At 61.8% G+C, this 55764-nt stretch carries 55 protein-coding genes and 1 pseudogene (2 of these 56 cut by a window edge); 32 read left to right on the top strand and 24 right to left on the bottom strand.

Going from position 1 to position 55764, the window contains the following annotated elements:
- The 11 genes from urtB to ureG form a co-directional block, all read left to right on the top strand.
- Positions 1 to 1584, top strand: partial view of an urea ABC transporter permease subunit UrtB gene (gene urtB / locus ACLIRY_RS19685; RefSeq protein WP_413207130.1) — the 3' portion only. The gene continues 39 nt to the left of window position 1, outside the view; only the last 1584 of its 1623 coding nucleotides appear in the window; the start codon falls outside the window, past its left edge; the stop codon is at positions 1582 to 1584.
- Positions 1581 to 2771: an urea ABC transporter permease subunit UrtC gene (gene urtC / locus ACLIRY_RS19680; protein ID WP_413207129.1), complete on the top strand. Its 1191-nt coding sequence runs from the start codon at positions 1581 to 1583 to the stop codon at positions 2769 to 2771. Before urtB ends, urtC begins: the two co-directional genes overlap by 4 nt.
- Before the next feature lie 5 nt (positions 2772 to 2776).
- Positions 2777 to 3526 carry an urea ABC transporter ATP-binding protein UrtD gene (gene urtD, locus ACLIRY_RS19675; protein ID WP_413207128.1) on the top strand — a complete coding sequence of 250 codons (750 nt, stop codon included), beginning with the start codon at positions 2777 to 2779 and terminating at the stop codon, positions 3524 to 3526.
- A 5-nt stretch (positions 3527 to 3531) separates the two neighbouring features.
- Entirely contained in the window at positions 3532 to 4227 is a 696-nt protein-coding gene (urtE, locus tag ACLIRY_RS19670; protein ID WP_413207127.1) for an urea ABC transporter ATP-binding subunit UrtE, read from the top strand.
- Entirely contained in the window at positions 4202 to 5104 is a 903-nt protein-coding gene (locus tag ACLIRY_RS19665; protein WP_413207126.1) for an urease accessory protein UreD, read from the top strand. The genes urtE and ACLIRY_RS19665 overlap by 26 nt, the downstream gene beginning before the upstream one ends.
- 244 nt (positions 5105 to 5348) lie before the next feature.
- Positions 5349 to 5651, top strand: a complete 303-nt coding sequence (locus ACLIRY_RS19660) for an urease subunit gamma (protein ID WP_413207125.1) — start codon at positions 5349 to 5351, stop codon at positions 5649 to 5651.
- Positions 5652 to 5664: 13 nt separating this feature from the next.
- A complete protein-coding gene (locus tag ACLIRY_RS19655) occupies positions 5665 to 5976 on the top strand; it encodes an urease subunit beta (protein WP_413207124.1) in 312 nt (103 codons plus the stop codon).
- 5 nt (positions 5977 to 5981) lie between these two features.
- Positions 5982 to 7691: an urease subunit alpha gene (ureC, locus tag ACLIRY_RS19650; protein WP_413207123.1), complete on the top strand. Its 1710-nt coding sequence runs from the start codon at positions 5982 to 5984 to the stop codon at positions 7689 to 7691.
- A 12-nt stretch (positions 7692 to 7703) separates the two neighbouring features.
- The gene (locus tag ACLIRY_RS19645) at positions 7704 to 8207 is read left to right on the top strand and encodes an urease accessory protein UreE (protein WP_413207122.1); all 504 of its coding nucleotides are present in this window, start codon (positions 7704 to 7706) and stop codon (positions 8205 to 8207) included.
- A complete protein-coding gene (locus ACLIRY_RS19640) occupies positions 8164 to 8907 on the top strand; it encodes an urease accessory protein UreF (RefSeq protein ID WP_413207121.1) in 744 nt (247 codons plus the stop codon). Before ACLIRY_RS19645 ends, ACLIRY_RS19640 begins: the two co-directional genes overlap by 44 nt.
- Positions 8904 to 9533: an urease accessory protein UreG gene (gene ureG, locus ACLIRY_RS19635; RefSeq protein WP_413207120.1), complete on the top strand. Its 630-nt coding sequence runs from the start codon at positions 8904 to 8906 to the stop codon at positions 9531 to 9533. The genes ACLIRY_RS19640 and ureG overlap by 4 nt, the downstream gene beginning before the upstream one ends.
- Before the next feature lie 235 nt (positions 9534 to 9768).
- Here ureG and ACLIRY_RS19630 read toward each other — a convergent pair whose 3' ends face one another.
- Positions 9769 to 10665 (bottom strand): AEC family transporter, encoded by an 897-nt coding sequence (locus ACLIRY_RS19630; RefSeq protein WP_413207119.1) that lies wholly within the window; start codon positions 10663 to 10665, stop codon positions 9769 to 9771.
- A gap of 131 nt (positions 10666 to 10796) precedes the next feature.
- Here ACLIRY_RS19630 and nudC point away from each other — a divergent pair, with 131 nt between their 5' ends.
- Positions 10797 to 11783, top strand: a complete 987-nt coding sequence (gene nudC, locus ACLIRY_RS19625; RefSeq protein WP_413207118.1) for an NAD(+) diphosphatase — start codon at positions 10797 to 10799, stop codon at positions 11781 to 11783.
- A gap of 489 nt (positions 11784 to 12272) precedes the next feature.
- On the opposite strand, the gene ACLIRY_RS19620 is transcribed toward nudC, so the two are convergent.
- The 5 genes from ACLIRY_RS19620 to ACLIRY_RS19600 form a co-directional block, all read right to left on the bottom strand.
- Complete coding sequence (locus ACLIRY_RS19620) at positions 12273 to 13304, bottom strand: tetratricopeptide repeat protein (RefSeq protein ID WP_413207117.1); 1032 nt, start codon at positions 13302 to 13304, stop codon at positions 12273 to 12275.
- 96 nt (positions 13305 to 13400) lie between these two features.
- A complete protein-coding gene (locus ACLIRY_RS19615; protein WP_413207116.1) occupies positions 13401 to 14921 on the bottom strand; it encodes an aldehyde dehydrogenase family protein in 1521 nt (506 codons plus the stop codon).
- Positions 14922 to 14972: 51 nt separating this feature from the next.
- Positions 14973 to 16676, bottom strand: a complete 1704-nt coding sequence (locus ACLIRY_RS19610; RefSeq protein WP_413207115.1) for a thiamine pyrophosphate-binding protein — start codon at positions 16674 to 16676, stop codon at positions 14973 to 14975.
- 61 nt (positions 16677 to 16737) lie between these two features.
- On the bottom strand, positions 16738 to 17259 hold the full coding sequence (locus ACLIRY_RS19605) for a DUF2937 family protein (RefSeq protein WP_413207114.1): 522 nt from the start codon (positions 17257 to 17259) through the stop codon (positions 16738 to 16740).
- 58 nt (positions 17260 to 17317) lie between these two features.
- Positions 17318 to 17473 carry a hypothetical protein gene (locus ACLIRY_RS19600; RefSeq protein ID WP_413207165.1) on the bottom strand — a complete coding sequence of 52 codons (156 nt, stop codon included), beginning with the start codon at positions 17471 to 17473 and terminating at the stop codon, positions 17318 to 17320.
- On the opposite strand from ACLIRY_RS19600, the gene ACLIRY_RS19595 reads away from it, so the two are divergent.
- Positions 17453 to 18118: a LysR substrate-binding domain-containing protein gene (locus tag ACLIRY_RS19595; RefSeq protein WP_413207162.1), complete on the top strand. Its 666-nt coding sequence runs from the start codon at positions 17453 to 17455 to the stop codon at positions 18116 to 18118. The genes ACLIRY_RS19600 and ACLIRY_RS19595 overlap by 21 nt on opposite strands.
- On the opposite strand, the gene ACLIRY_RS19590 is transcribed toward ACLIRY_RS19595, so the two are convergent.
- Complete coding sequence (locus tag ACLIRY_RS19590; protein ID WP_413207113.1) at positions 18119 to 19087, bottom strand: helix-turn-helix transcriptional regulator; 969 nt, start codon at positions 19085 to 19087, stop codon at positions 18119 to 18121.
- A 122-nt stretch (positions 19088 to 19209) separates the two neighbouring features.
- Here ACLIRY_RS19590 and ACLIRY_RS19585 point away from each other — a divergent pair, with 122 nt between their 5' ends.
- Positions 19210 to 19851 carry a glutathione S-transferase family protein gene (locus tag ACLIRY_RS19585; protein WP_413207112.1) on the top strand — a complete coding sequence of 214 codons (642 nt, stop codon included), beginning with the start codon at positions 19210 to 19212 and terminating at the stop codon, positions 19849 to 19851.
- Positions 19852 to 20128: 277 nt separating this feature from the next.
- Here the strand turns inward: ACLIRY_RS19585 and ctrA are convergent, their stop codons facing one another.
- Positions 20129 to 20836 carry a response regulator transcription factor CtrA gene (gene ctrA, locus ACLIRY_RS19580; RefSeq protein WP_413207111.1) on the bottom strand — a complete coding sequence of 236 codons (708 nt, stop codon included), beginning with the start codon at positions 20834 to 20836 and terminating at the stop codon, positions 20129 to 20131.
- Positions 20837 to 21304: 468 nt separating this feature from the next.
- On the opposite strand from ctrA, the gene fliI reads away from it, so the two are divergent.
- Positions 21305 to 22762 (top strand): flagellar protein export ATPase FliI, encoded by a 1458-nt coding sequence (gene fliI / locus ACLIRY_RS19575; RefSeq protein ID WP_413207110.1) that lies wholly within the window; start codon positions 21305 to 21307, stop codon positions 22760 to 22762.
- A gap of 14 nt (positions 22763 to 22776) precedes the next feature.
- A complete protein-coding gene (locus ACLIRY_RS19570) occupies positions 22777 to 23202 on the top strand; it encodes a flagellar export protein FliJ (protein ID WP_413207109.1) in 426 nt (141 codons plus the stop codon).
- On the opposite strand, the gene ACLIRY_RS19565 is transcribed toward ACLIRY_RS19570, so the two are convergent.
- Positions 23168 to 24094 carry a LysR substrate-binding domain-containing protein gene (locus ACLIRY_RS19565; RefSeq protein ID WP_413207108.1) on the bottom strand — a complete coding sequence of 309 codons (927 nt, stop codon included), beginning with the start codon at positions 24092 to 24094 and terminating at the stop codon, positions 23168 to 23170. The two genes, ACLIRY_RS19570 and ACLIRY_RS19565, sit on opposite strands and share 35 nt — an antisense overlap.
- Positions 24095 to 24296: 202 nt before the next feature.
- On the opposite strand from ACLIRY_RS19565, the gene ACLIRY_RS19560 reads away from it, so the two are divergent.
- Positions 24297 to 25175, top strand: coding sequence for an EamA family transporter (locus tag ACLIRY_RS19560; RefSeq protein ID WP_413207107.1), 879 nt, complete (start codon positions 24297 to 24299; stop codon positions 25173 to 25175).
- On the opposite strand, the gene ACLIRY_RS19555 is transcribed toward ACLIRY_RS19560, so the two are convergent.
- The 7 genes from ACLIRY_RS19555 to putA form a co-directional block, all read right to left on the bottom strand.
- Positions 25156 to 26583 carry a DnaJ domain-containing protein gene (locus ACLIRY_RS19555; RefSeq protein WP_413207106.1) on the bottom strand — a complete coding sequence of 476 codons (1428 nt, stop codon included), beginning with the start codon at positions 26581 to 26583 and terminating at the stop codon, positions 25156 to 25158. The two genes, ACLIRY_RS19560 and ACLIRY_RS19555, sit on opposite strands and share 20 nt — an antisense overlap.
- A 7-nt stretch (positions 26584 to 26590) precedes the next feature.
- Positions 26591 to 26992, bottom strand: a complete 402-nt coding sequence (locus ACLIRY_RS19550; protein WP_413207105.1) for a hypothetical protein — start codon at positions 26990 to 26992, stop codon at positions 26591 to 26593.
- Between the two features lie 92 nt (positions 26993 to 27084).
- On the bottom strand, positions 27085 to 27963 hold the full coding sequence (gene rfbA, locus ACLIRY_RS19545; RefSeq protein ID WP_413207104.1) for a glucose-1-phosphate thymidylyltransferase RfbA: 879 nt from the start codon (positions 27961 to 27963) through the stop codon (positions 27085 to 27087).
- Entirely contained in the window at positions 27960 to 28868 is a 909-nt protein-coding gene (rfbD, locus tag ACLIRY_RS19540) for a dTDP-4-dehydrorhamnose reductase (protein ID WP_413207103.1), read from the bottom strand. The genes rfbA and rfbD overlap by 4 nt, the downstream gene beginning before the upstream one ends.
- Positions 28865 to 29941 (bottom strand): dTDP-glucose 4,6-dehydratase, encoded by a 1077-nt coding sequence (rfbB, locus tag ACLIRY_RS19535; RefSeq protein WP_413207102.1) that lies wholly within the window; start codon positions 29939 to 29941, stop codon positions 28865 to 28867. Before rfbB ends, rfbD begins: the two co-directional genes overlap by 4 nt.
- Positions 29938 to 30522 carry a dTDP-4-dehydrorhamnose 3,5-epimerase gene (gene rfbC, locus ACLIRY_RS19530; protein WP_413207101.1) on the bottom strand — a complete coding sequence of 195 codons (585 nt, stop codon included), beginning with the start codon at positions 30520 to 30522 and terminating at the stop codon, positions 29938 to 29940. The genes rfbB and rfbC overlap by 4 nt, the downstream gene beginning before the upstream one ends.
- 374 nt (positions 30523 to 30896) lie before the next feature.
- Positions 30897 to 34628: a bifunctional proline dehydrogenase/L-glutamate gamma-semialdehyde dehydrogenase PutA gene (gene putA / locus ACLIRY_RS19525; protein WP_413207100.1), complete on the bottom strand. Its 3732-nt coding sequence runs from the start codon at positions 34626 to 34628 to the stop codon at positions 30897 to 30899.
- Positions 34629 to 34776: 148 nt separating this feature from the next.
- On the opposite strand from putA, the gene ACLIRY_RS19520 reads away from it, so the two are divergent.
- The 8 genes and pseudogenes from ACLIRY_RS19520 to ACLIRY_RS19485 all read left to right on the top strand — a co-directional run bounded on the left by ACLIRY_RS19520 (position 34777) and on the right by ACLIRY_RS19485 (position 39803).
- Positions 34777 to 35244, top strand: a complete 468-nt coding sequence (locus tag ACLIRY_RS19520) for an Lrp/AsnC ligand binding domain-containing protein (protein WP_413207099.1) — start codon at positions 34777 to 34779, stop codon at positions 35242 to 35244.
- A 287-nt stretch (positions 35245 to 35531) separates the two neighbouring features.
- On the top strand, positions 35532 to 36059 hold the full coding sequence (locus tag ACLIRY_RS19515) for a phage tail protein (RefSeq protein WP_413207098.1): 528 nt from the start codon (positions 35532 to 35534) through the stop codon (positions 36057 to 36059).
- A 43-nt stretch (positions 36060 to 36102) separates the two neighbouring features.
- Positions 36103 to 36630 carry a phage tail protein gene (locus ACLIRY_RS19510; RefSeq protein ID WP_413207097.1) on the top strand — a complete coding sequence of 176 codons (528 nt, stop codon included), beginning with the start codon at positions 36103 to 36105 and terminating at the stop codon, positions 36628 to 36630.
- A gap of 15 nt (positions 36631 to 36645) precedes the next feature.
- A pseudogene (locus ACLIRY_RS19505) lies at positions 36646 to 36801 on the top strand (phage tail protein); the annotation flags it as partial.
- Positions 36802 to 36909: 108 nt separating this feature from the next.
- Positions 36910 to 37197, top strand: coding sequence for a phage tail protein (locus tag ACLIRY_RS19500; protein ID WP_413207164.1), 288 nt, complete (start codon positions 36910 to 36912; stop codon positions 37195 to 37197).
- Between the two features lie 824 nt (positions 37198 to 38021).
- Complete coding sequence (locus ACLIRY_RS19495; RefSeq protein ID WP_413207096.1) at positions 38022 to 38537, top strand: phage tail protein; 516 nt, start codon at positions 38022 to 38024, stop codon at positions 38535 to 38537.
- Positions 38538 to 38578: 41 nt separating this feature from the next.
- Positions 38579 to 39121: a phage tail protein gene (locus ACLIRY_RS19490; protein WP_413207095.1), complete on the top strand. Its 543-nt coding sequence runs from the start codon at positions 38579 to 38581 to the stop codon at positions 39119 to 39121.
- A gap of 148 nt (positions 39122 to 39269) precedes the next feature.
- On the top strand, positions 39270 to 39803 hold the full coding sequence (locus tag ACLIRY_RS19485) for a phage tail protein (protein WP_413207094.1): 534 nt from the start codon (positions 39270 to 39272) through the stop codon (positions 39801 to 39803).
- Positions 39804 to 40123: 320 nt separating this feature from the next.
- On the opposite strand, the gene ACLIRY_RS19480 is transcribed toward ACLIRY_RS19485, so the two are convergent.
- The 3 genes from ACLIRY_RS19480 to ACLIRY_RS19470 form a co-directional block, all read right to left on the bottom strand.
- A complete protein-coding gene (locus ACLIRY_RS19480) occupies positions 40124 to 41815 on the bottom strand; it encodes a methyl-accepting chemotaxis protein (protein WP_413207093.1) in 1692 nt (563 codons plus the stop codon).
- 1034 nt (positions 41816 to 42849) lie between these two features.
- Positions 42850 to 43302, bottom strand: coding sequence for a type II 3-dehydroquinate dehydratase (gene aroQ / locus ACLIRY_RS19475; RefSeq protein WP_413207092.1), 453 nt, complete (start codon positions 43300 to 43302; stop codon positions 42850 to 42852).
- Between the two features lie 37 nt (positions 43303 to 43339).
- Positions 43340 to 44002, bottom strand: a complete 663-nt coding sequence (locus tag ACLIRY_RS19470) for a TetR/AcrR family transcriptional regulator (protein WP_413207091.1) — start codon at positions 44000 to 44002, stop codon at positions 43340 to 43342.
- Between the two features lie 174 nt (positions 44003 to 44176).
- On the opposite strand from ACLIRY_RS19470, the gene ACLIRY_RS19465 reads away from it, so the two are divergent.
- The 5 genes from ACLIRY_RS19465 to ACLIRY_RS19445 all read left to right on the top strand — a co-directional run bounded on the left by ACLIRY_RS19465 (position 44177) and on the right by ACLIRY_RS19445 (position 50197).
- Entirely contained in the window at positions 44177 to 45112 is a 936-nt protein-coding gene (locus ACLIRY_RS19465) for a shikimate dehydrogenase (RefSeq protein WP_413207090.1), read from the top strand.
- Positions 45113 to 45201: 89 nt separating this feature from the next.
- The gene (locus ACLIRY_RS19460; protein WP_413207089.1) at positions 45202 to 46239 is read left to right on the top strand and encodes a DctP family TRAP transporter solute-binding subunit; all 1038 of its coding nucleotides are present in this window, start codon (positions 45202 to 45204) and stop codon (positions 46237 to 46239) included.
- A 192-nt stretch (positions 46240 to 46431) separates the two neighbouring features.
- On the top strand, positions 46432 to 46977 hold the full coding sequence (locus ACLIRY_RS19455) for a TRAP transporter small permease (RefSeq protein WP_413207088.1): 546 nt from the start codon (positions 46432 to 46434) through the stop codon (positions 46975 to 46977).
- Positions 46978 to 46981: 4 nt separating this feature from the next.
- Complete coding sequence (locus ACLIRY_RS19450; RefSeq protein WP_413207087.1) at positions 46982 to 48268, top strand: TRAP transporter large permease; 1287 nt, start codon at positions 46982 to 46984, stop codon at positions 48266 to 48268.
- A gap of 18 nt (positions 48269 to 48286) precedes the next feature.
- Positions 48287 to 50197 (top strand): bifunctional sugar phosphate isomerase/epimerase/4-hydroxyphenylpyruvate dioxygenase family protein, encoded by a 1911-nt coding sequence (locus tag ACLIRY_RS19445; protein ID WP_413207086.1) that lies wholly within the window; start codon positions 48287 to 48289, stop codon positions 50195 to 50197.
- Between the two features lie 3 nt (positions 50198 to 50200).
- Here the strand turns inward: ACLIRY_RS19445 and ACLIRY_RS19440 are convergent, their stop codons facing one another.
- Both ACLIRY_RS19440 and ACLIRY_RS19435 read right to left on the bottom strand, forming a co-directional pair.
- The gene (locus ACLIRY_RS19440) at positions 50201 to 50638 is read right to left on the bottom strand and encodes a helix-turn-helix domain-containing protein (RefSeq protein WP_413207085.1); all 438 of its coding nucleotides are present in this window, start codon (positions 50636 to 50638) and stop codon (positions 50201 to 50203) included.
- A 210-nt stretch (positions 50639 to 50848) separates the two neighbouring features.
- Positions 50849 to 51613 carry an NRDE family protein gene (locus tag ACLIRY_RS19435; RefSeq protein ID WP_413207084.1) on the bottom strand — a complete coding sequence of 255 codons (765 nt, stop codon included), beginning with the start codon at positions 51611 to 51613 and terminating at the stop codon, positions 50849 to 50851.
- Between the two features lie 209 nt (positions 51614 to 51822).
- Between ACLIRY_RS19435 and ACLIRY_RS19430 the strand changes: the two genes are divergently transcribed.
- Positions 51823 to 52155 (top strand): DUF1476 domain-containing protein, encoded by a 333-nt coding sequence (locus tag ACLIRY_RS19430; RefSeq protein WP_413207083.1) that lies wholly within the window; start codon positions 51823 to 51825, stop codon positions 52153 to 52155.
- 398 nt (positions 52156 to 52553) lie between these two features.
- Here ACLIRY_RS19430 and ACLIRY_RS19425 read toward each other — a convergent pair whose 3' ends face one another.
- From ACLIRY_RS19425 to trxC, 3 genes are all read right to left on the bottom strand, one after another.
- A complete protein-coding gene (locus ACLIRY_RS19425; RefSeq protein WP_413207082.1) occupies positions 52554 to 53627 on the bottom strand; it encodes a zinc transporter ZntB in 1074 nt (357 codons plus the stop codon).
- Positions 53587 to 54900 (bottom strand): adenylosuccinate lyase, encoded by a 1314-nt coding sequence (gene purB, locus ACLIRY_RS19420; RefSeq protein ID WP_413207081.1) that lies wholly within the window; start codon positions 54898 to 54900, stop codon positions 53587 to 53589. Before purB ends, ACLIRY_RS19425 begins: the two co-directional genes overlap by 41 nt.
- Positions 54901 to 55017: 117 nt before the next feature.
- The gene (gene trxC, locus ACLIRY_RS19415; RefSeq protein ID WP_413207080.1) at positions 55018 to 55461 is read right to left on the bottom strand and encodes a thioredoxin TrxC; all 444 of its coding nucleotides are present in this window, start codon (positions 55459 to 55461) and stop codon (positions 55018 to 55020) included.
- 292 nt (positions 55462 to 55753) lie between these two features.
- Here trxC and ACLIRY_RS19410 point away from each other — a divergent pair, with 292 nt between their 5' ends.
- Positions 55754 to 55764 carry the start of a substrate-binding periplasmic protein gene (locus tag ACLIRY_RS19410; protein ID WP_413207079.1) on the top strand. Its footprint extends 760 nt past the window's final position, so 11 of the gene's 771 nt are visible here — the first part of the coding sequence; the start codon lies at positions 55754 to 55756; the stop codon falls past the right edge of the window.

The following is a 55764-nucleotide window of genomic DNA, read 5'->3' as shown; positions in this document are numbered from 1 at the left end:
ATGGTCTGCGTCCTGGCTGCCCTGGGGGCTACCCCGGCCCAGGCGGAAGAGGATCTCGCCCCCCTGGTGGCCAGTCTGGCCGAGGGGGGGCTGTCCGACCGGGCCAAGGCAATCGAGGCCCTGGCCGCCACCGGCGATCCCCGCGCCGTTCCCATCCTGGAAGCCCTGTCCGATGGCGACCTGATGGTGAAGAAGGCCGACGGGACCGTGGTCATCGCCAAGAAGGCGGGGAAGACCCTGGCTTTGACCGATCCCGTAACGGGGGAGGCCATGGGTGAATTGGCCTCGGGCGCTCTGGACAAGATCAAGGTCAACAACCGACTGCGCCGGAGCATCCGGGACGCGGTGGGGGCGCTCACCCTGCGGTCCAAGGACGCCGCGGTCCGCCTGATCGCGGCCAAATCCCTGTTCGACAGCGCCGATCCAGACTCTATCCCGGCCCTGGAAGGGGCCATTGGTGTGGAGAGTGACAGCACCGTGCGTGCCGCCATGGAGCGGGCGCTGGCCGCCTCCATCCTTTCCTCCGACCTGCCCGAGGACCGCAAGCTCGCCGCGATCACCACGATCACCGCGATGGGCGGACGCGATGCCCTGTCGGTGCTGACCCCCCTGGCCAATGGCGAGGGCGTCGTCGCCGCTGCGGCCCAAAAGGCGATGACATCGATCAACAACACGCTCGCCCTGTGGGATGCGGGGCAGGCGGTGTGGTATGGCCTCTCCCTGGGCTCGGTCCTGTTGCTCGCGGCCATTGGCTTGGCCATCACCTTTGGTGTGATGGGGGTGATCAACATGGCCCATGGCGAGATGGTCATGCTGGGCGCCTACACCACCTTCATGGTGCAGGATGTGATCCGCACCTCTCTCCCCGGATTGTTCGAATGGTCCTTGTTGATCGCCCTGCCGCTGGCCTTCCTGGTCACCGGGGCGATTGGGGTTGCGATTGAGCGGGGGATTATCCGTTTCCTCTATGGCCGTCCCCTGGAAACCCTGTTGGCCACCTGGGGCCTGTCTCTGGTGCTGCAACAGGTGGTGCGTTCCATTTTCGGCCCGACCAACCAGGAGGTGGGGACGCCGGAGTGGATGTCCGGTGCCTTCAAGGTCGGCGAGATGACCATTACCTATAACCGCCTGACCATCATCCTCTTCGCCATGGCGGTTCTGTTCTGTTTGATGCTGGTGCTGAAAAAGACCCCCATGGGATTGCAGATGCGCGCCGTCACCCAGAACCGGCGCATGGCCGGGTCCATGGGCATCCGCACCAACTGGGTGGATGCCATGACCTTTGGCTTGGGGTCGGGTATCGCCGGGATCGCCGGGGTGGCGCTCTCCCAGGTGGATAACGTCAGTCCCAACCTGGGTCAGGGGTATATCATCGACAGCTTTATGGTCGTGGTCTTCGGCGGTGTCGGGAATCTTTGGGGCACCTTGGTGGGGGCCATGACGCTCGGCATCGCCAATAAATTCCTCGAGCCCTATGCCGGGGCCGTGCTGGGCAAAATCCTGGTGCTGGTCTTCATCATCCTGTTCATTCAGAAGCGTCCCCGGGGCCTGTTCGCCCTCAAGGGCCGGGCGGTGGAATCATGATAACCAGATTGCTTCTCAACGGTCTGGGGGGGCGGGCCTGGATCGTGCTCGCGCTTCTGCTTGGTCTACCCCTGCTGATCGTCCTCTTGAACCTGGGCTTCCCGGAGGGGTCCGCCCTGCATGTGCCGACCTATGCCATCGCACTGCTCGGCAAGTACCTGTGCTATGCCTTGCTCGCCCTGTCGGTGGACTTGGTCTGGGGGTACTGCGGAATCCTCAGCCTGGGTCATGGGGCGTTCTTCGCGCTCGGTGGGTACGCCATGGGCATGTACCTGATGCGTATGATTGGCGATCGGGGTGTCTATGCCAATCCCCTGCTGCCGGACTTCATGGTCTTCCTCAATTGGACCGAGCTGCCCTGGTACTGGATGGGCTTCGACTTTGCGCCCTTTGCCTTCCTGATGGTGCTGGTGGCGCCGGGGGTTCTGGCTTTCGTCTTCGGCTGGTTTGCCTTCCGCTCCCGGGTCACTGGTGTCTATCTGTCGATTATCACCCAGGCCCTGACTTACGCCCTGTTGCTTGCCTTCTTCCGCAACGACATGGGCTTCGGCGGCAACAACGGCCTGACCGACTTCAAGGAAATCCTGGGCTTCGACATCCAGGCCGATGGCACCCGGGCGGCCCTGTTCATGGCCAGCGCGGTGGCCGTGGCGCTCGGCTATGTCATTTGCCGGGCGGTGGTCGGCTCGCGTCTGGGGAAGGTTCTGATCGCCGTCCGCGACGCCGAAAGCCGGATCCGTTTCCTGGGCTACCGGGTGGAGCGCTTCAAGCTGTTCGTCTGGACCCTTTCGGCTTGCATGGCCGGGGTCGCCGGGGCGCTCTATGTGCCTCAGGTGGGCATCATCAACCCCGGCGAGTTCGCACCGGCCAATAGCATCGAGGCGGTGATCTGGGTTGCCGTCGGCGGTCGGGGGACCCTGGTCGGAGCGATCTTGGGGGCGCTGCTGGTAAACGGAGCCAAGACCTATTTTACGGCGGCCCTGCCCGATGTCTGGCTGTTTGCTCTGGGGGGGCTGTTCATCGCCGTGACCCTGTTCCTGCCCAAGGGGATCATCGGCACCTTTGCGCCCCGGTTCGCGGGCAAGAAGACGGGATCTGACAAAGCGGAGGCCGACAAAGCGGAAGACAGCCCGTCGCCTTCGGATGACGGCGATGTCAAGCCCGCCAATGTCTCGGTCGGGGAGTGAGGACCATGGAAGAAAAAGCGACCTCGATCCTCTATGTCTCCGGCGTGTCGGTCACCTTCGACGGCTTCCGGGCGCTCAACAACCTCTCCCTGGTGATCAAGCCCGGCGAGATGCGCGCCATCATCGGCCCCAATGGGGCGGGCAAAACCACGATGATGGACGTGATCACCGGCAAGACCCGGTGCGATACGGGCGAGGTGTATTTTAACGGCACCACGGACCTGCGGACCATGGACGAGGCGGCCATCGCCCAATTGGGCATCGGTCGTAAATTCCAGAAGCCGACGGTGTTCGAGATGCATACCGTCTTCGACAACCTGATGTTGGCCCTGGCGGGGGACCGGGGGGTGTTCCGCACCCTCTTTGGCGGGTTGACGGCCAAGGGACGGAAGCGCATTGACGAGATCCTGGGGATCATCCGCCTGGGGGATTTGGCCCAGACCGACGCCGGGGGCCTGTCCCATGGACAAAAGCAATGGCTGGAAATCGGTATGCTTCTGGCCCAGAACCCGAAAGTCCTGCTGGTCGACGAACCGGCTGCGGGCATGACGGACGACGAAACCGCAGAGACCGCCAAGCTGTTGAAGGAGATCACCGGCGAACATTCGGTGGTCGTCGTCGAGCACGACATGACCTTCGTCCGCGACCTGGGCGTGAAGGTCACGGTGCTGCACGAGGGCTCGGTCCTGGCCGAGGGCTCGCTGGACCATGTCAGCGCCGATCAACGCGTCATCGAAGTCTACCTGGGGAGATAAGGCGCATGCTATCCGTGGAAGGCATCGACCTGCATTACGGCGCGGCCAAGGCGCTCAAGGAGGTCTCCGTCACCGCCCAGGTCGGGCGGGTCACCTGTGTTCTTGGGCGCAACGGCGTGGGCAAGACCAGCCTGTTGCGCGCTGTCACCGGCCAACACCCCATCAGTAAGGGCAAGATTCTGTGGAATGGCGAGGATATCTCCCGCCTGAAGCCCCACGACCGGGCGCGCAGGGGCATCGCCACCGTGCCCCAGGGGCGGGAGATCTTTCCCCTGCTCACCGTGAAGGAAAATCTGGAAACCGGCTACGCCCCCCTGGCTCGCAAGGATCGCATCGTGCCCGAGGAGGTTTTCGCCCTGTTCCCCGTGCTCAAGACCATGATGCATCGCCGGGGCGGAGACCTGTCCGGCGGACAGCAGCAACAGCTCGCCATTGGGCGGGCCATGGTCACGCGGCCCAGCCTGTTGGTGCTCGACGAACCGACCGAGGGGATCCAGCCGTCGATCATCAAGGATATCGGCCGGGCCATTACCTACTTGCGCAATAAGGGAACCATGGCCATCGTGCTGGTCGAGCAGTATTTCGAGTTCGCCCGCGATCTGGCCGACGATTATGTGGTCATGGATCGGGGCGAAGTGGTGCTCTCCGGCGAGGGGGCGACCATGGAGGAGGCGGATGTACGACGGCACCTCACCGTCTGAGGCTGGCGTTTCGGGGCGCGGAATGGCGTCCCCTGGGGGCGGCTTGCGTGACGGGCGGATTGGTCTGCGGCTGCGCGCTGCCGAGGGGCGCACGGGTGGTGTAACGCGTCTGGCCGAGCTGGATCAGGCCGCGCCGTTGCGCTGTCTGTTTCCCACCGTGTCCAAGGCCGAACCCCTGACCGCCTGCCTGACCAATACGGCGGGCGGGTTGGTTGGCGGGGATCGCATGTCCGTCGCCGTGACCGTCGATCCCGGCGCCCGCGTCCTGGTCATGGCTCAGGCGGCGGAAAAACTCTACCGCTCCAAGGGTCCCGATGTGCGGCTGGATGTCTCCCTGTCCGCCGGTGAGGGATCCTGGCTGGAATGGCTGCCTCAGGAGATGATTGTGCACAATCGGGCGCGGCTTCGTCGGGTCACGCGCTTGGATCTGAACCCCGGTGCCACCGTCCTGGCTGGGGAGATGTTGGTCCTGGGACGGACCGCCCATGGGGAGCAGTTGACCGAAGGGCTGATTCATGACGCCTGGCGGGTCCGGGTTGGTGGGCGGCTCGTCTGGGCCGATGCGCTCCACCTGGAGGGGGACCTGGCCGAGGCCATCGCCCATCCCGCAGGCTTCGGCGGGGCGGTGGCGCTTGCCACCCTGGTGGCCCATGCGCCGGACGGTGCTGCGCTCGCTCTGATGGAGGAGATCCGGGAGCGGTTGGCCGCCTCTCCCCAGGTCCGCGCCGGAGCAACGGAGGTCGGGGGGCTGTTGATTACGCGGTTTTTGTCGGAGGATGGGCTGGCGCTTCGCGCTGCTTTCGCCGACATTTGGGGATATTCACGGCAGGCTTTGGGGAGCTACGCGCCCGTGCTCCCCCGGCCTTGGCATGTTTAGGTTCGATTGATGGTATACACTCTGGTTCGCCATTCTCGGGTGCGCGCTAAGGCGCTCATGTTTCTTTACTTTGTGTTTCGCTTTTTTACTTCGTCATTCCCGCGAACGCGGGAATGACGAATGAAAGCAACGTATCATTTAACTTCGGAGCGGGGCAGGGAAACGTGAATTCCTTAGCGCCTGCACGGGGATGACGACAAAATAGACGTTGGTTTTGCAGTTCGATGGCTAGGGAGAGAACGCAATGCATTTGACGCCGCGGGAGAAGGACAAGCTGCTGGTGGCCATGGCCGCCATGGTGGCGCGCCGACGGCTGGAGCGGGGAGTGAAGCTCAACCACCCCGAAGCCATCGCCCTGATCAGCGATTTCGTCGTCGAAGGGGCCCGGGATGGGCGCTCCGTCTCCGAGTTGATGAAGGCCGGAGCCGAGGTCATCACCCGCGATCAGGTCATGGATGGCATCGCCGAAATGATCCACGAGATCCAGGTGGAAGCCACCTTCCCCGATGGCACCAAGCTGGTGACCGTCCATCAGCCCATTCGCTAAGGGAGCCCATTCCATGATTCCCGGAGAACTTTTCCCCGCTGAGGGCACCCTGATCCTGAACGAGGGGCGCGATTTTATCACCCTGTCCGTGGCCAATACGGGTGATCGCCCGGTGCAGGTGGGCAGCCACTACCATTTCGCCGAGACCAATCCGGCCCTGTCCTTTGATCGGGATGCCGCGCGCGGTTATCGCCTGGATATTCCCGCAGGCACGGCGGTGCGCTTCGAGCCGGGCCAGACCCGGGAGGTCACTCTGGTGGCCTATGTGGGCGCCCGGGTGGTGCATGGGTTCAACGGCAAGATCGCCGGTCAGTTGGAGGGTTAAGGGACATGGCATTCGAAATCGAGCGCGGCGCCTATGCCGCCATGTTCGGCCCGACCACCGGCGACCGCCTGCGTCTGGCCGATACCGACCTGATTATCGAAGTGGAGAAGGACTTCACCACCTATGGCGAGGAGGTGAAGTTCGGCGGCGGCAAGGTGATCCGGGACGGCATGGGCCAGTCCCAATACTCCCGCGCCCAAGGGGCCGTGGACACGGTCATCACCAACGCCCTGATCGTCGACCACTGGGGTATTGTGAAGGCCGATGTGGGTTTGAGGGATGGCCGGATCGCCGCCATCGGCAAGGCGGGGAATCCCGACGTTCAGCCCAATGTGGACATCATCATTGGTCCTGGGACCGAGGTCATCGCGGGCGAGGGCCGGATTCTCACCGCAGGCGGCATTGACGCCCATATCCATTGGATTTGCCCCCAGCAGGTGAACGACGCCCTTTATTCCGGAGTTACCACCATGCTGGGTGGCGGCACGGGGCCGGCGGAGGGCACCAACGCCACCACCTGCACCCCCGGCCCCTGGCATCTGGCGCGTATGCTGCAGGCGGCAGAGGGGCTGCCCATGAACCTGGGCTTCTTCGGCAAGGGCAACGCCAGCCTGCCCCAGGCCCTGGAAGAACAGGTGAGCGCGGGCGCCATCGGCCTGAAACTGCATGAGGATTGGGGCACGACCCCCAGCGCGATTGACGCCTGCCTGACCGTGGCCGATCAGTGGGACGTTCAGGTGGCGATCCACACCGACACGCTCAACGAAAGCGGTTTCGTCGAGAACACGGTTGCCGCCTTCAAGGGACGGACCATCCACGCCTTCCATACCGAGGGGGCGGGCGGGGGCCATGCGCCGGATATCATCAAGCTGGCCGGTGTCGCCAATGTCCTGCCCAGTTCCACCAACCCGACGCGGCCCTTCACGGTGAATACGCTGGACGAGCACCTGGACATGCTCATGGTCTGCCACCACCTGGACCCGCGCATTCCGGAAGACGTGGCCTTCGCCGAAAGCCGCATCCGGCGGGAGACCATCGCGGCGGAAGATATCCTCCACGATATGGGCGCCTTCTCCATGATTTCCTCGGACAGCCAAGCGATGGGCCGGGTGGGCGAGGTGGTCATCCGCACTTGGCAGACGGCCCATAAGATGAAGGTCCAGCGCGGCCGCCTGCCCGGAGAGACGGGGGACAACGACAACCTGCGGGTCCGGCGCTATATCGCCAAATACACCATCAACCCGGCCATCACCCATGGGATCTCTGCCCATGTGGGTTCCGTCGAGGTGGGGAAGCTGGCCGATTTGGTCCTGTGGAAGCCCGCCTTCTTCGGGGTCAAGCCGGACATGGTGCTGAAATGCGGGACCATCGCCGCTGCGGCCATGGGCGATCCCAACGCCTCCATCCCCACGCCCCAGCCGGTCCACTACCGGCCCATGTTTGGCGCGTTCGGCAAGTCGCTCACCGCCAGTTCGGTGACCTTCGTGTCCCAGGCGGCGCTGGAAGCCGGTGTTGGCAATAGCCTCGGCTTGGCCCGCACGCTGTTGCCGGTGAAGGGCTGCCGGACCGTGGGCAAGGCTGACATGGTGCTGAACAGTGCCACGCCGGAGATCGCGGTGGACCCGGAGACCTACGAGGTGCGCGCCGATGGGGAACTCCTCACCTGCGAGCCCGCCGAGGTCCTGCCCATGGCCCAGCGCTACCACCTGTTTTAGGGGACCGGTTCAATGCGCAAGGCAACCATCCACCATGCCGCCGGATCTTGGTCCGATGGAGCGGAGGTGGGCCGGGTGACGCTCGCTTTTTCCGACCGTCACCGGCGACGGGTGCTTATGACAGATGACGACGGGGAGGACTTCCTTCTCGACCTGCCCAACGCCGTGCTCTTGCGGGATGGGGATGGGTTGGAACTCGGTGACGCGGCGGGGGTTCTCCGTGTCATCGCCGCCCGGGAGCCGGTGATCGATATCCATTGCCTGGACCCGCAACACTTGGCCCGCATGGCCTGGCACCTGGGCAACCGCCACCTTGCCGTCCAGGTGCGGGACGGGGGGACGTTGCGCATCGCCGAAGACCATGTGATCGAAGCCATGGTGAAAGGCTTGGGCGGGATTACTCGACGGATGACCGCCCCCTTCGAGCCCGAGGGCGGTGCCTACGAAGGTGGCGGGCACCAGGGGCACGGTCATGACCATGACGGGTCCCTGGGGCATTCCCATGACCCGCACTGACGCCTTTTCCTGCCCGGAGGATGGCCTGTTCCGGCTGATGGCTTGGCTCTCGCCCAGTTTTCCCGTGGGCGCCTTCACCTGGAGCCATGGCGTGGAATACGCGGTGGAGGGGGGGCAGGTCACGGACCGGGCGAGCCTGACCGCCTGGGTCTCCTGGATCCTGGAAGCGGGCGCGGGCCGGGTGGATGCGGACCTGCTGCGGGAGGCCATGACCGCCGTTCGCGCCGATGATCTGGAGCGCCTCCTGCTCGTGGCCGAGGAGGGGGACGCCCTTCGCGGCACCCACGAGATGGCGCAGGAATCCGCCGCGCAAGGCGAGGCCTTCCTGCGCGCCATTGGCGATTGCTGGCCGGTGCCGGGGCTGGAGCGCTGGCGGGCCGCGCTTAAGGGGGTGGGGCGGCCTTGTCCCTATCCGGTGGCGGTGGGGCTGGCCTCGGCCCTCCATGGGATTCCGGTGGGACCGGTCTTGTCCGCCTTTCTCCACGCCATGGGGGCGAACCTGATTTCTGCGGGCGTGCGGCTGGTGCCCCTGGGCCAGACGGACGGGCAGAGGGCGCTCGCTTCCCTCGGACCGGTGGTGGCTCGGGCGGCGCGGGCCTCGCTGGAGCGCCCCTGGGAGGACTTGGGCGCGGCGGCGCCCATGGTCGACTGGACGAGCATCCGCCATGAAACCCAATACACAAGGTTGTTCCGATCATGAGTGACGTCTCCCCCAGTAATCCCCTGCGTGTCGGTGTCGGAGGCCCCGTGGGCTCGGGCAAGACGGCCCTGTTGGAAAACCTCTGTCGGGCAATGGCGCCGATTCATGATCTCGCGGCCATCACCAACGACATCTACACCAAGGAAGACCAGCGCATTCTCACCGAGACCGGCGCCTTGGCCGCCGAGCGGATCATGGGCGTGGAGACGGGCGGCTGTCCCCATACGGCCATCCGCGAGGACGCCTCAATGAACCTTGCGGCCATCGACAGCATGCGCGAAAAATTCCCGAACCTGGAGTTGATCTTCGTTGAAAGCGGCGGCGACAATCTGGCGGCCACCTTCAGCCCGGAGCTGGCCGATATCACCCTTTATGTCATCGACGTGGCGGCGGGGGAAAAGATCCCGCGCAAAGGTGGGCCGGGGATCACCCGCTCGGACCTGCTGATCATCAACAAGACCGATCTGGCGCCCTTCGTGGGGGCGAACCTGGAGGTGATGGAAGCGGACACCAAGCGTATGCGCGGTGATCGACCCTATGTGATGACCAACCTCAAGACCGGCGCGGGCCTGGACAAGGTGATTGCCTTCATCAAACACGCGGGCGGATTGGAGACGTCTGAGTAAATCGAACCTGCGAGGTGATCGCCAAGTCGTGCTGTCGTGCCGACACCGTATATGACAGTGTCTTGTCTTTTTTGGGCGATAGCCCAAGCCCATTTGGGGGCAAATGCCCCCAAACCCCCTTTTTTTAGCCTGGGGACTGGGGCCTTTCGGCCCCAGTCTCGCCAAAGAGGGGGGGACGGGGCAAAGCCCCGTGACGGGAAACGCTCCCTGTCGCGTCCCATGGCCACAACTTGATCTAGTTCGCCACCACCGTGCCTTCCATGGCCACCCAGAGAAGCAGGGGGAGGGTTACAAAGCTGACCAGAGTCGACAGGATCACCACGCCCGCCACTTCCTCGGGCCGTTGGTTGAATTTTGCGGCGAACAGATAGTTGAAGACCGCCGCTGGCATGCTTGATTGCACCAGGACCACTCCTCGGGCGATTCCGTGGAGATCCAGCAGGAGCACCGTTGCATATCCCAGGCCGAAGCCTAGGACGATCTTCAATCCTCCCAGGAACAGACTGTGGCCCAGACTGGTGACCTTCAATCGGGCCAGCGAAACCCCCAGAGCGATCAGCATGATGGGGATAGTCATAGCGCCCAGAAGGTGTACCGTATTCTCGATCCACAAGGGGAGAGTAAAGCCACTGAACTTCAGACTCAGGGCTAGAAGCGCCGCCCAGGCCATGGGGTTCTGAACGATGCTGCGCCAGTTCCGCTCGTTGGAGGAAATCAGGGTTGTGCCACTGACTTGCACAACAATCACGATGGTGAAATAGCCGATCGCCAAAGCCAAGCCATCCGCACCAAAGGCGAAAAGGCAAAGGGGCAGGGCCATGTTCCCCGTATTGCCGAAGATCATGCTTGGCAGGAAGGCCTGGATCGGTTGGCCGAGCATTTTCAAGACCACCCAGCCCACCAGCGCAGAACCGACCAAGGATATCACCGCAGCCACGGCCATCTCCCCCATGGCGTCTGGCGAGATGTCCGCGTTCATCAGGACATCCACGACCAGGAAGGGGACTCCCACGGTCAGCACAAGGTTGGTGACTGTCTCCGTGTCGAACGGCCGACCCGCTCGGGCCCAGGTGTAGCCAATGGCCGCAGCAACAAGGACCGGCGCGATGACAGGGAAAATCAGAGCGAACATACCGCAGAGGACCAGTATACAATGGATGGATCCCGTCACTGATACCGCGTTCGGCCTTGCATGGCGAGCGCGCATCCTCCACAAGGAGTGCAGCTCTCTTCCAGTCCTCACAGCAGATGGATGGTTCGCCGATGCCCGCTTCGGGAGTTTCCCCGCTCGTCTACAGTCAGGCCCGCCACGATCGGGTCACCACCGGAACCCTCGACCAGGAGGCCTTGGAGGCACTGGGGCGGAGTTCCCTTGCCCGCTGGTTCCTGCTGTGGCGCGGACGCCCGGCGATCACGGAAGAGGGCACCATTCTTGAGGTGAACGCTGAAATCATAGGGCGTCTCTCCGGCCTGGATCCGCGACCGGACACCGGGCATCCGGCCTTTCACCTGGGTCTCGATGGAGAGGCACCCTTGCACCTTCTCGATCTCTCCGCCCTGCCCGGGCGACCCGATGCCGAAACCGGCAAGGATCTTGGGCCGGACCTGGATCTGCCTGGGGCATCCACCTTCCAGGATCTGCGGGGCATCGCCTATACCCTGGAACCGGCCCGGGTGGCGGCGCTCGCCCATGGCATGGCGTTGGCCGCCTGGCATGGCGCTCACCCCTTCTGCGCCCGCTGTGGAAGTCGGACCCGCCTGGACAAGGGGGGGCGGATGCGGGTCTGCCTGTCTGCCGATTGTGGAACCCAGCATTTCCCCCGGGTCGATCCCGTGGTGATCATGTTGATCGAGGACCCCACGGGAGAGCGTTGTCTGCTTGGTCGACAGGCCCGTTTCGCACCGGGCATGTATTCCGCCCTCGCGGGTTTCGCGGAGCCGGGGGAAACCCTGGAAGCCGCCGTCGCCCGGGAGGCGAAAGAGGAGGCCGGGGTGGATGTCGTCTCCTGTCGCTATGTCGCCAGCCAGCCTTGGCCTTGGCCCACCAATCTGATGGTTGGCTTTATCGCCCGAACCGGGGGCACCGCATTGACCATCGATCGGGAGGAGCTGGAGGATGCCCGTTGGTTCACCCGCGCCGAGGTGGCCGCCATGGGGAACAGCACCGATGGGGAGAACGGGTTCAGGTTGCCCGGCAAGGATGCTATCGCTCGTCATCTGTTGCTCGGTTGGCTAGACCGGACATTATAAGCGGATAATTTGATCTGGCCGGGTGTGGAAAAGTCCGAAAACTCTCCAAAAGCGTCAGTCCCGGAGGCGGAACGCACGCCTTGGGCGTGAAAGTGGGAATGACGACAAAAGAGCTTTCGGACTTTTTCCGCAACCATATGATCTAGAGCATGTCGCGTGAAATGTGATTCCGCAGTACATGATAGTGTCTGGTCTTTTTTGGGCGAGTGCCCAAGCCCATTTGGGGGCGATGCCCCCAAACCCCCATTTTTCTTTTAAAAAGAACGGCCTGGGGTCTGGGGCCTTTCGGCCAGCAACAGCCCGGGGTCTGGGGCCTTTCGGCCCCAGTGGGGGACGGGGCAAAGCCCCGTGACTGGAAAACACCCCCTGTCGTGTACCGTGATGTGATTCACGCGACATGCTCTAAACCTCTGACATTGAAGCAAATCGTCACGCCTACGGCGTGCGTTCCGCCCGTCCCAATCTGTTCCGGATTGCTCGGGATTTGCTTTAGTCCTCTCCGTCCCGCTCGCCCCGCAGGCGATCCAGTTCCTCTGAGGCGGCGCCGGCCTCCTCCAGTCGGGCGAGGGCAGCGTCAAAGAGGAGGATGGCCGTATCCTCGTTTCCTCGGGTTCGCTCCAGGCGGGCGAGCTCCACGGTCAGGAAGCCCTCTTCCAGCGGGTGACCCAGCGCTTCTTCCAGGGTCATGGCCTCGCGGAACAGGTCTTCAGCCGTTTCCAGGTCGCCATTCAGGGTGGCGAGGCGGCCCAGAATGCCCAGAATACGGGCCTCTTCCTTACGGTCACCCAGGGCTGTGGCCAAGGACAGACCGTAGCGCCAATAGGCTTCTGCCCCTTCCGGATCATTCAAATGGGCATGGAGCCGGGCCAGCAGTTCGCAGGTCGCTCCGATACCTCGGCGGTCATTGAGATTCTCATAGAGTTCCAGGGCCGTGAGGTAATGCTCATGGGCGCCATCCTTGTCTTCCATGCGTTCGGACAGGCGGCCCAGAAGGGCATGGGCGCGGCCCAAAGCACCCTGGTCGGCCATTTTGGTGGCGACTTCCAGGGCCCGGGTCAGGGCATCTCCGGCTTCGGGGCGTCTGTTGGAGGAGACGGCCGTGGCGCAGCGGTCCAGGGCAACGGCCATGATTTCCCGCGCTTCTGAAGCGAATCCATCGCTGTCGAGGGTTTCTGCATGTGTCACCCAATCCAGGATAGGCGCCTGCGTGGAGGGTCGAGGGGGGACCTGGGGGCGATGGGGAATCCGGGAGGGGGAGAGGGGCTCCTCCAGTGTCGGTTCTGGATCTGCTGTCGCTTCGGCTTCGGCTTCGGCTTCTGGCTCCGGCGTCGGGTTGGGAGGCAGCGCCAAGGCGTCGTCAGAAATCGGGGCATCAGGGGCGACGACGGGCGGCTTCGGGGAGGAGGCAGGGCCGTCCTGCGTGGCGGCGCGGGGCGTCGTTGCACGAGAATACAGCCAACCAATCAGGGCGCCAAGGGCGGCGGCCAGGGGAATGATCCAGAGACCCAGGGTATTGAGCACGGTGATCCTATGGCAACACGGAAACGGGCGAGCGCAGTCTACGCGCTCGCCCGTCCTGTCGTCTATCCCGCCTGAAAATTAAGCGGGATCTGGAGATCAAATATCGAACTTCACGCCCTGGGCCAGGGGCAGGGCACCGGAATAGTTCACCGTGTTGGTCGCCCGGCGCATGTAGCCCTTCCAGGCGTCGGAGCCGGATTCGCGCCCCCCGCCGGTATCTTTCTCTCCCCCGAAGGCGCCGCCGATTTCCGCCCCGCTGGGGCCGATGTTCACATTGGCGATGCCGCAGTCGCTGCCCACCGCAGACAGGAAGGTCTCTGCCTCACGCAGGTCATTGGTGAAGATGGAGGAGGACAGGCCCTGGGGCACGGCGTTCTGCAGGGCAATGGCCTCGTCCAGGTTGTCCGCCGTCAGGACGTAGAGGATTGGGGCGAAGGTTTCGGTCTCCACGATGGCTGTCTGGGCGGGCATCTCCACCAGGGCCGGAACGGGATAGAACCCGGCCTCGCGTCCGGCCACCTGGGCACGGCCCCCGCCGTGAACGGTGCCACCTTCGGCTTTCGCCTGGGCCAGGGCGGCGTCCATGTCTGCGAAGGCCTTTTCGTGGATCAGCGGACCAACCAAGGTGCCGTCCACCAGGGGGTCACCGGCGCGGATGCTGGCATAGGCGGTCTTCAAGCGCTGCACCAGCTCGTCCCGGATGGCGCTGTGGACGATGATCCGGCGCAGGCTGGTGCAGCGCTGTCCGGCGGTGCCTACGGCGGAGAAGCAGATGCCGCGCACGGCCAGATCCAGGTCGGCGGTGGGGCGGATTATGGCGGCATTGTTGCCGCCCAGTTCCAGAATGCTGCGGCCCAGGCGGGCGGCGACCCGGGGGGCGACGGCCTTGCCCATGCGGGTCGAGCCGGTGGCGCTGATCAGCGGGACCCGGGGATCGTCCACCAGGGCCTCGCCCACGGCGCCGTCGCCGATGAGCAGTTGGATCAGGTCGGCGGGGGCATCCGCGCCTAATTTGTCCATGGCCCGCTTCAGCAGGCTGGTGCAGGCCATCGCGGTCAGGGGCGTGATCTCCGACGGCTTCCAGATCACACTGTCTCCGCAGACCAGGGCCAGGGCGGTGTTCCAGGACCAGACGGCCACGGGGAAGTTGAAGGCGCTGATCACACCCACGGGACCCAGAGGATGCCAGGTCTCGCGCATGGCGTGACCCGGGCGCTCGCTGGCGATGGTCAGGCCATGGAGCTGGCGGGAAAGACCGACGGCGAAATCGCAGATATCGATCATCTCCTGGACCTCGCCCAGGCCCTCTGAAACGATCTTGCCGCATTCGATGGTCACAAGCCGCCCCAGGTCGTCCTTATGGGCGCGCAGTTCTTCGCCCAGCAGGCGGATCAGCTCGCCCCGGCGGGGGCCAGGTACCTGACGCCAAGCTTGGAAGGCGGCCTGGGAGCGGGCGACCAGGGCCGAAACGTCGGAGGCCGCGCTCGGCGTGACGGCGCCGATCTCGGAGCCGTCGATGGGGGAGGTGACGGTGAGTGGGCCACCGGTGACGAGGGAGGCGTCAACGCCCATGCGGGCGAGAAGGTCCTGGGCGGTGGCTGCGAGGGAGGCGGTCATGGACGGGTCTTCTCCGGGTGTTCGAAAGGGAAATGAAAGGGGGGAGTGGGATCAGGAGGCCGCTTTGGCCGCCCTTGCCTTGGCGCGGAGGCCAGACAGGGTGCCTCGGTGGGTCAGGACCTCCGGATCCAGTTTGATGTGGATGAGGCTTGCGGTAGTGGCCTCCAAGGCGGCTTCGAAAGCCGGAACGAAATCTTCGGTCTTCTCGATGGTCCAGGCCAGGGCACCATGGGCCTTGGCCAGGGCGGTGAAATCCGGGTTGTGCAGGTCGGTGGCGATGACGCGATCGGGGTATTCCCGCTCCTGGTGCATGCGGATGGTGCCGTACATGCCGTTGTCGATGACGATCAGGATGGGGGCCAACCCGTGGGCCATGGCGGTGGCCAACTCTTGGCCGTTCATCAGGAAACAGCCGTCCCCGGCGAAGCCAATCACCCGGCGCCCGGGCGCTGCGACACAGGCGGCGATGGCGGCGGGGACGCCATAGCCCATGGAGCCATTGCCCGGCGCCAACTGGCTGGGGAAGGTCCGATAGGGCAGGAAGCGCTGGGACCAGCCGGTGTAGTTGCCGGCCCCATTGGCAAGGATGGCATCCTCGGGCAGGCGCTTGGCGATTTCGCTCATGATTTCGCCCATGTCGACAGGACCGGAACAGGGCGGCGGGATCAGGTTCTCGGCCCGTTCGGCCCGACCTTCGGCCAGCCAATCGGCCCAGCGCTCTCCCCCGTCAATGGAAGGCAGAAGGGCGCAGAAGGGTGCCATGGCCGAGACAATGCCCAGGTCCGGGCGGAAAACGCGACCGATTTCCTCCGGATCGGGGAAGACATGGATCAGGGTTTGCTTGGGTTGAGGGCTTTCAATCAGCGTATAGCCCTGGTTGGGCACCTCGCTCATGCGGTCGCCCACCAGCAGGATCAGGTCTGCAGCTTTGACCCGGGCGTTGATCGCCGGGCTCGCCGAATAGCCGAGCTCTCCCAGATAGACGGGGCTGTCATTGTGAACGACGTCCTGGCGGCGGAAGGAGGCGATGGTGGGCAGGCCCGCCGCCTCGGCCCAGGCGGTGATAGCCCGGGCGGCGTTGGGGGTCCAGGTGCTGCCGCCGACGATCAGCAAGGGGCGCTCGGCGGCCTCCAGCATCTCTTGCAGGCGCTCCATGTCGGCGGCCTGGGGGGCGGGTTCCGGTTGGGCAAAGGGGCGCGGGTCAGCGACAGTGGCCGTTTCGGTCAACATGTCTTCGGGAAGGGCAATGACTGCCGGACCGGGGCGGCCAGAGGTCGCCGCAGCCCAGGCTCGGGCCACGAGCTCGGGCAAACGCTCCGCGGTGTCAGCGGTGGCGGTGAACTTGGCCAGGGGCTTGAAGAAAGCCGCCATGTCCACTTCCTGGAAGGCTTCCCGTCCGAGCATGCCCCGGTCGACCTGACCGACGAACAGCAACATCGGCGTCCCGTCCTGCATGGCGGTGTGGACCCCGACCGTAGCGTTGCAGGCTCCCGGCCCCCGGGTAACGAACAGGATGCCCGGCTCGCCCGTCAGCTTGCCATGGGCATCGGCCATGTAGGCCGCGCCCCCTTCCTGACGACAGGTGATCAGGCGCAGCCGATCGGCCCGGTCGTGGGCGGCGTCGAGGAAGGCCAAATAGCTTTCCCCGGGCACGCAATAGGCTGTGTTCGCTCCCAGGGCGATGAGGGCGTCGGCCAGGATTTCGCCCCCAGTTCGGAGGGCGCGAGCTGTGGATGTCGAATCGGAAGAGGACATGGGAACGGGCATCCAGTTCGAGGATTGAATATTGGATCCAATTTCTCCCATTCCCGGGACTTTAGGTCAAGGGCTCACTGCGGCTGTCGAAGATCCTGCGCTTTTTCCGCGACTTATCGACCCCAGAGAGGGCCAGGGAGAACGGGAATTTGAAGATTTCCCAGGCCACAAGGGCTAGGACGATTCCGGCGAGGGTAAAGACGAGGCTGTCCGGGCTGAGGGGAAGCGCCGGTTCAAATTGATTAAAGGCGGCCTGGGCGATGGCCGGATCCGCATGGCGGAAAAAGGCGAAGGGCCGGGTCCAGGTGTCGGCGGACTGGATGGCCTGATAGCCATTGACCAGCACGTCAATGCGCTCCTGAATGCGTGCGGCAACGGGGGCCAAGGCTTCTGGTGTGGGGCCGCCGATGGGATTGGCGGTCTCCAGCACGGTTTGAAGGCTTACCCGGGCCTCGTCCACATGGCCGCCCAGGCGTTGCAGATATTGATGGATGAAGGCCTGTAGCTGGGACGCGGTCATGCCCGCCGCAGTGGCGCACACTGCGGCGACCAGCATGTCAAGTTTTCTCGTTACCCAGGACATGGGCGCATTGAACGCTTCTTATGAGGCGAGAGCAAGGCGTAATACCGGCGTTCCAGTATTATGGTCTCAGGCCACCGAGTGTATATCCGCCATCAATGGTGATGTCCTGACCGGTCACGAAAGCGGCGGCGTCCTCAAGGGGCGCGGCGCGTCGACCCAGGAGCGCGACCCGGGCTCCCTCTGCCGCGAGCCGTTGGGCGACGGCGAGCCCCATTCCCGGGGGATTCTGCGGGTGACAGCGCCGGTTTCCTTTGGTGCGGAAAAGCTTGTTCCGGCTCTCGGCACCTATCGGGACCGGGCGCCGGATGTGACGTTGGATATTCTTTTGACCGATCGGAGGGTGGATCTGGTCGAGGAGGGGGTCGATGTCGCCTTTCGGATCGGAACGATCGCCGATGGCCCGGTGATCGCCCGACCGCTGTCGCCCTATCGCATGATCATCTGCGCCGCGCCTGCCTATCTGGCTCGGAAGGGGATCCCGCGCCACCCCAAAGACCTTGCCGGACATGAGGCCGTGGGGTTCACGCCTTCGGCTGCCTCGCCTTGGCGGTTGTCCCGGGGGAGGGACGAGGAAGAGGTGGTCACGGTGACACCAGCCATGCCTGTCGTGGTCAACAGCGGCCAAGCGGTGCGCCAAGCGGGGTTGGCCGGATTGGGGGTGATCCTCCAGCCTGCCCTTTTGTTGGAGGCCGACATTCAAGCCGGCTTATTGGTCCCGATTCTGGAGGATTGGTGTCTCCCGTCCCGGCCCATGTCTCTCCTGTATTATCGGGATCGAACGATGACGCCCCGTCTTCGGAGTTTCCTTACCTTTGCGGTGGATGCGTTCGGCGCCCCGTCTTCCTCGAAGACACTCTGATCAACACGGGGTATGGCGGTGGGCCATCAACGCTGCTGTGTCCGCCAGAAGCGTGCGGAGCTCCGGCGGCTCCAGTACCTCCGCCTCGGCGCCGAGGCGGAGGAAGTCGAAGACGGCTTCTTTTGGCGCGGCGGCGGGCAAGGTTGCCTCCCGCCAGCCGTCGGCGTCGGTCTCTTCCGACACCGTCATGCGCGCAACGGCGAAGGGGGCGTGGAGATGGCGGACCAGCTCCAGTCCACGCTCCGACAGGCGGACCCGGACGGAGAGAGGATAGATTTCCGCATCCAAGCGGCGGGTGTTCTCCTGCCAATAGGTTGCGAGGACAAAGTCGCGGGGCGGATCAAAGGGCTTGTCGGTAACCAAGAGGTCCAGTACCCGGGAGATCCGATAGGTGCGCGGCTCGTCTCCGGTCCTGGCGACCATGTACCAGGCCCCCCCTTTGAGAACGAGGCCCAGGGGGTCTACCGTGACGCTCTTTTCCGACCGCCAGGAGCGGTAGCGCATTTCAATCCGCTTTCGCTTCCAAACGGCGTCGGCCAGAGCGCCAAGGTGGGCCGGGTGCTCCCGCTCACCAAACCAACTCAGGGTGTCCAGGTGGAAGCGCTCGCGGATCCGCTCGGCGCTGTGGCGCAGGTCTTCGGGCAGGGCCACGGTGAGCTTTCGCTCGGCGCTGGCCAGCACGGAGCCAAGCCCCAGGTCTGCGGCCTGCTCGGGTAAGCCGGTCAGGAACAGGGCTTCGGCCTCCTGGGTGGACAGACCGTTGAGGCGAACCCGGTAGCCGTCCAGCAGCCGATAGCCGCCCTCCGGCCCACGGTCGCTGTAGACGGGGACACCGGCCTGGGAGAGATGATCCATGTCACGGTAAATGGTGCGGGGCGTGACGCCCATTTCCCGGGCGAGCTCCGGGGCGGTGACGCGGCCCCGGGCTTGGAGGGTGGTCAGGATGTTTAGAAGTCTGCTCGCACGCATCCCCGCCCTCTGATTATTTTTGCAACCCAGGGAGTGAACCTGACAGGTTTTGACAGGTTAGGCGAGGGAGAATGGACCGTCGATCCCGACCCCCTGACCCTTGCATAAGGAAACCGTGAGCCATGACAAGCCAAACGCCTCCGACCCTGTATTACGCGCCCCAAACCCGGGCGTCGGGCAGCCGCATCCTGTTGGAGGAACTTGGGATCCCCTATGCCCTCCATGTGTTGGATCTGTCGAAGGGAGAGAACCGGTCGCCCGAGTTCCTGGCAGTCAATCCCTTGGGCAAGGTGCCGACTCTCCGCCATGGGGAGATCATCGTCACCGAACAGATTGCCATCGCCCTATACCTGGGGGACCTGTATCCGGAAAAGGGATTGGCGCCGGGAGTGACCGATCCGGCCCGGGGGTCCTATCTTCGTTGGATGGTTTATTACGCCTCTTGTTTCGAACCGGCGCTGATGGATAAGGCGAACAAGGCCGATCCCGGCCCGCCTTCCCGGGCGCCCTATGGGGATTACGACAGCATGCTGTCCGTGCTCGAAGGCGCCTTGTCTCAGGGGCCGTACATTTTGGGCGAGCGGATGAGCCTCGCCGACCTGCAATGGGGGGTGGCGCTCCATTGGACCATGATGTTTGGCCTGGTGCCGGAGCGGCCCGTTTTTACAGACTTCGTGGAGCGGATCACCGCCCGGCCATCCTTTCAAAAAGTTTGGGAGGATGACGATCGCCTAGCCGCCGCTCAGGGCGCGACCAGGGGCTGAGGCTCACGGGACACGACAGTCGGTGCTGTCCAGCCACGGGGCTTTGCCCCGTCCCCCCCCCTCTTTGGCGAGGCCGGGGCCGAAAGGCCCCAGACCCCAAGCCATAAAAAAATGGGGGATTAGGGGCATTTGCCCCCAAATGGGTTTGGGCAATCGCCCAAAAAAGACGAGACACTGTCGTATGCAGTGGCTGAGGCTTTTGATTGGAATGTGGGATCCGCCAGATAAACCGGTGGGTCCAGAGGGGGGGCTGGTATTGCGCTGGTCCTGCAGACGATCAGCCGTTGGCCGCCTGTTGCGCGGGGGGCTCGGCTGGGTCGCGCAGCACGTAACCCCGGCCCCAGACGGTTTCGATGTAATTCACTCCGCCGGTGGCTTGGGTCAGCTTTTTGCGGAGTTTGCAGATGAAGACGTCGATGATCTTCAGCTCGGGTTCGTCCATGCCGCCGTAAAGGTGGTTCAGGAACTGCTCCTTGGTCAGGGTCGAGCCCTTGCGCAGGGTCAGGAGTTCCAGAATGCCGTATTCCTTGCCGGTCAGGTGCACCGGGTCTCCCCCCACATCGGCGGTGCGGGCGTCCAGATTAACCGCCAGCTTGCCCACGTGAACCACGGATTGGGAATGGCCCATGGAGCGGCGGACGATCGCCTGCATGCGGGCCACCAGTTCGGATTTGTCGAAGGGTTTGGTCAGGTAGTCGTCGGCGCCTGCGCCCAGACCCTTTACCTTGCGCTCGCTTTCTGTCAGGCCAGACAGGATCAGCACCGGTGTGTTGATGCGCGAGGCCCGCAGGTGGCGGATGACCTCCATCCCGTCCATGTCCGGCAGCATCAGGTCGACGAGGATGATGTCGTATTCATAAAGCTTGCCGATCTCCAGGCCGTCCTCGCCGGAATCGGTGGTGTCGACCACCCAACCTTCCTTCTTCAGGACCACCTCGATGCTCTTGGCCGTGGCTGCATCATCCTCAATCACCAAAACGCGCATGGTACTGCTCCCTTGGGATGGTGGGCCGCTCGCCGCCATTTGGAATCGGTCGGTTGGCCTGAAGCGTTTCGCGGAAAAGGGGACCCTCTTTTTAGGGGGCCTCAGATCGCGCGGCTTTTTTGACTCTCGATCAAACGCACCCCGTTAAATTTGAACTCGATTTAACGGATTTTGATCGGCTGCGTTAACCTTCATTAAGGTAAAAGGATCTCGGAGTCGTGACAAGTGGGAAAATTGATTTTTTGTGCGAAATCGGACATTTGCGATGCTTTCTTTGTTTCTCGGTGGAACTTCTGTGGCTTAATAATGGGACAGGGATTCTAAAGTTTTCAGCCTGAGGGCCGGGTTTTGCCCGATTGGCGGGCCACCGGTCAAGGGAAGGATAGACGGGGGATTTTTAGCTGTCATTAAGAGGAGAGGGCGTATCGTCTCGGCAAATCCCTTTTTTTTGAAGTGGTCCGCCTGCCCATGAGCCAGCTCTTTTCCTCGATCATCAACGACCTCGCCAAGGTGCCTGAGCGGCGCATCCATGGGCGGGTGGTCGGTGTCCAGGGCATGTTGGTGGAAATCGGCGGTGTTCAGACCAGCCTGTCCGTGGGGGACCGCTGCTGGGTTGTGGCCCGGGATAGCCGACGGGTCCCCTGCGAGGTGGTGGGCTTCCGCGCGGGTCGCGCCCTGCTCATGCCGTTCACCGGCCTGGACGGGGTGGGGTTGGGGTGCCGGACCGAGCTGTCCGAGGGTGTCCCCGCCATTCACCCGACGAAGGGATGGTTGGGCCGGGTGATCAACGCCATGGGCGAACCGGTCGATGGCAAGGGACCCCTGCCAACGGCGGAAGCCCGGGTGCCCATTCGCGCCACCCCCCTGAGCGCCCATGACCGCCAACGGGTGGGGGGCAAGCTGGATTTGGGTGTGCGGGCGATCAATACCTTCCTGACCTGTTGCAAGGGCCAACGGATGGGGATCTTCGCCGGGTCGGGCGTCGGTAAGAGCTCGCTGATGTCCATGTTCATCCGCCATACCACAGCCGATGTCATTGTCATGGGGCTGGTCGGCGAGCGCGGTCGCGAGGCCCGGGAATTCATCGAGGATGATTTGGGGGAGGAGGGGCTACGCCGTTCTGTCACCGTGGTCGCCACCAGCGACGAAAGCCCCTTGATGCGCCGACAGGCAGCCCATATGACCTTGGCGGTGGCCGAATACTTCCGGGACCAGGGGTTGGACGTCCTTTGCCTGATGGACAGTGTGACCCGCTTTGCCATGGCCCAGCGGGAGATCAGCCTGTCTGCGGGCGAACCCCCGGCCTCCAAGGGCTATACGCCAACGGTTTTCGCCGAATTGCCCAAGCTGTTGGAGCGGGCCGGACCGGGGCGGGAGGGATCGGGCACCATCACAGGTCTGTTCACTGTGTTGGTGGAGGGGGACGACCACAACGAGCCCATTTCCGATGCCGTGCGGGGCATTTTGGACGGCCATATCGTGTTGGATCGCGCCATCGGCGAACGGGGGCGCTACCCGGCCATCAACATCCTGCGCAGCGTGTCACGCACCATGCCCGGCTGTAACACGCCTGAACAGAACCTGTTGGTGGGTGAGGCCCGGCGATTGATGTCGTCCTACGAGGACATGGCAGAATTGATCCGCCTTGGCGCCTATCGGATGGGGTCGGACCCCCAGGTGGACATGGCCATCCAGGTCCATGATCCCTTGGAGGCCTTTCTGTCCCAGCGCAAGGACGAGGGGACGGACCTGGATACGGGCTATGCTTGGCTGACCCAGGCGATCATGCCGGCCCTTCAGGCGGCGGCTGCTGCGGAAGAGGAGCGGGAACGGGCCCAACAGTCCGAGGCCAATCGCAATGCCCAGGCTCCGGGGCAGGGCAACCAGGCCAAGGCTTTCCCCGTGCCCCCCCGACGCCAGCGTTAGGACCGTAAGGACCCATGGCCAAGGACCTGAAAGCCCTGATCCGACTGCGCCGTTTCGAGGTGGACGAATGCCAGCGCATGCTGGGCGAGCTCTACCGGGCCGAAGGTGAGTTGAACGCCCGGGAGGCGGATCTGGACGCGGCCATGGGCAAGGAGGAAGCCTTCGCCAGGGAACATCCGGAGCTGGGCTTCACCTTGGGGGCCTACGTGGCCCGCCATTTGGCGGACAAGGAGTCCCTGGCCGAACACCGGCGGCGGTTGGAGGCAGCCCTGAATGACGCCCGTGATAACCTTGCCGAGGCCTATCGGGCCTTGAAGGTGGTGGAGATCTCCCAGGAAAACCGGGAGAAGAAGGAGCGCGAGGAGCGGGACCAAAAGGAACAGAAGGTCTTGGACGAAATTGGCCTCACCCTCCATCGGCGGCGTAGGCCTCCGGAATAACCGCCTCCCGATCCAAGCTTTCCAGAAGATAATCCAGGAAGACCCTGACCTTCGGCGAGAGCAATCGTCGCGAAGGGTAGATGGCGTAAACGGTGATCTCGATCATTGACCAATCCGTTAAAACCGCTTTCAACCGTCCTGCGGCGATGTCCGCTCGCACATAGGTTTCGGGGATCAGGCTCATGCCCGCTCCGGCCAGAAGGGCCTCGCGGATGGCAAGGCTGTTGGTCACCGCATAGCGTCCCCGGGTCGGGATGCTGACTTGGCGCTCTCCTTTCTTGAAGGTCCAACTGTTCGCATGCCCGCTCAGGGAGAAGCGGATCAAATCGTGCCCGGCTAAGGCCTCTGGCTCCCTGGGTTCTCCCTGGGCTGCGAGGTAGGTCGGTGAGGCGCAGACCACATGATTCAGGGTCATCAAGGGGCGGGCGACCAGATCGCTGTCTTCCAAAATCGCCTTGCCCCGGATGGCCAAGTCGAAGCCTTCACCGATGATATCCACCCGGCGGTCATCCAGGCGCAGGTCCAGGGTGATCTCTGGGTAGCGGGACAGGAATCCGGGGATGGTTGGGGATAGGTGGGTGAGTCCCAGGGTCATGGGTGCGCTGACCAGCAGGGACCCCGACGGGCGGTCGCGTTGGGGGTCCAGGGCGCGGTTGGCCTCTTCCAGATCTTCCAGTATCCGGGAAACGCGGCGGTGGTGTTCCTGGCCCGCCTGGGTGGGGCTCATGCGTCGGGTGGTGCGATGGAACAGGCGCACGCCGTGCTCCGCCTCCAGTCCGGCGATCATCTTGCCCACTGCCGCCGGGGTGAGCCCCAAGCGCCGGGCTGCACCGGCAAAACTGCCTTCCTCAACGGTGAGGCAGAAGGCGCGGAGGATCCGAAGGCTATCCATATTCGATCCCCTGAGTTTCGAGTGATGGGAAAAGAGTCAGTATTATCACTTTTCGGTAAGGGGGCTAGGTCTGGGGGAGATGGAAACCGCCATGAAGGAGCTGTTCAATGCTTGAGAGTGCTTCCCGATTTCACCCAAACTCGCCCCCAGAAGGGCGACCTTTGGCCCCGACCTTGTCGCATCCGGCGTGCGGGAGGCGGCCGTGACCAGGATTCGGAGCGTGGATCTCGCGCTGACCGCTTTGGCTCCGGCCATTTGGGGCAGTTCCTATATCGTCGCTACGGAAGGTCTTCCTGCGGGCTATCCCCTGACCATTGCTTGCCTGCGCGCCTTGCCCGCAGGGCTGCTGCTGCTGCTGTTGGTCCGGCGCCTGCCAACGGGGATTTGGTGGGGACGGGCCTTGGTGTTGGGGGCCTTCAACTTTACCTTTTTCTGGGGTCTGCTCTTTTTGGCAGCCTTTCGCTTGCCGGGGGGATTGGCGGCGACCCTGGGGGCCTCCCAGCCTCTGCTGGTGGTCTTGTTGGCATGGCCGCTGCTCGGTACGGCCATTCGCCCCGGAGCCGTGGGAGCGGCCGTTCTGGGCATGGCGGGCGTCGGGCTGCTGGTCCTGGCTCCGGGATTGGTGGTGGATGGCCTGGGGGTGGTGGCGGCCCTGGGAGGGGCGGTCTCCATGGCCTTGGGAACGGTGCTCACTCGGAAATGGGGTGCCAACGTACCCCCACTCACTTTGACCGCTTGGCAGATGGTGGCAGGGGGAGTCTTGCTAGTCCCTGCGGCCTTGCTTCTGGAGCCCGCTTGGCCCGCACCGACGGTGGGACAGGCCCTTTCCCTGGGGTATCTGGGGCTGATTGGGGCGGCGGTGACCTATGTCCTTTGGTTCCGGGGATTGGCTCTGTTGGGACCCGCCCGGGCCTCTGCCCTGGCCTTCCTGAGCCCTCTGTCTGCGGTTCTGCTGGGATGGGGGCTGCTGGATCAGCGGCCCGGGCCGATCCAGGGGGTGGGGATGTTCCTGGTGGTCGCCGGAGTGGTCTGGAGCCAACGGGCGGGAGATGTGCCGCAGCCTAAGGTGAGAGCGGCATAGGTGGCTTGGACAGGGGAGAGGGTATTTTGCGCTTTCCTGCTCCTGGGCCCGCTTCCGGGGCAGATCCGTCTGCGGGTCCGGGCGGTGTCTCTTCGGCGGCGATGGGGCGCAGAAGCTCCAGCGGGACGAAGCCCACCAGCCCTTGGGCCGTCATGGCCCGGGCCCAAATGCCATCGGCGTCCACCTCCAGAACCACAAGGAAAGTCCCACGCTTGGCGAGGGCCGCCGCCTCGTATTGGGTGCCCGGTCCGGTGCGCAGGGCCACGGTGGGGGCGGCCACGGAATGGATCCGTCCCTGGGGTAGGGTCACCGGTGCCACGGGTGTGCTGGCCCGATTAAGGGGTCTCGACGTTCCGACCGGGACGGGCGGCGATGGTGTCTGGGCTGCGGTGGGTACGGGTTGTGTTGAGATCAGGCTGGGTCGGTACCAGGGCAGGGTGATCAGGCCGATCATCAGGGCGATCCCGACCGGTGGTGTCAGTTGCAGCCAAAAGCCGGATCCAGGGCCGCTCCATACATTGCGCAACCGTCGCTCCGGTTCGGCCCCCATGGCGTTGAGCATGCGTTCCGCGTTCAGGCGGTCCTGGCCTGGGTCCGGGGCCAGGGCAAGCGCCTGGTTGGCGAGCCCCTGGGCCAGGGCGCGGTCGCCTCTGGCCAGGAAGGCCCGGGCTTGACGGAGCAGCAATTGACTGTTTTCCCGGGGCGGCTTGAGGCCGCCGCGCAGGTTGACCCAAAGGGCGGCGATTGTCTGGAAGGGGCCAGAGGGAATGGCCCACCAGCCCTTCAGCCAGCAGTGAAGGCTTGCCAGAAATGCATAGCGCTCTGCGCAGCGGCGGCAGAATACACCTGTGATCGGCTCCCGCTTTACCCGCAGGCCCAGTCCGGTGACTTTTTCGAGGATCACGAAGCGCGGCTGGGCGGTGACCTGACCACAGGCAGCGCAGGGCTGGGGGCCGAGGGCGGCTTTCTGGCCCGGCGGCGGCGTCGCATGTGCGTGCCCGGTTTGAGTCCGGTTTGTTTGGGTCCGGTTTGTTTGGGCCTTGTTTGTTTGGGTCCGGTTTGTTTGGGTTCGGTTTGCTTGGGTTCGGTTGGCCTGTGCCCGGTTGGCCTGAGCTTGCGCATGTGCGTAGGCTTGGGCTCCTGGACGGGGGCGTTGGGGTGGGGGATCCCTGGGTGGTGGTGTGGCAGCGAGGGTGTCGTAGGCCCGCCGTGTTTTGGGATCGGCCAAGGTCTGGTGAGCATCGTTCAGCCGCTGGAACTCGGCCACGGCATTGGGGCTTTTGTTGAGGTCCGGATGGAGGATCATCGCCTTGTGGCGATAGGCCTTTTTAATGGCGGCCTCGGTCGCGTCCGGGGACAAGCCCAGAATGCGATAGTACCCTTTCGGATCCGTAGGTGAGGCGGCCATGGTGGTTCTAAGGGGCTCCGGTATCGCCCACGGGCGCGCCACTCCAGTCGGGGCGCCATTGGGGTTGGTGGTCTTCCACAACCACTCGATGATCGAATCCCCCCGGGGATTGGGCGGTGACCCGCACTTGGATCCACCGGGGGACGGCTTCATTGTTTATATCGTCCAGAATGGCCAGGGCCAATTCCTCGGGCCCGGGCCAAAGGGCTCTGGCGATATGTGAGAAATAGGCCGCGACGCTCTCCGGGTCCAGTATTCGTCGGTCGGGAACGTATCGAAGGGAGACGTTCGGTGCGGTCAAACGGGGCTGGGCCAAGCGAATTGCGCCATCCAACCGGGTCAGAACATCGACACGGGTGCCGAGCATGGGACGAACACGCAAGGGGCGCCGTCGGTCTATAGGGTCCATGATTATACGATCGGGGTCCAGGTTGAATCCATTGGAAAGGGAAGGTAACGGAAATGGATTGCGGCGTCACCTCTTCCCATAGCCTGCTTGCGTCAGGAACGACTCTGGTCCTCGACCAGACGAAGCAGATATTGTCCGTAGCTGTTTTTGCCCATTGCCGCGCCCTGTTCAGCCAGGGAGGCCATGGAAATCCAGCCATTCATGAAGGCGATTTCCTCGGGGACCGCGATGCGGGTGTTTTGCAGGGTCTCGACGGTCCTCACGAAGCTGGAGGCTTCCACCAAGCTGTCGTGGGTGCCCGCGTCGAACCAGGCGAAGCCGCGGCCCAGGCGCTCCACGGTTAACGCACCTTCCGTCAGGTAGCGGGCGTTGATGTCGGTAATCTCCAACTCCCCCCGGGGGCTGGGGGTGATGGAGCGGGCGATGTCCACCACCCGGTTGTCGTAAAAGTACAAACCGGTGACCGCCCAACTGGATTTGGGCGCTTGGGGTTTTTCCTCGATGGATGTGGCTTTGCCTTCCCCATCGAAGGCGACGACGCCATAGCGTTCGGGATCGCGCACATTGTAGCCGAAGATGGTTGCGCCGTCCCTTCGTCCGGCTGCGGCGCGCAGTCGGTCGGTTAGTCCCGTCCCGAAGAAAATATTGTCCCCCAAGACCAGGGCGCAGGCGTCTGAACCGATGAAGGTCGCGCCGATCAGGAAGGCCTGGGCGAGACCCTCGGGATGGGGTTGTTCTGCATAGGACAGCTCCACCCCCCATTGGGAGCCATCGCCCAGCAGGCGGCGGAAGTCGGAGGCATCGTGGGGGGTGGTGATGATCAGAATCTCGCGGATTCCCGCCAGCATCAGGGTGCTGATCGGGTAATAGATCATGGGTTTGTCGTAGACGGGCAGAAGCTGTTTGGAAACGGCCCGGGTGATCGGATGCAGGCGTGTGCCCGTCCCTCCGGCGAGGATGATGCCTTTCATGGTGGGGAGCCTTCTCCGGTCTGTTTGGCGCGTTCGGCCAGCATGGCCTCCAGGGCCTCGGTCCAGGGACGGAGGCGGATGCCATGGATCCGTGCGAGTTTGGCCCCGTCCAGAATGGAATTGGCCGGCCGTTTGGCGGGGGTGGGATAAGCGCTGGTGGGGATCGCCTTGATCTTTGGCCCCTGGCCATACCAGGGGCGGGCGAGCTGGAAGAGGGTTCGTGCGAAACCATGCCAACTGGTGGCCCCCTGGCCTGCGCAATGGAAGGTCCCAAAACCCTCGGGTCCAGCGGTTTTCGCCACCAGCCGAGGGGCGAGGTCAAGGATTGCCTGGGCCAGATCGCCGGCGAAGGTGGGGCAGCCCACCTGGTCTTCCACGACGCGGAGCACGTCCTGCTCTCGGCCTAACCGCAGCATGGTATTGACGAAGTTTCTGCCGTGGAGTCCGTGGACCCAGGCGGTGCGCAGGATCGCATGGCGGTCGGTGGTGGCGCGGATGGCCTCCTCCCCTGCCAGCTTGGTCCGGCCATAGGCGCCCAGGGGGGCAACGGGGTCATCCTCCAGGTAGGGGCCGTTTTTGGTGCCATCGAAGACATAGTCTGTGGACAGGTGGATCAGGGGGATGTCGACATCGGCGCATGCCTCGGCCAGGTGGGCTGGACCCTCCCGGTTGATGGCGCCTGCGAGGTCCTCTTCGGACTCGGCCTTGTCCACGGCAGTATGGGCCGCCGCATTGACAACGACTTCGGGGGCGAGGCGGAGGATCATTCGGGCGACGGCGTTTCGGTCGGTGATGTCAAGTGCGGCCCGGTCCAGGGCATGGAGAGTCAGGCCTCGGGCCTTGGCTTTGCGGGCCACCTCCCATCCTACCTGCCCATTGGCGCCGGTCAGCAGAAGGCCGCTCATGGTTCGGGGGGGGCTTCGGTCAGGCCCAGCCGTTGCCCCTGGTATGTTCCGGATCGGATGTCCTCCCACCAGGGGCGGTTGTCCAGGTACCAGCGGACGGTTTTCCGCAGACCGCTTTCGAAGGTATTCTCCGGTCTCCAGCCCAGTTCCGCTGTGATCTTGGTCGTGTCCATGGCGTAGCGGGCATCGTGACCAGGGCGGTCGGTGACGAAGGTGATCAGGGCCGAATGGGCTGTTGCTGCGGGGGCCATTTCGTCGAGCAGGGTGCAGATGGTGTTGACCACCTCCAGATTGGTCCGCTCCGCATTGCCACCGATCGTATAGGTCTCCCCGACCCGGCCCCGGGTCAGCACGGCCCAAAGGGCCCGCGCGTGGTCCTCCACATACAGCCAATCCCGCACGTTCAGACCATCACCATAGACGGGCAGGGGCTTGCCTTCCAACCCGTTCAGGATCATGAGGGGGATCAGTTTTTCCGGAAAGTGGCGGGGACCGTAATTGTTGGAGCAATTGGTGGTCACCACCGGCAAACCATAGGTGTGATGCCAGGCCCGAACAAGATGGTCGGATGCGGCCTTGGAGGCGGAATAGGGGGAATTGGGCTGGTAAGGGGTGGTCTCCGTGAACAGGCCCTCGGCGCCAAGGGAGCCATAGACCTCGTCGGTGGAAACGTGGTGGAAGCGGAAAGCCGAGCGGGCCCCTGCGGGTCGGGTCGACCAATGGGCTCGTGCCGCCTCCAGTAGTGTGTAGGTGCCGGTGATATTGGTGTCGATGAAGGTCGCTGGACCATCGATGGAACGGTCCACATGGCTTTCCGCCGCGAGATGCAGAACCGCGTCGGGGCGTTCTTTGGCGAACAGGTCGGCCAGCAAAGCACCGTCGCGGATGTCGCCCTGGACGAAGCGGTGCATGGGATTGCCCAGGACCGGGGCCAGAGAGGCAAGGTTTCCGGCGTAGGTCAAGGCGTCCAGGGTGATGACGGAGACGCCCAGGTCGCTCACCAGATGACGGACCACGGCGGAGCCGATAAAGCCGGCCCCGCCGGTGACCAGGACCTTGCGCGGTGTGATCATGGGGTCAACCCCGCACCATCGGGACCGAATGTGGGGGCCATATCGGCGTATCGGGGGTTTTTGGTGTCCCTGTCCGACAGGATGGGGGCATTGCCTTCCAGCGGCCAGTCAATGGCGAGATCCGGGTCGTCCCAGGCCAATCCTTTATCATGGGGCGGGGAATAATGAGTCGTGACCTTGTAAAGAACCTCCGTATCGGGCTCCAGGGTCAGGATGCCATGGGCGAAGCCGGAGGGGATGAGAATCTGATTCCCCGTGGTCGCAGACAGCATGACCGAGACCCATCGACCTTTGGTCGGTGATCCTTCGCGCAGGTCCACGGCTACGTCATAGACCGATCCTTGGAGAACCCGGATCAGTTTCGCTTGGGCGAAGGGACCGATTTGGAAATGCAGTCCCCGAAGGGTCCAGGGGGCCTGGGAGAAGGACTGGTTATCCTGGACGAAATCCAGGGAGAAGCCGACCTTCGCCAGGGCTTCCCTATTGTAGACTTCCGAGAAATAGCCCCGGTGATCTCCATGTTTGACGGGACGTATGACCTTCACGTCGGGTATGGCGAGATCGCGGATGAAGTCGGACATGGGGGGGTCCCTGACAACAGCGGTCGGTGGCCGGGAACAGATCACCGGATAGGATGTCGAGGGATACCGCGAACCGGTGGGGGCTGTCACCCCCCACCGGAGCCGTCCGCGCAAGAGGACTGGCGTGAGGTCCAAAAACTCTCCTCATCCCTCAACGAGTCATGACCTGTTCCAAGCACCCGACGGGGTGCCGCGCGGTCAGCGCGCCCCACCGGAGCCGTCCGCGCAAGCGGACTGGCGTGAGGTCCAAAAACTCTCCTCATCCCTCAGCGCGTCATGACCTGTTCCAAGCACCCGACGGGGTGCCGCGCGGTCAGCGCGCCCCACCGGAGCCGTCCGCGCAAGCGGACTGGCGTGAGGTCCAAAAACTCTCCTCATCCCTCAGCGAGGGTGAGGAGCGAGGCGTTGCCTCCGGAAGCGGTGGTGTCGATGGACACGACGCGTTCCACTTGGAAGCGTTCCCAGCCATCGGACAGGGCGATCAGGGGAATCCGTGCGCCGCTGCGGGCGGCGAGCGCTTGGCGCAGGGCGACCGAAGACTTGTAGTCCTCCACCACCACCAGACCCAGGTGTGGCAGGGTGGCGGCCAGGGTCTCCCGGTCCGGCGCATCGATGGCCTGAACCAAGCCCTTTGGCGCCCCGGCAGAGACAAGGGCCGCATCAAGGGGGGCGGCATGGACTGCACCCTTGCCCATCAGGAGCACCGGATTGCCCGCAGCCAAGGCGGCAATCGCCTGGGCGAGGGAGGCGGGCAAGCCATTGGCGCCACTGCCCAGGCAAAGCGTGACACCCCGGCCATGGCGGGACAGGCGGTTGCTCTCTCCCGTGGGGCCGGGCAGGTCCTCCGTGGGCGCGGTCAGTCCCGCCGCCTCCGCCCGGTCGACGGCCCAGCCTGCGGTATCCTGCAGGCCGGTGGGCAGCTGGGTCAGAGCAGCCCGCAGGATCGACAACCGGTCCGGGTGGGCCGACCATCCCTCTGCCAGGGCGAGGGCCGCTTGCGCCGCAGGGATGGGGCTTTCTGTCCGGGCTGTCACATGGATGGGCGCGACGTCAACGGCAGGGGGGGCCAGGGGGGCCTTGGTGGTGGTGAAGCGCGAGAGATAGGCCGGGCCACCCGCCTTGGGGCCGGTGCCGGACAGCCCCTCGCCGCCGAAGGGTTGCACGCCCACGACGGCGCCGATCTGGTTCCGGTTGACGTAGATGTTGCCCACCTTGGCGCGGCGGCAGATGCGTTCCACATGGGCGTCCACCCGGCTGTGCACACCCAGCGTCAGGCCGTATCCGGCGGCATTGATGGTATCGACGACCTTGTCCAGGTCCCGGTTCTTGAAGCGGATGATATGCAGGACCGGGCCGAAGATCTCATGCTTCAGTTCGGCGAAATCGGACAGGTCGAAGGCGGTGGGGGCGACGAAATCTCCGGAGAAAGGCACGCCCTTCATGGGATGGGCGAAGCGCAGCTTGCCCGCCTTGGTCAGGGCCGTGCAGTGGTCGCCGATGGTGGTTCGGGCTTCGGCATCGATGACCGGACCGACATCCACGGCCGGATCCCAGGGATCGCCCACCTTCAGCTCCTTCACCGCTCCCTCCAGCATATGCAGCAGGGAGTCGGCAATGTCGTCCTGGATGAACAGGGCGCGCAGGGCGGAACAGCGTTGACCGGCGCTTTGGAAGGCACCGTTGACGATATCGCGCACGGCATGTTCGGGCAGGGCTGTGGAATCGACGATCATGGCATTCAGGCCACCGGTTTCGGCAACCAGCGGGGCCGCGCCGTTTCCGGCTTTGGCCTGGGCCCGGTCGATGAGAATGGCCGTCTCCGTCGATCCGGTGAAGCAGACGCCCGCGCTTCGGGGATCGCCGGTCAGGGCGGCGCCGACGGTGGCGCCGTCACCGGGCAGCAGGGAGAGAACCGCATCGGGTAATCCGGCCTCGCGCATCAACAGAACGGCGGCGTGGGCGATCAGCGGGGTCTGTTCGGCGGGCTTGGCGACCACGGTGTTGCCGGCGGCCAGGGCCGCAGCGATCTGTCCGGTAAAGATGGCCAACGGGAAGTTCCAGGGGCTGATGCAGACGAAGGGACCTCGGCCCAGGCGGCCGCCATCGGCCAGAGTCTTCCGGGCCTGCGCCGCGTAGTAGCGCAGGAAATCGACGGCCTCGCGCACTTCCAAAACACCGTCCAGGCGTGTCTTGCCCGCCTCCCGGGTCAGAATGGCACAGAGTTCGGCGGTCTTGGCTTCGTATAGGTCGGCGATCCGATCCAGGATTGCGGTCCGGTCGGCGACGGGGGTGTCGCGCCAGGCCGGAAAAGCGTCCACTGCTTGGGAAAGGGCCTTATCCGCGTCTCCGGCGGTCGCCCAGGTCACATGGCCGACGACCTCCCGGCGATCGGCGGGATTGGTCAGGGCCTCCCCACCCGCAGCGGCAGGGGCGGCGCCAATCAGGGGACCCGCGGTCCAGGTGGCCTCCCGATAGGGGGTCATGGCCCTGTCCAGCGCCTCGGCCATGGCCGGAGTGTTCAGGTTCCAGCCCTTGGAATTGCCCCGCTCTGCGCCAAACAGGGCCGGGGGCAGGGGGATGCCCGGGTGGGGCAGGCAGGGCAGGGCACGGGCCAGCTCCACAGGGTCCCGGCCCAGGTCGGCGGGGGGGACGGTTTCGTCCATCACCCGGTTGACGAAGCTGCTGTTGGCTCCGTTTTCCAGCAAGCGGCGCACCAGATAGGCCAGCAGATCCTTGTGCACGCCCACGGGGGCATAGATGCGGCAGGGTTTGCCCGCGTCCTTGCGCAACAGTTCATGCAGGCCATCGCCCATGCCATGCAGACGTTGGAACTCGAAGCGGGCCTCGGGGGCCGCCACCTCCAGGATGGCCGCCGTGGTCTGGGCGTTATGGCTGGCAAACATGGGGTAGACCCGGTCTCCCCCATCCAGCAGACGGCGGGCACAGGCCATGTAAGAAACGTCGGTGAGAACCTTGCGGGTGAAGACGGGATAGGTGGGTTGACCCAGGATCTGGGCGTTCTTGATTTCCGCATCCCAATAGGCGCCTTTGACCAACCGCACGGCAATTCGACGATCCAGGTCTTCGGCCAGGGCGACGATCCAGTCTATGACCGGCAAGGCGGTCTTGGCGTAGGCCTGGACAACGATCCCGAAGCCGTCCCAATTGGCCAGATTCGGGTTCCGCAAGACGGCTTCCATGACCGACAGGGAGAGGTCCAGGCGGTCGGCTTCTTCGGCGTCCACGGTCAGACCGATGTTCTGGGCTGCTGCCATTTCCGCCAGGGCCGACAGGCGGGGCACGAGCTCCGCCAGGACACGTTTGGCGTTCACAGTCTCGTAACGCGGATGCAGGGCCGAGAGCTTCACGGAAATGCCGGGGTTGGCATGGGGGTCGAGGTGCTTGGCCCGGGCACCGATGGCGGCGATGGCCTGGGCGTAGGAGCGGAAATGGCGGGTCCCGTCTTCCGAGGTCTTGGCGCCCTCGCCCAACATGTCGAAGGAATAGCTGTAGCCCTTCGCCATCATGTCCTCGCCCCGCTTCAGGGCTTCTTCGATGGTGCGGCCCAGGACAAATTGCGCGCCCATGATCTTCATGCATTGGGCGACGGAGGCACGCACCACCGGCTCGCCCACCCGGCGGACCATGCGCCGAACCGATCCGAGCAGGGAGTCCTCCGCCCAGCTTTCGTCGTAGAGCTCGCCGGTCAGCATGAGCCCCCAGGTCGACGCGTTGACCAGCATGGATCCGCTTTCCCCAGCGTGTTCGGCCCAGTCGCGCCCGCCGATTTTGTCCTTGATCAGGGCATCGATGGTCAGCGCATCGGGCACCCGTAGATAGGCCTCCGCCAGGCACATCAACGAGACGCCTTCCTCGGTGGACAGGCCGTATTCGGCGAGCATGGACTCCATCATATTGACCGCTCCGGCGGCGCGCATGCGCTCAACCAACGAGACGGCGCGGGCGGATATGGCCGCCCGGGTCTTCGCGTCGACGTCTGCCGCTTCGATGCGGTCCAGGGCGACCTGCGCCTCGTCGGCAAAGGGGATGGTGCGGATGGTTTCGCGATGGGCCGCAAGGGAGGACGCAGGGGGATGGACGATCATGGGGCACTGATCCTTGAGTGTTTTCGTCGGGTATGGACGATCAACCCGTAGTCTCGCCCAGAATTCGTAGGAATTGGCTCCAATTTCTCGCTCTAAACAGGTAATATTCCTGCTGATATGGCTAGGTTTCGGAAAAAGGACTGGTGCGATGGAAATGGATCGGATCGACCGTCGGATTCTGGCGGAACTGCAGGCAAATGGCCGGTTGTCCATCGTTGAGCTGGCGCGCCGGGTGAACCTGACCAAGACCCCTTGTGCCGAAAGGGTTCGTCGCCTGGAGCGGGAAGGGGTGATTGAGGGCTATCAGGCGCGTTTGAATCCGCAGGTGTTGGGCGCCGATCATGTGGCCTTTGTCCAGGTGTCCATGACCAGTACGACGGAAGACGCCTTGGAGCGCTTCAATATGGCGGTGCGCCGTCTACCGGAGGTTCAGTCTTGCCATATGATTGCGGGTGGCTTCGACTATCTGCTGAAAGTACGGACGGCTGATATAACTGAATACCGCCATGTGTTGGGGGAGAAAATATCCCAACTTCCCGGTGTTCAGCAGACCCACACTTACGTGGTTATGGAAAATGTGAAGGACAAAACCAGTCTTCCTGTGCTGGATGTGTAGTATAAGCCATGTGATTTTTGTTGTGGAAGAGGGTGTGTTCGCTGATTTGTTCAAAAAAGAATAATATTTTTATTATTTCGTCGGACTTATTATTTCTGGTTTTGTGGTGCGACCCGTTTTGTGGAGAGAAAGGTCTTTCTGGCCATGCTCTCTAGTGAGCAGGTGCGGTATCAAAGGACCGCAATTTTACTGAATGGCCATTGATATCTCAGCACGTATATGGCACCATTATCAGGTAAATCGCTTAAAATTAGCGTGAAACACGAATGGGTAGAATTGGGTGAAAAATGGAACCTTTTCTTGGGCAGATTAGCATTTTTCCATGGGCTTACGCGCCACCAGGGTGGGCGCTCTGTGATGGCACTATGTTACCGATAACTGACAATGCAGCGCTCTACTCCCTGATCGGAACGTATTTTGGTGGTGATGGGGTAACTAGTTTCGCTTTGCCGGATCTGCGCGGTCGGGTGCCGATTTGCGCTGTTTACGACCCTCAGGGGGGTGGCAATATGGCGGAGAAGGGGGGGGAGGAAATCGTGACTTTAAGCGACTATCAAATGCCGCCTCATACTCATGAAATTCGGGTAACGAGCGACCCTGGAACGGCTGTTACGGGTGGCGATGCGTACTTCGCAGCTCTCTCACACGCAGGGAACGTTCTATACAGACAGCCGACACCTCCCGCAAATCATGTCTCTATGAATGAAATGGTAGTCCAAGCCACCGGTGGTGGTTTGCCGCATACGAATATCCAGCCTTCTCTGGTTCTGAATTTTTGCATCGCGACCAAAGGGATGTACCCGCAGCGCCCCTGATTTATCGTGAAGACCAGGGTTTAGGCAAATCATTGGAGGTATAATGATGGCTGAATGTTTTGTTGGCGAAATTCGCATATTTGCGGGACCCCGCTTGATTAGAAACTGGGCTTATTGCGAGGGGCAGTTGTTGCCTATTGCTGGCAATGAGAAGCTTTATTCTGTTATTGGAACAACCTATGGGGGTAACGGTATCAGTGAATTCGCCCTGCCCGATTTACGCGGACGAGTTCCCATGCACATGGGAAACGGACTGGGGCTGACGCCGCGTACGTTAGGGCAATCCTTTGGAAGTGATTTTGTTACGCTGGCCGAAGAACAAATGCCTGCACACAAGCATGTGGTGACGGCCAGCTCTTTAGGGGCGACGCTGGACAGTCCGGAAGAGGCCGTGTTCGCTACCCTTCCTACGGGGGGGAGGTTTTATGGAAAGGAACTTCTGCAGAGTTACCCCATGAAGGAGGATATCCTCGCGGAGAGCGGGGAAAGTCAGCAGCACTTCAACCGTATGCCTAGCATGGCTCTGAACTATATTATTGCCTTGGACGGAGAATATCCGCGCCGCAGTTAGAAAGAAGAGGTTGTTATGTCAGATCCGTTAATTGGAGAAATCCGTCTTTTCCCAATAGTATGGGCTCCTCGTCCCTGGCTACCTTGCGATGGTAGGTTGTTGCCGATTAATCAGTATCAAATGTTATTCGCCGTAATCAATACTATCTATGGCGGTAACGGAAGTGTAACTTTTGGGCTTCCGCTGTTGAGCTACTCTGATCAGGGTTCGAATCAGTGTTTGGCAGTTACGGGCATAAGTACAGACTCGACTATGGACCATTTGGGCAGAACGTCGGGAGTGAATCAGATAGCCTTGTCTGAATCGGACTTACCAAAGCACACTCATGAGATGACTGCAGGGTTGGCGACCGGGCCAAACATGGTGGCAGAGGCAAAGGATAATTTCTTTACTCGCTATATTTCTGGCTCATTCGACTATGCTTATACGCAAGGAGATGCAAACACCACGATGTCGAAATCAGCTCTGAGCTCCGCTGGAGGTGGGCAGAAGCATGAAAACAGACAACCGTATCTAGCGTTGGGATATTATATTGCTTACGATGGGGTCTTTCCTGCGTTTGAGTAGTGCAATGGAACCGTGGAAAGATGAATGTGTTCGGAGGTGTTTGTTTTGAGGGATGCCCAAAGGCGCCGCATAGTCCCCGGACGTATCGGACCTGTGGGGGTGCGGGCGAGATAATCGTCTTTTTCTCGACGCTGTCTCGTGGCGGTCCGTGTTGGGGTCCTCCCTGCGGATAAAGCCTTTGACAGCGACGGATTCCGCAAACCTCTCAAGGACGGTGGGTGCCGAGGTCGGTATCCTATCCAAACGGAATCAGCTTGAATCAAGCTGATTCCGTTTTCCTCTCATTCTATGAGTTTTAGACGCAAATTCCGAACAATCTGGAACGGATTGCGACGGGCAGAATGCACGTCGTAGGCGTGACGATTGGCTTCAGTGTCAGAGGCTTAGATCACGATGAAATCAGGTCTGTCCGACCTGATTTCATAAACGTGATCTAAATCATATATTTAGAGCGGAATGAGACGGAAAACCGCACACACTTTTCCTCATTCCGCTCTAGAGTATCTCGCGTGAATCACATGTCACTCTTATAGCAAGGTGCGGTGAGTTTGACTCACCGCACCTTATGGCGCGGTAAAGCCCGCGTGGCGTTTGAACGCAAGAAAAGCGGCGTGGGTTTCAACCCGCGCCGCTTGGTCTTACGGACCCAGTGGGGGGGAGGGCGGGACCAAGCCCCGTGACGGGAAAACATCCACTGTTGTGTGCCGTGTTCCCGGGTACGATTTTTTCCATAAAACCATTGATTAATCTAATCTCAAGTGAAACTGTGAATAAAATGTGCGCTTAACATGTGAAAAGTGTCAATTAGTAGAATTGGATGCGAAATGGAACCATTTCTTGGTCAGATCAGTATTTTTCCAAGCCATTTCATTCCGAAGGGCTGGGCAGCCTGTGATGGGCAACTGCTGTCGGTTGATGAAAATCAGTGGCTGTATGCCTTGCTCGGCAATAGATTCGGCGGCACTGAGGGGAGTACTTTCGCGTTACCGGATCTGAGAGGGCGGGTGCCGATTGGTAGTAGTGACTGGCAGCAGAGCGGTCAGATGGTGGGACAAGAAATGGTGGTGTTGAGTGAACAAACCACTCCAAAGCATAATCACCTTGTTCGCGCGACCACGTCCGTCGGCGATAGTCCCACGCCACAAGGGGGGCTGATTGGGGCTCTTCCCGATAATGATCCTGTCGTTCTCTACGGCAAGGCAAATGCGCATGCGCAAGTCCAATTGCATGAGAGTACGATTGGTGAGACTGGTTATGGGGAAATGTTCACGAATATTCAACCCTCTCTGGTCTTGAATTTTTGTATCGCGATTGAGGGAGCGATTCCGTTTTTTTGGTAGGTCATGAATAGTAGCTTTGGGTGATATTTGGAGATTTAGGAATGGTTGAGACTTACCTTGGAGAAATTCGCATATTTGCGGGGGAACGTCTTCCTCGTGGCTGGGATTTTTGCCGCGGGCAGTTAAAGACGATCGCTGGGCATGAGGCGCTTTTTGCCATTCTTGGCACCACCTATGGTGGCGACGGCACGGCCAATTTTGCTCTGCCTGATTTGCGAGGGAGGCTTCCCATGCATAAGGGAACTGGAGAAGGATTGACGCCACGGACTTTAGGGCAAAAAATTGGAGTAGATGAGGTTACGCTGACCGCAGCCAATCTACCGGCGCATAGCCACGCTATGGTTGCATCAAGTTCCGATGCGACTGAAAAGAGCCCTAAAGGCGCTGTCTTTGCGGCCATACCTTCTGATCAGGGTGAACGGGCGGGGCGTTTTTACGCGACGGAACCTATGCCGGGTCTTCCGCAGCAGGCTTTAAGGGATATGAGCATTGAGTACGCTGGTGATGGCAAGCCATTGCCCAATCGCATGCCCACCACAACAATGAATTTCATCATTTCATTGTTCGGAGCGTTTCCGACTTAAAATGAGAGCAAATCCCGAGCAATCTGGAACAGATTGCGACGGGCAGAATGCACGCCATAGGCGTGACGATTTGCTTCAATGTCAAAGGTTTAGAGCATATTGCGTGAATCACATTTCACGCAATATGCTCTAGAAAAGGGAGGCCATCATGTCTATGCCGTATATAGGAGAGGTTCGTCTTTTACCTTATCCACGACTGGCGCCTAGAGGTTGGTTTCCGTGCAACGGAGGCCTAATTTCCATTGCTGCCCACGTTGAGTTGTTTTCTGTTATTGGGACTACCTATGGGGGTGACGGTCGGATCACATTTGGTTTGCCCAACTTGACGGGGAACGTTTCGGTTCTCGGAGCTGGACCAAATGATCCGCTGGGTCAAATGTCTGGGACGCCGTCGGTTACAGTGAGCAAGGATCACCTTCCTCCCCACAACCATAGTGCTCATGGGGTGATGGCGTCTGGTCCAAATACGGTGGCGGAGCCGGAGAACAATAGGTTGAGCCGGTACATTTCGACTGAAGTCCTGAATGTTTATTCTCAGTCGGGGTCTTCGGATTGTACGATGGCACCTGAAACCCTGCTTCCTTATGGTTATTGGGGCGAGGGGGCGTTGGAGAACAGGCAACCGAGTCTCGCGCTTAACTTTTTCATTGCTTACGAGGGTGCGTATCCTGCTTCAGGATAGGGGGCTGAAACTGTGCCTCATAAACAGTCCGTTCGCCATGCAACGCCCGCACGGCGCCCGCGACTTTCTTGGCGCGGATTGCTTCTTCATTGAGTATGCCGATGGACAGATAGGGCGTCTCGCGGTGGAAATCGATGAGGTATCTGTACTGATGCGCTGCCAGCTCAGCTGAGCGGTAGGGGGAGCCCGAGGTGTTCGGCTGCTTATGGCGCGGACATCACGGGAACGACATTCCGGCGGAGGTCTGGTCGCCGACGGGATGTCGTTCTGATGTCCTTCCTTTACGGGCGATGGGGCGGCAAGAACAGTCTCCACTGAATTCACGCAGAGCGCACTTCCTTCAGGAAGGCCTCGATCCGCGACCTGAGATCCCCTGCTTTCTCGTTCACTTCCATGGCTGCGGCATTGACATCCTCTGCGGCACCATCGGATTCCCCGGCGGCTCGGGTGACCTCTAAAATGTTGGATGTCACCGCCCGGGTTCCGGAGGAGGCTTGCTCGACGTTACGGGCGATTTCCTGGGTCGCGGCTTGCTGCTCCTCCACCGCAGATGCGATGGCCGAGGCGATTGTGTTGCTTTCGTTGATCGTTGAGCCGATGGATTTTATGGCCGCAACGGCTTTTTCGGTTTCGGCCTGGATGGCGGTGATCTGATTGCTGATGTCTTCGGTTGCCTTGCCGGTTTGATTGGCAAGACTTTTGACTTCGCTGGCCACGACGGCGAAGCCCTTCCCTGCATCTCCGGCCCGGGCGGCTTCGATGGTGGCGTTCAGGGCCAACAGATTGGTTTGATCGGCGATATCGGAAATCAGGTTGATTACTTCGCCAATCCGGGTGGCGGATTCCGCCAACCCCTGGACCTGCCTGTCGGTCTGATCCGCTTCGTCCACTGCACGGTGGGACACCGTCGAGGACTGGGCAACCTGACGGGAGATTTCCTGTATGGAGGAGGCCAATTCCTCCGTTGCCGCAGCGACCGTTTCCACGTTGGCGGAGGCTTGTTCCGCAGCCGTGGCCACGCTCGTCGCTCTGTGCTTCGTATCGTCTGCAATCTTCGACATGCTGGTTGCGGTGTGTTGCATCCCATTGGCCGACTGGCTTACTGCTTTTAGAAGCTGGGAGACACTGACGTCGAAGTCCTGGGTAAGGGTCTCGATTTGCTTGGCCCTGACTGCGTGCACCCTGGCTTCCTCGGCCTCCTTATGGGCCATCTGTTCGGTTTTTAGCATGCTGTCTTTGAACACAACGACCGCTGCGGCCATTTTTCCCACTTCATCGGCCCGGTCCACACCGGGAATTTCTGCAGACTTGTCGCCGCTTGCCAAGCGACCCATGACGGCGGTCATGGCCTCAATGGGCTTGGCGATACTGTCACCGATCAGCACCCCGCATCCACCGCCCAAGATCAATGCCGCGACAATGCCGCCAATAATCAAGGAGGAGGTGGTGCTTTCAGTGTCGAGGTTCTGCTGCTTGCGAATCTTCATGAGCCCGGCTTCCTCGCTCACGAAGTCTGTCATGATGCCTCGGAATTTGTCCATGAAGGCCTTTCCCTTGGACTGTCCCACCAAGGATGAGATGTCATTCATGGTTGTTGTGTCGCCAACTTTTCGGCGCAAGGCAATGGCTTCTTCAGCTACGGTTTTACGCCAATCATTCAATACCCCCTCTGCTTCCGTCAGGCGCGACACCTGTTGGGGGTTATCCGAAACCGTGGCTTTGAGGTCTGCGATTTGCGTTTTGAAGGTCTTCTGTCCTTGCACATAGGGGGCAAGGAAGTCGTCCTTTCCTGTCAGGAGGAAACCCCGCATGCCCGTTTCCATATCCACGGCAGAGGCAACGACCGTGTTCGCTTGACCAATGACGATATTGGTGTGGTCGACCCAGTTTGCGGTGTCCACGATTTTACCGATGCTCGACAAAGACAGGATCCCCAAAAAAACCATTAGGACCGTTGGGAGGGCGATTCCCAGCAGGATTTTTGGCTTCGTCTTTAGGGATGACCATTTCATGGGAGACTCCTGTCTTTGAATTATTCGTAACTTGGATCGAGAGCGGACATAAGAAAGGGCCCGCTATCCACTGCGGTCGTCTTGGGAGGGGCGAAAAAACGAAGGTACTAACCTACCATTTAGTCAAAGGGAGGGCGATTGCGTCTCTTTTATAATACATCTTATATTTTAATGGGGTCATCATAAAAATAAATTTTATCGCGTTGATTGCTGATTACGTATGGCGGAGTTGTCATGAGTAGTAGTGATCGTTTAATGACTCTTGTTTGGACTATAGGCGTTTAGCCTTTGTTCGGAAATACACTTTGGATTTTGCATGTAAATTCATTTGTATTTAGTGACTTGGCGGGGTAGCCATGATCTGAAAGCGTGTGGATCTGAATGCAGGGTGAGTTGAATTGAACGTTCTATCATTTAGAATCGGTCTAAAGTGAGTGTGATGTGCGGCTGTGATTGAGTCGTACATTTCCATGTCCCGGATTTGAACTGGTCGATCTTGGAGTAAAACTGGATCAACTTGAGTCAAGCTGGCCCAGTTTCACACTGATAATCCACTAGGGTATCTTCGATGCCAAGTTGGGCGGCAAGGTGGTCGAACTTGATCTCGAAGATACTCTCGGATCGTTTTGAAAGATGTTATTTGATTAAGAGCCCAACCCGAAATGACTCTCATTCTTTCAATCACTTGGTCGTCCTTCCTGCGCACGCGGGAATCCAGGGTGGGAGCAGGCAAGGGAAGCAAGTCCCGCGGCGCCAGTGCATTTGAGCACCGGCACCGAAATCAACCCTGGATGCCCGTTTTCACGGGCATGACGGAAACCTTTAATTTTACGGCATGCCTTTTGGGTTGGGCTCTTATACCAAGCGGCGCGGGTTGAAAGCCACGCCGCTTTTCTTGCGTTCAAACGCCAGGCGGGCTTTTACGCGCCATAAGGCGCGGCGGACACTTGGCCGCTTTCAAGGTGCGGTGGGGCAAACTCACCGCACCTGGGTATAAGATTCGACGGCCAAATGATCCGGACTTTTGACGGCGATCACTCCCCGTCTCCTGCGATGAGGCGCGCGGCCACTGTCCTCAGTCCAAGCTGGTAGCCCAAGGGGCCACAGCCCGCAATCACGCCGTCCGCCCTGAGGGAGACGTAGCTGTGATGGCGAAAGGCTTCCCGTTTGTGAACGTTGGAAATGTGAACTTCGATCACCGGTCCCTCGAAGGTGTTGAGTGCATCCAGGATCGCCACCGAGGTGTGGGTGAAAGCGGCAGGGTTGATGACAATGCCTTGAGCCTTTTCCCGGGCTTCGTGAATCCAGTCGATGATCTGGTGCTCGGCGTTGCTTTGGTGGAAAACGATGTCCACCCCCAACTCTCCGGCAAGGACTTGGCAATCGGCCTCCACGTCGGCCAGGGTTTCGGACCCATAGATCTCCGGCTGGCGCTTGCCCAGCAGGTTCAGATTGGGGCCGTTCAGGATGTAAACGCATTTGGTCATGGGGATGCTTCGCCTTCCTTGGGTTCGTGAGACATCGTTATTTCAGGACATAGCGGAGAACCATTTCCTCCACCTCCTGGCGCAGGTCGCTGCGGCGGTCGGGCGCATAGAGGCTGTCGCCGAAGATGAGGGAGAAGGTTGCCCGGTTGGAGACGCTGAAAAAACTGAGCGCACTGATCTGCCAATGGAGTTGCAGGGCCGTTAGCCCGGTGCGGAACAGGCCTGCTTTTCGGCCGCGGCCATAAATGTCTTCCAGATTCTCGATGGCCGCGCTGTTCAGCTCTTTGATGATGGGGGAATCCGCCAAATGGTCCCCGTGGTGGATGTTCTCGATCATCACCAGGCGAATGAACTCCGGATTGTCCCGGTGGTGGTCGAAGGTATGGCCAACCAGTTTGCGCAGGGCGTCAATGGGCGGAAGGTCCGCCAGGTCGAGGGAGGCCTCCCTGCTGCGGACGGAGCGGTAGGCCTCTTCCAGCACTTGGCGGTAGAGGCCGTTCTTGTCTCCGAAATAGTAGTAGATCATCCGCTTGGAGGTGCGGGTCCGCGCTGCGATATGGTCTATCCGCGCCCCCGACAGGCCGTGAGCTGCGAATTCTTCCCGGGCGACCCGAAGAATGTCGGTTTTTACCGCCTCTGGGTCCTGCTTCCAGGATCCCCGCGCCAACGCAGTCCGGCCCTCCGTTTCCCCGGCACCCATGCGAGACGCCTCCATTCCCATCCGTTTTAGTCATTCAGGATAGTCTATCCAATTTAACCGTAACGAACAAAATGTTTGACACTTTTAACCGTAGCGAACATTTTGATCTTCGACAGGGGTGACGCGTCGCCTGTCTAGGGAAGAACGGCACGCCCATGGGAGAGCGCAGGACCGATGCAAAAGATCCTCCACATTGCCCCGCACGGGGCGGCGAGCACCGAAGTGGCCCGTCCCTCCGTGCTCGTTGGCTTGCTGGGTCAGGGTATCCAGAAGTCCCGGACGCCGGCCATGCACGAAGCCGAGGGGATCCACCATGGCCTGCGTTACATCTATCGCCTGTTCGATACCGACTGCATGGGTGACCGCCATCCCACTGCGGCTGATGTTTTGCGGGCGGCTGAACTCTGCGGCTTCGCCGGGTTGAACGTGACCTTCCCCTATAAGCGCGAGGTCATGGGCCTCATGGATGAGCTGTCGGACGCGGCTCGGGCCGTGGGCGCTGTGAACACCGTGGTGCTGCGGGATGGTAAGCGGGTCGGTCACAACACCGACTGGTGGGGCTTTGCAGAAAGCTTGCGTCGGGGGCTCCCCGAGGCTCCCCGGAATCGGGTTTTGTTGATCGGCGCCGGAGGGGCCGGAGGGGCCGTCGCCCAGGCCTTGGTGGATAGTGGTGTCGCCCACTTGGAGATTTTCGACACTCAGGCCGATCGATCCGCTGGGCTGGCCCAGTGGCTGATGGCACGCAATCCGAAGATCCAATCGGTCACTGCCCTGGAGAGCCTGGATCAATTGCCGGACCGGGCTGTGGTTCGGCCCTTGGACGGCGTGGTCAATGCTACCCCCATCGGCATGGCCAAACTGCCGGGCACACCCTTGCCGAACCGGTTTCTGGAGACGCGTCCCTGGGTGGCGGATATCGTCTATTTTCCTTTGGAAACCGAGCTATTGCGTGAGGCCCGCGCTGTGGGGTGTCAGGTTCTGCCGGGCTCGGGCATGGCGGTCTTCCAGGCGGTGAAAGCCTTTGAACTGTTTACCGGCCAAATACCGGACGCCGACCGCATGGCCGCAACCTTCAGTGCCTTTTCCGATCCCAGCGAAGGGGCCGCATAACAGAAGGTCCCGCAAAATCGATGGATGGGATCTGAAAACAAGACAACAAACCGGCCTGAAACCAAGGGCCACATACCGGGAGGATGACCATGACTTTTTCCATTCGCGGCTTTTCCAGCCGATCCCTGGTCAAGGGGGGCGCTACAGTCAGCTTGATTCTTGGCCTCACGGCGGGAATGGCTTCGGCGGAGACCACCATTCGCTTCGGACATGTGGATCCGGCGGAGTGGCAGACCTCCAAGAAGGGCGCCGCAGCCCAGATCTTCAAGAATATCGTCGAGGGGCAAAGCGATATGACCGTGGAGATCTTCCCGGCCGGCGCCCTCGGCAATGAAAGCGAACTGGTCCAGCAGGCCCAAGAGGGGATCACGCCCGTGGTCATGGTCTCTGGTGCGATGTCGAAGATTTGCCCGGTCGCTCAGGTCTTGGATATTCCCTATACCTTTGCATCAGCCACCCAGGCCTGGGCCGTGCTGGACGGCCCCTTCGGCCAGGAATTGGGCGACTATTGCCTGGAGAAGACCGGCCTGCGGACCTTGGCCTATGGGGAAACGGGCTTCCGGAACTTTACCAACAACAGCCACCCCATCAAGACTCCTGAGGACATGAAGGGGTTGAAGTTCCGCGTTCAGCCGATTCCGCTCTATGTGGAAATGGTCAAGGGCCTGGGCGGCGAGCCCACGCCCATTGCCTGGACCGAACTGCCCACTGCGCTGTCCACCGGGGTGGTTGATGGCCAGGAAAACCCCGTTGGCGTCATCTACAACAACAACCTGCACAAGCTGCAAAAGTACCTGACGCTGGACGGCCATGTGTATGCCGCAGACTTCCTGCTGATCAATGACGAGTTCTTTCAGTCCTTGTCGCCGGAAAACCAAGCGGTGATTGCCCGCGCCGCCAAGGTCGCCGGGACGATGGGCCGCGCCATCCAACAGTTCAACACGGCCGAAGGCGTTACCAAGGTCGCCGCCGAGGGAATGGAGGTCTACACCCCCACGGCGGAGGATCTGGCGAAGTTCCGCGACGCTGCCCAACCTGCGGTGAAGACCTGGCTGGCCGGCGAATTGGGCAGCGATGCCGCTTGGATTGAAAAGCTCGATGCTGCCGTGGCCAAGGCCAGCAACTAAGGGCGTGACGGGCGGACCGGGTTTTTCAAACCGGTTCGCTCGGCCAAGCGGATGGGTGCGGTCTCTGCTGCCCCTCGGTGTGGTCCCATGGGGGCAGGGTGCGTTCTCCCTGTCTTTGTCCTGCCCCTCTTTTCTTTTGTCATCGGGGCGCGCGCAGCCCGCGCTCCCCCAGTGATCCAAGGAGCCGCCACTATGTCGGGGCTTCGCCGTCTTATCGGCCTGTACACCACGCTTTGTGCCTTCGGCGCCGGAACGATGATGGTCATCGTCTTCGCCGTTATCTTCTTTAACTCCCTTGGTCGGTACCTCTTTGGGGGATCCCTGCCCTGGGGCGAAGAGGCACCGGTATACCTGACCATTTATGGCGTCATGTTCGGCGTCACTCTGGGATATCTGCAAGATCGGCATATCGCCTTTACCGTGGTGACCGACCTTTTTTCCAGACGCAGCCAGCGGGTTCTCGGGCGGCTGGTTGACCTGGCCACGCTCTGCACGGGCAGTGCGTTCGCCGTTTCCGGGGTCATGTTCGCCATGAAGCGCGGCGGGATCCAGGCTTCGGGCCTGATTTCCTCGGCGCGGGATTTGGCCGAGGCCACCGGCATTCCGGGGCTCGAGGGGCTTGGGTTCATGGGGACTTGGCAGGCGGCCATGCCGCTTGGCGGGATCCTCCTGGCCGTCGCGGCCCTGTTGAAGCTCCTGTCCGCCCTTGAAGAGCGGCCCTGGGCGCGGGAGGCCTGAAACCATGGCAATCCTTCTCTTTTTCGTCCTGGTTCTTCTGGGCATGCCCCTGGCCTTCGCCATCCTGGCGGCCATGGCCGTCTTCATGGGCATGGGGGACTTCCCCTATCACCTGCGGATCGTTGCCACGGAGACCTTCAAGGGATTGAACTCCTATCCTCTGCTGGCTATTCCCCTGTTTATCCTGGCCGGGGAGTTGATGAACGAAAGCGGGATCACCACCCGCATTATTGCCTTCGCCAATGTGTTGGTCGGGCGTTTGCGGGCCGGGTTGGCCTTGGTGAACATCTGGGCCTCCGTCATCTTCGCCGGTCTGTCCGGCTCGGCCATCGCCGACACCTCCGCCCTGGGCCGGGTTTTCATCCCGGAAATGGAGCGCCATGGGTACCGCCGAGACTTCGCCGCAGCCTTGACCGCAGCCTCGAGCATCATCGGCCCCATCATCCCGCCCTCGATCCCGGTCATCATCTACGCCTTGACCGTCACGGGCGTTTCGGTTCCCGCCCTGTTCCTCGCGGGTGTGGTGCCGGGCGTGCTTCTCGCTTTGTTCCTGTCGGCCTATGTCTTGACCTGGGTCAAGGTCGATAGTCCCGATCACGCCAACGAGACCGAGGCCCTGTCCGGTGGTCAGACGGCGGCTCAAGCCCTGCGGGGGGGGATCTTGCCCTTGATGATGCCGCTCTTTGTCGTGGGATCCATTCTGCTGGGCGTTGTCACCCCGACCGAAGCGGCCAGCTTCGCCGTGGGCTATGCCCTGTTCATCGGTCTCGTCGTCTACCGCAATATCCGGCTGTCGGCCTTGCCCCGGATCTTCTCCGCAGCCATGCGGGACAGTGCGGTGATTATGATCATTATCGCTGCCGTCGCCGCAGCCAATTGGGTCCTGACCTACAACCGGGTGCCCAACATGCTGACGGATTGGGTGCTGGGGGCTGTGGATAGCCAGACCTCCTTCTTGCTGGCGGTCATGGTGCTTTTGTTGGTCGTCGGTCTGTTTCTGGAGGGCATCGCCGCCATGCTGGTTCTGGCGCCCATCCTGGCCCCCATCGCCGTGAGCCTGGGCATTGACCCGGTTCACTTTGGCATCGTGGTTATCTTCAACCTGATGATTGGCTTGATCACCCCGCCGCTCGGTCTCTGTCTGTTCGTGGCGGAGGGGATCGCCAATGTCGGCATCGGGCGGCTGACCCGGCAAATATTCCCCTTGTTTCTGGTGGAGGTGGCTGTGTTGGCGGTCATCACCTTCCTGCCGGATACGGTGACCTTCCTGCCCCGCCTGTTTGGCTACTGACCGAGAGGGATCCCCCCGATGAAAACCGCGCCCCTGAAGACCTCCATCGCGACCGTCTCCATCGCGGGGACCCTGCGGGAGAAGTTCGCAGCCATCGCCGCGGCGGGTTTCGATGGAATTGAGATCTTCGAGAATGACTTCCTGGCCTTCGATGGCTCCCCCCGGGAGGTGGGCGCCATGGCACGGGACCATGGGCTGGCGATCACCCTGTTCCAGCCCTTCCGCGATTTCGAGGGCATGCCCGAACCCCATCGGACCCGGGCTTTCGACCGGGCCGAACGCAAGTTCGACCTGATGGAGGCTCTGGGGACGGATTTGGTGCTCGTCTGTTCCAGCGTATCCCCCATTGCCTTGGGCGGGATTGACCGGATCGCTGCGGATTTCTACGCCTTGGGAGAGCGGGCAGCCAAGCGGGGGTTGCGGGTTGGGTATGAGGCGCTGGCCTGGGGCCGCCATGTCAATGACCATCGGGACGCCTGGGAGGTGGTGCGCCGGGCCGATCATCCCAATGTCGGTCTGATCTTGGACAGCTTCCACAGCCTGTCACGCAAGATCGAGTCCGATACCATCCGCGCCATTCCCGGAGACAAGATCTTTTTTCTGCAATTGGCTGACGCCCCTTTGATCGACATGGATCTGCTCTATTGGAGCCGCCATTTCCGGACCATGCCCGGCGAGGGAGACCTTCCGGTGGTGGACTTCATGCGAGCCGTCGCCGCCACGGGGTACTCCGGACCCCTGTCCCTGGAAATCTTCAACGATCAGTTTCGGGGGGGCTCCCCCCAGGCCATTTCCGTGGACGGCCACCGCTCCTTGATGTGGCTGATGGACAGGGTGCGGCGGGAGGAACCGGACATCCGGATCGAGGTCCCCCCCATGCCTGGCCCCAGGAGGCTGGAAGCCGTGGAATTCGTGGAGTTCGCCACGGATGAGCAGGGGGAGAAGGATCTGGAGAAGGATCTGTTTCGCTTCGGGTTCACTAAGACAGCCCTCCATCGCTCCAAGGCGGTGACGCTCTGGCACCAGGGGGAGATCTCCATCCTGGTGAACCGGGAAACGACCGGCCATGCCCGAGCCGCCTTCGAGGCCCATGGCACAACGGTTTGCGACATCGGTTTGCGGGTGGATGATGCCCGAGCCACCTTTGAGCGGGCCGTCGCTTTGGGCGCCCTGGGGGCCGACAAACCCGCCGGTCCCGGGGAACTGGCGATTCCGGCCATCCGCGGTTTGCGGGGCGGTTTGATCCACTTTCTGGACAAGTCAGAGGAGCTTTCCCGGTTCCGGGAGATCGATTTCCTCCCCCTCGACCCACCCGCACCGCAGCCTCGACCCGTGGGGTTGTCGCGGGTGGATCACTTGGCCCAGACCATGGCGGCAGAAGATATGCCGGGGTGGGTCCTGTTCTACACCACTCTGTTTCAGACCCGAAAAACACCCGTACAGGACGTGGTCGATCCGGCGGGACTGATTCGCAGTCAGGTGATCGAAAGCTTGGACGGCGGCCCCCGAATCACCCTGAACGGCGCAGAGAACCGGCGGACTCTCGCAGGACGGTTTCTGGTGGAAGGGCCTGGGTGCTCGATTCAGCATCTGGCCTTTCAGACAAAGGATATGTTCGCGAGCGCCGAAGCCCTGCGGCAAAACGGGTTCCAACCCTTGGAGATTTCCCGGAACTACTACGATGACCTGGAGGCCCGTCTGGGGCTTGACCCAGCCCTGACCGATCGCCTGAGAGAGGAGCATATCCTGCAGGATCAGAGCGGCGAGGGCGCCTATCTTCAGCTCTATGGCCGAACCTGGGGGGATGGGTTCTTTTTCGAGATCGTGGAACGGTCAGGGGGGTATGACGGCTACGGCGCGCCCAATGCCTCCTTCCGGATCGCCGCCCAAAATCGGCAGGCTCGGACTTCGCTTGGAAAGAGTGGGTAAGCTTTACCCTTCGGATCCGACAGCCTGGCGGAGAGGTATGGCCTCTTCACCGCCTTCGCTGGTGTCATCCCTGTCGGATGGCTCCTGGTTCTCTGGATCTCTTTCATCCGGTTCTTCGGCTTCTGCGGCTCCGCCCAGGTCTGGAGTTTTGGGTTTGGTCTTTTTGGCTTCCTTGGGGGCTGTCTTCAATGCATCCTTCACGGTCCCCCCTTTGACGGTGTTGACAGCCTCACCTTGAAGCGCGCCCTGGTAGTCTGTCACCCCCTGTAGAAGGGCCCAGCAGGCGAGGCGGACGGCTTTGGGAATGGTCACATTTTCGCCGTCCCGTTCTCCCTTTTCGTAGTACTGCACCACGCGCCGCTTCAGGCCCAGGACCTCCGCCGCTTCTTTTTGGGATAATCCGAGGCGTTTGCGCCAATTCTTGAAGGCGTTGGGAGTCATGGCAATGGTCCTTCCTACAAACCCAAACGTCATCGGAATGTCGCGTCGGTGGCGTTTCACACGGGACGCATTTCTACATGGAGGATTCACCAAAACAGTGCGCAAAAGAGGGGCAATCGATCGGATGAATCGCCTGTTTATAGACTCTTCGTCATGAAAACGCAAAGGAAGAGCGCACCGGGTGCGTTGTCTCGATGGGGTGATTTCTCCTTACAGGGCAATGGGTTCGTAGTCAGTTTGATCCGGTGCCGCCTTGGCGAAATAGAACTGGGGTTTGGCGTCTGTCCGGTTTATGGACGGTAAGGCGACCAGGGCGGAGCTGACTGTACCGAAACCTGTTTCCGTCAGGAAACACATGGCCGAGGAGGGACCTTTGTCAACATCGTGGGTTCGGCTCGCCAAAAGGGTCGTCCAGGGGCGCCAGCTCTCAATGCCCGCCTCAGGATCGGGCCGTTTTGCGGCCTGGAAGCGTGGCAGAAACGCCCGGATGCGCGGGTCGGTGCAGTCGTTCCGGTCCATGGCTGTCAGGATCGACAGGCCTTCGGGGAGGGCCTGGACCTCAACGGCATCGACCCCTTCCCGGTTCGCGTGGCGGATCCAATAGGCGTCCCGGTTGTCGGCTACGATCAAGTTGAAGGGGCGGTAGGCCAGGGGATCCACATCGGCCAGGCATTCTGCGGCGTCCCGGGCATCGGCCACGTCCAGGGCGTCAAGGACCAACTCCCCACGGCTGCGCGCTCCGGGCAGGGGGCCCAAGGTGCCTTTGCGGTTCAGAATACAGGCCACGACGCCCCAGTCGTTGATACCCAGCCAACTTCCACCGGCCAGTTCGTCCAGCCCGGCTACGACTTCGGGGCGGGAGGGCCAATGGCGGCCCGGCGGAAGCCAGGGCCGATCCCCCATTTCATCTCGATTGGCGGCCAGAAGAAGCGGCCAAGTTTCCCCCGGCCTCCGGTCAATAACAACGGTACACATGCGACATCATGCCCCTTCCCTCACGAGGACTCTGTTTCCTTCGGTTGTGGCTGCGAAGTTTGGGGGTACACGCGCTTGGGGGCAAGCGGTATAACCAGGGTCTGATCCGGACGGGCGTGGGCTGTCTGGAGGAAAGTTTCGGTTTGAGCCCTTTCGAAATGGTTGGAAGGGGTGCCGTCAACACAAGGTTTTCAGGGGATCAAACGGATATGAGCGACGCCTTTGAGGAACGGGAACAGGGGTTCGAGGCCAAGTACCATCTGGACGAGGAGCGGACCTTTCGCATTACTGCGAAACGCGACAAGCTCTTCGGACTCTGGGCGGCTAAGGAAATGGCCTTGGATGACAGTGCAGCGGAGGCCTATGCCCTTGCTTTGGTGGAATCCGAACTGACCAGCCATGGGGACGATGAGATTGTTGCCAGGGTTCTGCAAGATCTGACCGCCAAGGGAGTCGACATCACCGAAGGGCGCTTGGTCATTAAGCTGCAAAAATTTCGCGACGAGGCCGACCGCATTATCCGTGGCGTGGAAAAAAGCTAGAGTATCGATTGGACAACTGGGCAGTCATTTTCCGGTCCATGGGATACTCTGCATATATGATTTCAGATCACATTCACCGCCTTAAATCGATTCTGATTTAAGGCGGTTGCGGTACAGGATTGGGGGGTTGTACAGTCACGGGGCTTTGCCATGTCCCCCACTGGGGCCGAAAGGCCCCAGACCCCCAGCATTTACTGGCCGAAAGGCCCCAGACCCCAGGCTCTTATTTTTAGAAGAGAAATGGGAGTTTGGGGGCATTTGCCCTAGAATAGGTTTGGGCTATCGCCTAAAAAGCACGAAACACTGTCGTGTGCCATCACTGGTTTTCCCCATTCCGCTCTCATCATATGATCTCGAAGATACTCTAGAGTGAAAGTTGCTGGTCTTTGCGATGGGCTTTATCGGTCCCTGAACCGGTCGCTTCGACGGAGGTAAAGCCATTCCCCCCCGGCCAGGGCCACAAGCAAGCCACAGAGGACCCCAAACCCCCAAGAGGAGGCCGAACCGGGAATGCCCCCCAGGTTCACCCCTAGAAGCCCCGTGATGAAGGTCAGGGGAAGGAAGACACCCGCCAACAGACTCATGCGATAGACCGCACGGTTCATGCGTTCCTGGGCGCGTTGCTGGATTCGATCCCGTAGCAGGGCGGCTTGGTCCCTGAGCGAATCCAGGTCCTCCAGATGCCGGGTATGGGCGTTCAGAGCGATGCCGAGGGTCTCCCGATTGGCCTGGGTGAAAACCGGATGGACGCTGCTGTGCAGGCGGTTCAAAGCGGCCTGTTGGGGCGCAAGATAGCGCCGTAAACCGACGATATCCAAGCGGGCTTGGTGCAACTCTTCCTCCAAATCCCGGTCCCCGTCCGGGGTTTCGTTGCCCAGGATCTCGTCCCGCTCATCCAGGTCGTAGATGGAATCAGACAGTTCCAGCAGGAAGGGCTGCATGCGGTCGGCCAGGGCCAAGGCGAGGGTTCCAGTGATCCCCCCCGCATCCAAGGGACCATAGCCGTGCTTTAGTTGAGCGCGGATGTCTTGTACGGCCTTGACTGGTCTGGCGCGGGCAGAGACGACCAGTCTGGGCGTGACCCAAAGGCGCAGAGCCACCATATCCTCGGGTTCCGCGCCGGGATTGAGGTTTACGCCGCGCAGGTTGACCAATACCCCATCCCCCAGGGCCACGGAGTCTGGGCGGGTATCACCGGCGAGCAGGTCCCGCCGGGCGGTTCGCGGCGCCTTGATGGACTTCAGCCAAGCGTTCGCCCCTTCCCATTCTCGGTGGAGATGGACCCAAAGAGGACCCGTCTCTCCATTGGCCGCAGCCAGATGGTCGGCCAGGGCGTCGGGTTCCGGGTTGATGAAATCCTCGGCCCCCCCTTTGCCATCCAGGGAAACGGCCCACAGGATGGCGGGGGAGGCCGAGGCTTTGCGCGAGGCGTCAGGATTCGCCAAAGACGCGTTGGAAGATGGTGTCGACATGTTTGGTATGGTAGCCGAGGTCGAACACCTCTTCCAACTGTTCCAGGCTCAGGCGGTCGGTGACATCGGTATCGGCCTTGAGCAGGTCAAGGAGCTGCCCTTTGCCGTTCCACACTTCCATGGCGTTGCGTTGGACGATGCGGTAGCTGTCCTCCCGCGACACACCCGCCTGGGTCAGGGCCAGCAGGACGCGCTGGCTGAAGACCAACCCACCCATCTGGTTCAAGGTGCGGTCGATGGCGTCGGGATAGACGACCAGTTTGGCCATGACAGAGGTCAAACGGGCCAGGGCGAAATCCAGAGTTACCGTGGCGTCGGGGCCGATCATCCGCTCAACCGAGGAATGGGAGATGTCCCGCTCGTGCCACAGGGCCACATTCTCCATGGCCGGCAGGGCATAGGACCGCACCATACGGGCCAGACCCGTCAAGTTTTCGGTCAGCACCGGATTGCGCTTATGGGGCATGGCCGAGCTGCCCTTCTGACCCTTGGAGAAGAATTCCTCCACCTCGCGCACTTCGGTGCGCTGCAGGTGCCGGATCTCGATGGCGGCGCGCTCGACCGAAGAGGCGATGACGCCCAGGACGGCAAAGAACTGGGCGTGGCGGTCCCGGGGGATCACCTGAGTGGACAGGGGCTCGGGCTTCAGGCCGAGCTTGGCGGCCACATGCTCCTCCACCCGGGGATCGATATTGGCGAAGGTGCCTACAGCACCGGAGATGGCGCAGGTGGCGATATCCTCCCGAGCGGCGATCAGACGGGCGCGGGCGCGTTGGAATTCGGCGTGGAATCCAGCGAACTTCAGGCCCATGGTCACCGGTTCGGCGTGGATGCCATGGCTGCGGCCCATGCAGACGGTCATCTTGTGTTCGAAGGCCCGCTCCTTCAGTGCGGCCAAGAGACCATCCAGGTCCTCCAATAGAAGGTCTGCGGCCTGGGTGAGCTGCACGGCCAGGCAGGTGTCCAACACGTCTGAGCTGGTCATGCCCTGGTGGATGAAGCGGGAGGGTTCGCCCACATGTTCCGCCAGTTCGGTGAGGAAGGCGATGACGTCGTGTTTGACTTCGGCTTCGATGGCATCGATGCGGGCGACCCGTTCGGCGGTATAGGGCAGGTTCCCCTTTTCCCAGACGGTCGTTGCGGCATCCTTGGGGATCACACCGATCTCGGCCAGGGCGTCGCAGGCATGGGCCTCGATCTCGAACCAGATGCGGAATTTGTTTTCTGGCGCCCAAATGGCGGCCATGCGCTCGCGGCTATAGCGGGGAATCATCGGTCTCGCGCACTCCAAAGCAAAAGAGGTGGTCGTTGGATGACGCCCTTATAGACCCAGAGACGGGTGGGACCAAGGGGTGATGGGTTTGTGACCCACCGCCGCCAGGGACAGCCATCACAGACCTGCGTTCTCAGACACCCAGCGCAGCAGGTCGGGCAGGGGCAGGGCGCCGCTCATCCGGGCGACTTCCTGCCCCCGGTCGAAGAGCAGCAAAGTGGGGATGGAGCGGATGCCCAGGCGGGTCGCCGCAGCCTGTTCCTCTTCCGTGTTCAGTTTGCCGAGGCGGATCCGGGGACGCAACTCGGCCGCTGCCCGCTCGAACGTGGGGGCGAAGCTTCGGCAGGGGCCGCACCAGGGTGCCCAACAGTCCACGAGCAGGGGGATATGGTCGCTTTCCACCGCATGGAACAGGGCTTTTCCCGTCAGGACCATGGGGGTCTGGGGAAAAAGGCCCTCCTTGCATTTGCCGCACCGCCCCATTTCGGCAGGACGGGTGGCGGGCAGGCGGTTGACGGCTCCGCAGGCCGGGCATGACACCATTCTCTCATTGTTTGGCATGGCTGTCTCCTCCTTATGGGATCCCATCTTACACCATAGGACAGGTGCCGCCGCATTGACCTTTGTTCGCCCAATCTCAAACGCAGGTCCTAGAGTGCTCCGAGATCAAGCGAGAGGAGGGCGATTTCTTAACGCCATTCATGTCGTAATAGAAATAATTGTTTCCTTCGACAGCGGAATGCGTGACACTTGCGGGGTAATGGGAAACCGAGGATCGAACATGTGCGGCGATAGATTTTTCACGCGCCTGAGTTCGCTTGGACGCTGGACCGGCTCAAAGCCTCTGGCAGTGGTGTCCCTGGG

Origin of the sequence: Rhodospirillum sp. A1_3_36, assembly GCF_047263945.1 — a bacterium.
Classification (GTDB): Bacteria; Pseudomonadota; Alphaproteobacteria; order Rhodospirillales; family Rhodospirillaceae; genus Rhodospirillum.
The sequence above is the reverse complement of the archived record's forward strand: the minus strand, read 5'-3'. Positions and strand labels throughout refer to the sequence as shown.

Coding starts and splice junctions, on each gene's coding strand:
- urtC (WP_413207129.1), top strand. CDS start 1,581: ATGATAACCAGATTGCTTCTCAACGGTCTGGGGGGGCGGGCCTGGATC.
- urtD (WP_413207128.1), top strand. CDS start 2,777: ATGGAAGAAAAAGCGACCTCGATCCTCTATGTCTCCGGCGTGTCGGTC.
- urtE (WP_413207127.1), top strand. CDS start 3,532: ATGCTATCCGTGGAAGGCATCGACCTGCATTACGGCGCGGCCAAGGCG.
- ACLIRY_RS19665 (WP_413207126.1), top strand. CDS start 4,202: ATGTACGACGGCACCTCACCGTCTGAGGCTGGCGTTTCGGGGCGCGGA.
- ACLIRY_RS19660 (WP_413207125.1), top strand. CDS start 5,349: ATGCATTTGACGCCGCGGGAGAAGGACAAGCTGCTGGTGGCCATGGCC.
- ACLIRY_RS19655 (WP_413207124.1), top strand. CDS start 5,665: ATGATTCCCGGAGAACTTTTCCCCGCTGAGGGCACCCTGATCCTGAAC.
- ureC (WP_413207123.1), top strand. CDS start 5,982: ATGGCATTCGAAATCGAGCGCGGCGCCTATGCCGCCATGTTCGGCCCG.
- ACLIRY_RS19645 (WP_413207122.1), top strand. CDS start 7,704: ATGCGCAAGGCAACCATCCACCATGCCGCCGGATCTTGGTCCGATGGA.
- ACLIRY_RS19640 (WP_413207121.1), top strand. CDS start 8,164: ATGACCATGACGGGTCCCTGGGGCATTCCCATGACCCGCACTGACGCC.
- ureG (WP_413207120.1), top strand. CDS start 8,904: ATGAGTGACGTCTCCCCCAGTAATCCCCTGCGTGTCGGTGTCGGAGGC.
- ACLIRY_RS19630 (WP_413207119.1), bottom strand. CDS start 10,665: ATGTTCGCTCTGATTTTCCCTGTCATCGCGCCGGTCCTTGTTGCTGCG.
- nudC (WP_413207118.1), top strand. CDS start 10,797: ATGCCCGCTTCGGGAGTTTCCCCGCTCGTCTACAGTCAGGCCCGCCAC.
- ACLIRY_RS19615 (WP_413207116.1), bottom strand. CDS start 14,921: ATGACCGCCTCCCTCGCAGCCACCGCCCAGGACCTTCTCGCCCGCATG.
- ACLIRY_RS19610 (WP_413207115.1), bottom strand. CDS start 16,676: ATGTCCTCTTCCGATTCGACATCCACAGCTCGCGCCCTCCGAACTGGG.
- ACLIRY_RS19605 (WP_413207114.1), bottom strand. CDS start 17,259: ATGTCCTGGGTAACGAGAAAACTTGACATGCTGGTCGCCGCAGTGTGC.
- ACLIRY_RS19600 (WP_413207165.1), bottom strand. CDS start 17,473: ATGGGGCTCGCCGTCGCCCAACGGCTCGCGGCAGAGGGAGCCCGGGTC.
- ACLIRY_RS19590 (WP_413207113.1), bottom strand. CDS start 19,087: ATGCGTGCGAGCAGACTTCTAAACATCCTGACCACCCTCCAAGCCCGG.
- ACLIRY_RS19585 (WP_413207112.1), top strand. CDS start 19,210: ATGACAAGCCAAACGCCTCCGACCCTGTATTACGCGCCCCAAACCCGG.
- ctrA (WP_413207111.1), bottom strand. CDS start 20,836: ATGCGCGTTTTGGTGATTGAGGATGATGCAGCCACGGCCAAGAGCATC.
- fliI (WP_413207110.1), top strand. CDS start 21,305: ATGAGCCAGCTCTTTTCCTCGATCATCAACGACCTCGCCAAGGTGCCT.
- ACLIRY_RS19570 (WP_413207109.1), top strand. CDS start 22,777: ATGGCCAAGGACCTGAAAGCCCTGATCCGACTGCGCCGTTTCGAGGTG.
- ACLIRY_RS19565 (WP_413207108.1), bottom strand. CDS start 24,094: ATGGATAGCCTTCGGATCCTCCGCGCCTTCTGCCTCACCGTTGAGGAA.
- ACLIRY_RS19555 (WP_413207106.1), bottom strand. CDS start 26,583: ATGGCCGCCTCACCTACGGATCCGAAAGGGTACTATCGCATTCTGGGC.
- ACLIRY_RS19550 (WP_413207105.1), bottom strand. CDS start 26,992: ATGGACCCTATAGACCGACGGCGCCCCTTGCGTGTTCGTCCCATGCTC.
- rfbA (WP_413207104.1), bottom strand. CDS start 27,963: ATGAAAGGCATCATCCTCGCCGGAGGGACGGGCACACGCCTGCATCCG.
- rfbD (WP_413207103.1), bottom strand. CDS start 28,868: ATGAGCGGCCTTCTGCTGACCGGCGCCAATGGGCAGGTAGGATGGGAG.
- rfbB (WP_413207102.1), bottom strand. CDS start 29,941: ATGATCACACCGCGCAAGGTCCTGGTCACCGGCGGGGCCGGCTTTATC.
- rfbC (WP_413207101.1), bottom strand. CDS start 30,522: ATGTCCGACTTCATCCGCGATCTCGCCATACCCGACGTGAAGGTCATA.
- putA (WP_413207100.1), bottom strand. CDS start 34,628: ATGATCGTCCATCCCCCTGCGTCCTCCCTTGCGGCCCATCGCGAAACC.
- ACLIRY_RS19520 (WP_413207099.1), top strand. CDS start 34,777: ATGGAAATGGATCGGATCGACCGTCGGATTCTGGCGGAACTGCAGGCA.
- ACLIRY_RS19515 (WP_413207098.1), top strand. CDS start 35,532: ATGGAACCTTTTCTTGGGCAGATTAGCATTTTTCCATGGGCTTACGCG.
- ACLIRY_RS19510 (WP_413207097.1), top strand. CDS start 36,103: ATGATGGCTGAATGTTTTGTTGGCGAAATTCGCATATTTGCGGGACCC.
- ACLIRY_RS19495 (WP_413207096.1), top strand. CDS start 38,022: ATGGAACCATTTCTTGGTCAGATCAGTATTTTTCCAAGCCATTTCATT.
- ACLIRY_RS19490 (WP_413207095.1), top strand. CDS start 38,579: ATGGTTGAGACTTACCTTGGAGAAATTCGCATATTTGCGGGGGAACGT.
- ACLIRY_RS19485 (WP_413207094.1), top strand. CDS start 39,270: ATGTCTATGCCGTATATAGGAGAGGTTCGTCTTTTACCTTATCCACGA.
- ACLIRY_RS19480 (WP_413207093.1), bottom strand. CDS start 41,815: ATGAAATGGTCATCCCTAAAGACGAAGCCAAAAATCCTGCTGGGAATC.
- aroQ (WP_413207092.1), bottom strand. CDS start 43,302: ATGACCAAATGCGTTTACATCCTGAACGGCCCCAATCTGAACCTGCTG.
- ACLIRY_RS19470 (WP_413207091.1), bottom strand. CDS start 44,002: ATGGGTGCCGGGGAAACGGAGGGCCGGACTGCGTTGGCGCGGGGATCC.
- ACLIRY_RS19465 (WP_413207090.1), top strand. CDS start 44,177: ATGCAAAAGATCCTCCACATTGCCCCGCACGGGGCGGCGAGCACCGAA.
- ACLIRY_RS19460 (WP_413207089.1), top strand. CDS start 45,202: ATGACTTTTTCCATTCGCGGCTTTTCCAGCCGATCCCTGGTCAAGGGG.
- ACLIRY_RS19455 (WP_413207088.1), top strand. CDS start 46,432: ATGTCGGGGCTTCGCCGTCTTATCGGCCTGTACACCACGCTTTGTGCC.
- ACLIRY_RS19450 (WP_413207087.1), top strand. CDS start 46,982: ATGGCAATCCTTCTCTTTTTCGTCCTGGTTCTTCTGGGCATGCCCCTG.
- ACLIRY_RS19445 (WP_413207086.1), top strand. CDS start 48,287: ATGAAAACCGCGCCCCTGAAGACCTCCATCGCGACCGTCTCCATCGCG.
- ACLIRY_RS19440 (WP_413207085.1), bottom strand. CDS start 50,638: ATGACTCCCAACGCCTTCAAGAATTGGCGCAAACGCCTCGGATTATCC.
- ACLIRY_RS19435 (WP_413207084.1), bottom strand. CDS start 51,613: ATGTGTACCGTTGTTATTGACCGGAGGCCGGGGGAAACTTGGCCGCTT.
- ACLIRY_RS19430 (WP_413207083.1), top strand. CDS start 51,823: ATGAGCGACGCCTTTGAGGAACGGGAACAGGGGTTCGAGGCCAAGTAC.
- ACLIRY_RS19425 (WP_413207082.1), bottom strand. CDS start 53,627: ATGTCGACACCATCTTCCAACGCGTCTTTGGCGAATCCTGACGCCTCG.
- purB (WP_413207081.1), bottom strand. CDS start 54,900: ATGATTCCCCGCTATAGCCGCGAGCGCATGGCCGCCATTTGGGCGCCA.
- trxC (WP_413207080.1), bottom strand. CDS start 55,461: ATGCCAAACAATGAGAGAATGGTGTCATGCCCGGCCTGCGGAGCCGTC.